54 protein-coding genes and 3 tRNA genes (2 of these 57 running past the window's edge) are annotated in these 56,471 nt (G+C 63.0%); 22 read left to right on the top strand and 35 right to left on the bottom strand.

The features are described from left to right. The 5 genes in view from cyoA to cyoE are tightly spaced (at most 11 nt apart) and all read left to right on the top strand, a layout consistent with a single transcriptional unit that may run on beyond the window. A protein-coding gene (gene cyoA / locus OXS31_RS18410; protein WP_007160924.1) for a ubiquinol oxidase subunit II crosses the window boundary here: on the top strand, positions 1-30 show its 3' end. Its footprint begins 894 nt before the window's first position; 30 of the gene's 924 nt are visible here — the last part of the coding sequence; the start codon falls outside the window, past its left edge; it ends in the stop codon at positions 28-30. A 3-nt stretch (positions 31-33) separates the two neighbouring features. Continuing rightward, the gene (cyoB, locus tag OXS31_RS18405; RefSeq protein WP_007160923.1) at positions 34-2,022 is read left to right on the top strand and encodes a cytochrome o ubiquinol oxidase subunit I; all 1,989 of its coding nucleotides are present in this window, start codon (positions 34-36) and stop codon (positions 2,020-2,022) included. A 4-nt stretch (positions 2,023-2,026) separates the two neighbouring features. Next, complete coding sequence (locus OXS31_RS18400; RefSeq protein WP_027600197.1) at positions 2,027-2,641, top strand: cytochrome o ubiquinol oxidase subunit III; 615 nt, start codon at positions 2,027-2,029, stop codon at positions 2,639-2,641. Beyond that, positions 2,641-2,979 (top strand): cytochrome o ubiquinol oxidase subunit IV, encoded by a 339-nt coding sequence (gene cyoD / locus OXS31_RS18395; protein ID WP_007160921.1) that lies wholly within the window; start codon positions 2,641-2,643, stop codon positions 2,977-2,979. The genes OXS31_RS18400 and cyoD overlap by 1 nt, the downstream gene beginning before the upstream one ends. Positions 2,980-2,990: 11 nt before the next feature. Then, positions 2,991-3,878: a heme o synthase gene (gene cyoE / locus OXS31_RS18390; protein ID WP_267401274.1), complete on the top strand. Its 888-nt coding sequence runs from the start codon at positions 2,991-2,993 to the stop codon at positions 3,876-3,878. A gap of 70 nt (positions 3,879-3,948) precedes the next feature. Here the strand turns inward: cyoE and OXS31_RS18385 are convergent, their stop codons facing one another. From OXS31_RS18385 to rluD, 11 genes are all read right to left on the bottom strand, one after another. Next, entirely contained in the window at positions 3,949-7,860 is a 3,912-nt protein-coding gene (locus tag OXS31_RS18385; protein WP_260982921.1) for a PilC/PilY family type IV pilus protein, read from the bottom strand. Further along, positions 7,857-8,462 carry a PilX N-terminal domain-containing pilus assembly protein gene (locus OXS31_RS18380; protein ID WP_042137095.1) on the bottom strand — a complete coding sequence of 202 codons (606 nt, stop codon included), beginning with the start codon at positions 8,460-8,462 and terminating at the stop codon, positions 7,857-7,859. The genes OXS31_RS18385 and OXS31_RS18380 overlap by 4 nt, the downstream gene beginning before the upstream one ends. Next, positions 8,459-9,244, bottom strand: coding sequence for a prepilin-type N-terminal cleavage/methylation domain-containing protein (locus OXS31_RS18375; RefSeq protein WP_267401270.1), 786 nt, complete (start codon positions 9,242-9,244; stop codon positions 8,459-8,461). The genes OXS31_RS18380 and OXS31_RS18375 overlap by 4 nt, the downstream gene beginning before the upstream one ends. 3 nt (positions 9,245-9,247) lie before the next feature. After that, positions 9,248-9,844 carry a type IV pilus modification protein PilV gene (pilV, locus tag OXS31_RS18370; RefSeq protein ID WP_074583957.1) on the bottom strand — a complete coding sequence of 199 codons (597 nt, stop codon included), beginning with the start codon at positions 9,842-9,844 and terminating at the stop codon, positions 9,248-9,250. Next, positions 9,845-10,378 (bottom strand): GspH/FimT family pseudopilin, encoded by a 534-nt coding sequence (locus tag OXS31_RS18365; protein WP_267401266.1) that lies wholly within the window; start codon positions 10,376-10,378, stop codon positions 9,845-9,847. A 335-nt stretch (positions 10,379-10,713) separates the two neighbouring features. Next, positions 10,714-10,789: transfer RNA gene (locus OXS31_RS18360), tRNA-Lys, on the bottom strand. A 5-nt stretch (positions 10,790-10,794) separates the two neighbouring features. After that, positions 10,795-10,871: transfer RNA gene (locus tag OXS31_RS18355), tRNA-Pro, on the bottom strand. Positions 10,872-10,881: 10 nt separating this feature from the next. After that, positions 10,882-10,957 (bottom strand) — tRNA-Asn (locus tag OXS31_RS18350). 162 nt (positions 10,958-11,119) lie between these two features. Continuing rightward, a complete protein-coding gene (gene clpB, locus OXS31_RS18345; RefSeq protein ID WP_027600191.1) occupies positions 11,120-13,684 on the bottom strand; it encodes an ATP-dependent chaperone ClpB in 2,565 nt (854 codons plus the stop codon). Between the two features lie 129 nt (positions 13,685-13,813). Beyond that, entirely contained in the window at positions 13,814-14,542 is a 729-nt protein-coding gene (gene pgeF, locus OXS31_RS18340) for a peptidoglycan editing factor PgeF (RefSeq protein ID WP_267401279.1), read from the bottom strand. After that, positions 14,542-15,501, bottom strand: coding sequence for a 23S rRNA pseudouridine(1911/1915/1917) synthase RluD (gene rluD / locus OXS31_RS18335; RefSeq protein WP_074583960.1), 960 nt, complete (start codon positions 15,499-15,501; stop codon positions 14,542-14,544). Before rluD ends, pgeF begins: the two co-directional genes overlap by 1 nt. 188 nt (positions 15,502-15,689) lie before the next feature. On the opposite strand from rluD, the gene OXS31_RS18330 reads away from it, so the two are divergent. Further along, entirely contained in the window at positions 15,690-16,715 is a 1,026-nt protein-coding gene (locus OXS31_RS18330; RefSeq protein WP_007160812.1) for an outer membrane protein assembly factor BamD, read from the top strand. 110 nt (positions 16,716-16,825) lie between these two features. On the opposite strand, the gene OXS31_RS18325 is transcribed toward OXS31_RS18330, so the two are convergent. Further along, positions 16,826-18,448, bottom strand: a complete 1,623-nt coding sequence (locus OXS31_RS18325; protein ID WP_267401259.1) for an NAD+ synthase — start codon at positions 18,446-18,448, stop codon at positions 16,826-16,828. Between the two features lie 131 nt (positions 18,449-18,579). Here OXS31_RS18325 and OXS31_RS18320 point away from each other — a divergent pair, with 131 nt between their 5' ends. From OXS31_RS18320 to OXS31_RS18310, 3 genes are read left to right on the top strand one after another with little or no spacing between them, the layout of a single operon-like run. Further along, positions 18,580-18,828: a PP0621 family protein gene (locus tag OXS31_RS18320; protein ID WP_027600187.1), complete on the top strand. Its 249-nt coding sequence runs from the start codon at positions 18,580-18,582 to the stop codon at positions 18,826-18,828. Next, entirely contained in the window at positions 18,812-20,386 is a 1,575-nt protein-coding gene (locus tag OXS31_RS18315; RefSeq protein ID WP_132832999.1) for an ATP-binding protein, read from the top strand. Before OXS31_RS18320 ends, OXS31_RS18315 begins: the two co-directional genes overlap by 17 nt. Positions 20,387-20,388: 2 nt before the next feature. Further along, positions 20,389-21,729: a sigma-54 dependent transcriptional regulator gene (locus OXS31_RS18310; protein WP_027600185.1), complete on the top strand. Its 1,341-nt coding sequence runs from the start codon at positions 20,389-20,391 to the stop codon at positions 21,727-21,729. Here OXS31_RS18310 and thiO read toward each other — a convergent pair whose 3' ends face one another. After that, complete coding sequence (thiO, locus tag OXS31_RS18305) at positions 21,730-22,833, bottom strand: glycine oxidase ThiO (protein WP_267401247.1); 1,104 nt, start codon at positions 22,831-22,833, stop codon at positions 21,730-21,732. A 95-nt stretch (positions 22,834-22,928) separates the two neighbouring features. Here thiO and OXS31_RS18300 point away from each other — a divergent pair, with 95 nt between their 5' ends. The 7 genes from OXS31_RS18300 to OXS31_RS18270 all read left to right on the top strand — a co-directional run bounded on the left by OXS31_RS18300 (position 22,929) and on the right by OXS31_RS18270 (position 30,345). Beyond that, the gene (locus OXS31_RS18300; protein ID WP_144956982.1) at positions 22,929-23,453 is read left to right on the top strand and encodes a GspH/FimT family pseudopilin; all 525 of its coding nucleotides are present in this window, start codon (positions 22,929-22,931) and stop codon (positions 23,451-23,453) included. 105 nt (positions 23,454-23,558) lie between these two features. Then, positions 23,559-24,035 carry a GspH/FimT family pseudopilin gene (locus OXS31_RS18295; RefSeq protein ID WP_081875230.1) on the top strand — a complete coding sequence of 159 codons (477 nt, stop codon included), beginning with the start codon at positions 23,559-23,561 and terminating at the stop codon, positions 24,033-24,035. Beyond that, positions 24,032-24,505 (top strand): type IV pilus modification protein PilV, encoded by a 474-nt coding sequence (pilV, locus tag OXS31_RS18290; protein WP_115945313.1) that lies wholly within the window; start codon positions 24,032-24,034, stop codon positions 24,503-24,505. Before OXS31_RS18295 ends, pilV (OXS31_RS18290) begins: the two co-directional genes overlap by 4 nt. After that, positions 24,502-25,536, top strand: a complete 1,035-nt coding sequence (locus OXS31_RS18285) for a PilW family protein (RefSeq protein ID WP_144956979.1) — start codon at positions 24,502-24,504, stop codon at positions 25,534-25,536. The genes pilV (OXS31_RS18290) and OXS31_RS18285 overlap by 4 nt, the downstream gene beginning before the upstream one ends. Then, positions 25,533-26,003 (top strand): PilX N-terminal domain-containing pilus assembly protein, encoded by a 471-nt coding sequence (locus OXS31_RS18280; RefSeq protein ID WP_044341575.1) that lies wholly within the window; start codon positions 25,533-25,535, stop codon positions 26,001-26,003. Before OXS31_RS18285 ends, OXS31_RS18280 begins: the two co-directional genes overlap by 4 nt. Positions 26,004-26,020: 17 nt before the next feature. Beyond that, complete coding sequence (locus OXS31_RS18275; protein WP_267401237.1) at positions 26,021-29,893, top strand: PilC/PilY family type IV pilus protein; 3,873 nt, start codon at positions 26,021-26,023, stop codon at positions 29,891-29,893. Further along, complete coding sequence (locus OXS31_RS18270; protein ID WP_275941137.1) at positions 29,890-30,345, top strand: type IV pilin protein; 456 nt, start codon at positions 29,890-29,892, stop codon at positions 30,343-30,345. The genes OXS31_RS18275 and OXS31_RS18270 overlap by 4 nt, the downstream gene beginning before the upstream one ends. Before the next feature lie 15 nt (positions 30,346-30,360). Here the strand turns inward: OXS31_RS18270 and ispH are convergent, their stop codons facing one another. From ispH to murJ, 6 genes are all read right to left on the bottom strand, one after another. Next, entirely contained in the window at positions 30,361-31,305 is a 945-nt protein-coding gene (ispH, locus tag OXS31_RS18265) for a 4-hydroxy-3-methylbut-2-enyl diphosphate reductase (protein ID WP_007160801.1), read from the bottom strand. A 34-nt stretch (positions 31,306-31,339) separates the two neighbouring features. Further along, complete coding sequence (locus tag OXS31_RS18260) at positions 31,340-31,786, bottom strand: peptidylprolyl isomerase (RefSeq protein WP_007160800.1); 447 nt, start codon at positions 31,784-31,786, stop codon at positions 31,340-31,342. Continuing rightward, entirely contained in the window at positions 31,779-32,282 is a 504-nt protein-coding gene (lspA, locus tag OXS31_RS18255; RefSeq protein ID WP_027600177.1) for a signal peptidase II, read from the bottom strand. The genes OXS31_RS18260 and lspA overlap by 8 nt, the downstream gene beginning before the upstream one ends. Then, a complete protein-coding gene (gene ileS / locus OXS31_RS18250) occupies positions 32,275-35,109 on the bottom strand; it encodes an isoleucine--tRNA ligase (protein ID WP_267401233.1) in 2,835 nt (944 codons plus the stop codon). Before ileS ends, lspA begins: the two co-directional genes overlap by 8 nt. Before the next feature lies 1 nt (position 35,110). Further along, positions 35,111-36,058 (bottom strand): bifunctional riboflavin kinase/FAD synthetase, encoded by a 948-nt coding sequence (gene ribF / locus OXS31_RS18245; RefSeq protein ID WP_007160797.1) that lies wholly within the window; start codon positions 36,056-36,058, stop codon positions 35,111-35,113. A gap of 79 nt (positions 36,059-36,137) precedes the next feature. Beyond that, positions 36,138-37,676: a murein biosynthesis integral membrane protein MurJ gene (gene murJ / locus OXS31_RS18240; protein ID WP_077171575.1), complete on the bottom strand. Its 1,539-nt coding sequence runs from the start codon at positions 37,674-37,676 to the stop codon at positions 36,138-36,140. Between the two features lie 243 nt (positions 37,677-37,919). Here murJ and rpsT point away from each other — a divergent pair, with 243 nt between their 5' ends. Then, positions 37,920-38,198, top strand: coding sequence for a 30S ribosomal protein S20 (rpsT, locus tag OXS31_RS18235; protein ID WP_007160795.1), 279 nt, complete (start codon positions 37,920-37,922; stop codon positions 38,196-38,198). 95 nt (positions 38,199-38,293) lie between these two features. Here the strand turns inward: rpsT and proB are convergent, their stop codons facing one another. The 4 genes from proB to rplU form a co-directional block, all read right to left on the bottom strand. Next, a complete protein-coding gene (proB, locus tag OXS31_RS18230; protein ID WP_007160794.1) occupies positions 38,294-39,412 on the bottom strand; it encodes a glutamate 5-kinase in 1,119 nt (372 codons plus the stop codon). A gap of 15 nt (positions 39,413-39,427) precedes the next feature. Beyond that, a complete protein-coding gene (cgtA, locus tag OXS31_RS18225) occupies positions 39,428-40,639 on the bottom strand; it encodes an Obg family GTPase CgtA (RefSeq protein ID WP_027600861.1) in 1,212 nt (403 codons plus the stop codon). Between the two features lie 102 nt (positions 40,640-40,741). Further along, positions 40,742-41,002, bottom strand: coding sequence for a 50S ribosomal protein L27 (rpmA, locus tag OXS31_RS18220; RefSeq protein WP_007160792.1), 261 nt, complete (start codon positions 41,000-41,002; stop codon positions 40,742-40,744). Positions 41,003-41,028: 26 nt separating this feature from the next. Next, on the bottom strand, positions 41,029-41,343 hold the full coding sequence (gene rplU, locus OXS31_RS18215; RefSeq protein ID WP_007160791.1) for a 50S ribosomal protein L21: 315 nt from the start codon (positions 41,341-41,343) through the stop codon (positions 41,029-41,031). 400 nt (positions 41,344-41,743) lie between these two features. Here rplU and OXS31_RS18210 point away from each other — a divergent pair, with 400 nt between their 5' ends. Beyond that, entirely contained in the window at positions 41,744-42,718 is a 975-nt protein-coding gene (locus OXS31_RS18210) for a polyprenyl synthetase family protein (RefSeq protein WP_027600172.1), read from the top strand. 135 nt (positions 42,719-42,853) lie between these two features. After that, positions 42,854-43,108 (top strand): hypothetical protein, encoded by a 255-nt coding sequence (locus OXS31_RS18205; protein WP_007160789.1) that lies wholly within the window; start codon positions 42,854-42,856, stop codon positions 43,106-43,108. 2 nt (positions 43,109-43,110) lie between these two features. Here OXS31_RS18205 and OXS31_RS18200 read toward each other — a convergent pair whose 3' ends face one another. From OXS31_RS18200 to OXS31_RS18170, 7 genes are all read right to left on the bottom strand, one after another. Beyond that, positions 43,111-43,728: an FKBP-type peptidyl-prolyl cis-trans isomerase gene (locus OXS31_RS18200; RefSeq protein WP_017640861.1), complete on the bottom strand. Its 618-nt coding sequence runs from the start codon at positions 43,726-43,728 to the stop codon at positions 43,111-43,113. A gap of 42 nt (positions 43,729-43,770) precedes the next feature. Then, positions 43,771-43,926: a DUF2256 domain-containing protein gene (locus OXS31_RS18195; protein ID WP_081737463.1), complete on the bottom strand. Its 156-nt coding sequence runs from the start codon at positions 43,924-43,926 to the stop codon at positions 43,771-43,773. Beyond that, a complete protein-coding gene (locus OXS31_RS18190) occupies positions 43,923-45,473 on the bottom strand; it encodes a cryptochrome/photolyase family protein (RefSeq protein ID WP_267401213.1) in 1,551 nt (516 codons plus the stop codon). Before OXS31_RS18190 ends, OXS31_RS18195 begins: the two co-directional genes overlap by 4 nt. Continuing rightward, positions 45,470-45,775 (bottom strand): DUF6482 family protein, encoded by a 306-nt coding sequence (locus tag OXS31_RS18185; protein ID WP_027600864.1) that lies wholly within the window; start codon positions 45,773-45,775, stop codon positions 45,470-45,472. Before OXS31_RS18185 ends, OXS31_RS18190 begins: the two co-directional genes overlap by 4 nt. A gap of 147 nt (positions 45,776-45,922) precedes the next feature. Beyond that, a complete protein-coding gene (locus tag OXS31_RS18180; protein ID WP_017640865.1) occupies positions 45,923-46,411 on the bottom strand; it encodes a TIGR00645 family protein in 489 nt (162 codons plus the stop codon). A gap of 79 nt (positions 46,412-46,490) precedes the next feature. After that, positions 46,491-46,832 (bottom strand): hypothetical protein, encoded by a 342-nt coding sequence (locus OXS31_RS18175; RefSeq protein ID WP_007160783.1) that lies wholly within the window; start codon positions 46,830-46,832, stop codon positions 46,491-46,493. A gap of 161 nt (positions 46,833-46,993) precedes the next feature. Further along, entirely contained in the window at positions 46,994-49,438 is a 2,445-nt protein-coding gene (locus OXS31_RS18170; protein WP_027600169.1) for an ATP-binding protein, read from the bottom strand. A gap of 227 nt (positions 49,439-49,665) precedes the next feature. On the opposite strand from OXS31_RS18170, the gene OXS31_RS18165 reads away from it, so the two are divergent. The 3 genes from OXS31_RS18165 (at position 49,666) to OXS31_RS18155 (ending at position 51,479) form a co-directional block, all read left to right on the top strand. Further along, positions 49,666-50,010 (top strand): hypothetical protein, encoded by a 345-nt coding sequence (locus OXS31_RS18165; RefSeq protein ID WP_027600865.1) that lies wholly within the window; start codon positions 49,666-49,668, stop codon positions 50,008-50,010. Positions 50,011-50,079: 69 nt separating this feature from the next. Further along, a complete protein-coding gene (locus tag OXS31_RS18160; RefSeq protein ID WP_144956964.1) occupies positions 50,080-50,943 on the top strand; it encodes an EamA family transporter in 864 nt (287 codons plus the stop codon). Between the two features lie 41 nt (positions 50,944-50,984). Next, complete coding sequence (locus OXS31_RS18155; RefSeq protein WP_027600867.1) at positions 50,985-51,479, top strand: gluconokinase; 495 nt, start codon at positions 50,985-50,987, stop codon at positions 51,477-51,479. Between the two features lie 17 nt (positions 51,480-51,496). On the opposite strand, the gene OXS31_RS18150 is transcribed toward OXS31_RS18155, so the two are convergent. The 5 genes from OXS31_RS18150 to OXS31_RS18130 form a co-directional block, all read right to left on the bottom strand. After that, positions 51,497-52,291 carry a thymidylate synthase gene (locus tag OXS31_RS18150; protein ID WP_144956960.1) on the bottom strand — a complete coding sequence of 265 codons (795 nt, stop codon included), beginning with the start codon at positions 52,289-52,291 and terminating at the stop codon, positions 51,497-51,499. A 126-nt stretch (positions 52,292-52,417) separates the two neighbouring features. Continuing rightward, positions 52,418-53,314, bottom strand: coding sequence for an ABC transporter permease subunit (locus OXS31_RS18145; RefSeq protein ID WP_027600164.1), 897 nt, complete (start codon positions 53,312-53,314; stop codon positions 52,418-52,420). 82 nt (positions 53,315-53,396) lie between these two features. Beyond that, a complete protein-coding gene (locus OXS31_RS18140) occupies positions 53,397-54,305 on the bottom strand; it encodes an ABC transporter permease subunit (protein ID WP_037006730.1) in 909 nt (302 codons plus the stop codon). Continuing rightward, entirely contained in the window at positions 54,302-55,456 is a 1,155-nt protein-coding gene (gene potA, locus OXS31_RS18135) for a polyamine ABC transporter ATP-binding protein (RefSeq protein ID WP_027600163.1), read from the bottom strand. The genes OXS31_RS18140 and potA overlap by 4 nt, the downstream gene beginning before the upstream one ends. A 54-nt stretch (positions 55,457-55,510) precedes the next feature. After that, positions 55,511-56,471, bottom strand: the 3' portion of a protein-coding gene (locus OXS31_RS18130) for a polyamine ABC transporter substrate-binding protein (protein ID WP_169853377.1). It continues 98 nt past the right edge of the window; only the last 961 of its 1,059 coding nucleotides appear in the window; its start codon lies beyond the right edge, outside the window; its stop codon occupies positions 55,511-55,513.

The following is a 56,471-nucleotide window of genomic DNA, read 5'->3' as shown; positions in this document are numbered from 1 at the left end:
CACGGCGGTCAACACGGTACCGAGGAATAAGTCATGTTCGGTAAATTAACTCTCGCGGATATTCCGTATCACGAGCCGATCATTCTCGTAACGTTCATCGTGGTTGCCTTGGGCGGCCTGGGACTGGTGGGAGCGATCAGCTACTTCGGCAAGTGGGGCTACCTCTGGAAAGAGTGGCTGACCACCGTCGACCACAAGAAGATCGGCGTGATGTACTTCATCGTCGCCCTGATCATGCTGCTCCGTGGCTTCTCCGACGCCATCCTGATGCGTAGCCAGCAGGCCATCGCCTCCGGCGGGGCCGAGGGCTACCTGCCACCCCATCACTACGACCAGATCTTCACCGCCCACGGCGTGATCATGATCTTCTTCGTGGCGATGCCGTTCGTGGCCGGCCTGATGAACGTTGTGACCCCGCTGCAGATCGGTGCCCGCGACGTGGCCTTCCCCTTCCTGAACTCGCTGAGCTTCTGGCTGTTCGTGGCCGGTGCCGTGCTGATCATGATGTCGCTGTTCGTGGGCGAATTCGCCGCGACCGGCTGGGTGGCCTATCCGCCGCTGTCAGGCATCCAGTACAGTCCGGGCGTAGGGATGGACTACTACATCTGGGCCCTTCAGCTCTCCGGTATCGGGACGACCCTGACCGGTGTCAACTTCTTCGTGACCGTGCTGAAGATGCGTACCAAGGGCATGACCCTGATGCGCATGCCGATCTTCACCTGGACCTCCTGGTGTACTGCCATCCTGATCATGGCAGCCTTCCCGATCCTGACCGTGACCCTGGCGCTGCTGACCCTGGACCGTTACCTGGGCTTCCACTTCTTTACCGCGGAAGCCGGCGGCAACCAGATGATGTACACCAACCTGATCTGGGCCTGGGGCCACCCCGAGGTATACATCCTGATCCTGCCGGCCTTCGGCGTGTTCTCGGAAGTGACCTCCACCTTCAGCAAGAAGCGTCTGTTCGGCTACGTCTCGATGGTCTGGGCAACGGTAGCCATTACCGTGCTGTCCTTCATCGTCTGGCTGCACCACTTCTTCACCATGGGCTCGGGCGCTAACGTCAACGCCTTCTTCGGCATCGCGACCATGATCATTGCGATCCCGACAGGGGTGAAGATCTTCACCTGGCTGTTCACCATGTATCAGGGCCGCATCCAGTTCACCTCGCCGATGCTCTGGACCCTGGGCTTCATCGTGACCTTCAGCATCGGCGGCATGACCGGCGTCCTGCTGGCGGTACCGGGTGCCGACTTCGTGCTGCACAACAGCCTGTTCCTGATCGCCCACTTCCACAACGTGATCATCGGCGGCGCCGTGTTCGGCTACTTCGCCGGCATGATCTACTGGTTCCCGAAGGTCTTCGGCTTCAAGCTGAACGAGAAGCTGAACAAGCAGGCCTTCTGGTGCTGGCTGATCGGCTTCTATGTCGCCTTCATGCCGCTGTACATGCTGGGCTTCATGGGCATGACCCGTCGTCTGAACCACTACGACAACCCCGACTGGCATCCCTTCCTGGTGACCGCCGCCATCGGCGCCGGCATCATTGCCCTGGGCATCCTGAGCCAGCTGTGGATGTTCTACGTCAGTATCCGCGACCGCAACCTGCCGGAGAACGTGGACGTGACGGGCGATCCGTGGGATGGCCGTACCCTGGAATGGTCGACCTCTTCGCCGCCGCCCTTCTACAACTTCGCTGAAGTGCCGGAAGTGCACGACATCGACGCCTACTGGGGCATGAAAGAGAAAGGCATCACCGAGAAGAAGGATGCGGACTACAAGCAGATCCACATGCCGCGCAACACTGGCGCCGGTATCGTGATCAGCCTCTTCGCCCTGATCCTTGGCTTCGCCCTGATCTGGCACATCTGGTGGCTGGCCATCGCCAGCTTCGTGGGCTGCATCGTCACTGCGGTTGTCCGCAGCTACGACGACGACGTCGACTATTACGTACCAGCGGAAGAAGTGGCACGCATCGAAACCGCGCGCATTCAGTCCCTGGCGAAATTGAAGCAGGCCTAACCCAATGGCGAATCAAGTTATGCATAACGAAGTCGCCCATGCCGAGGAGCATGGGCACCACGACGCCGGATCGATGAAGACCTTCGGCTTCTGGTCCTACCTGATGACCGACTGCATTCTGTTCGGGACGCTGTTCGCGACCTATGCAGTCCTGAGCGGGGCCCATGCCGATGGCCCCTCCCAGAAGGACATCTTCGAACTGTCGTTCGTCCTGGTCGAAACCTTCCTGCTGCTGTTCTCCAGTATCACCTACGGCTTCGCCATGATCGCCCAGCATCATGGCAGCAAGGGTGGCGTCCTGGGTTGGCTGGCGGTTACCTGGCTGTTCGGTGCCGGCTTCATCGGCATGGAACTCTATGAGTTCAACCATCTGATCCATGAGGGCTATGGTCCGGATCGCAGTGCCTTCCTGTCCGCGTTCTTCGCCCTGGTCGGTACCCACGGTCTGCACGTGAGCTCGGGTCTGATCTGGATGATCGTGTTGATGCTGCAGATCTCTTCCAAGGGTCTGACCACCACCAACGTGACCCGCCTGTCGTGCCTGAGCCTGTTCTGGCACTTCCTGGACATCATCTGGATCTTTGTCTTCACCATCGTCTATCTGATGGGGGTGCTGTAATGGCGCACGACCATAACGCCCACGGGCATACCGCCGAGAGCCATGGCACTTTCAAGAGCTACATGGTCGGCTTCATCCTGTCGGTCATCCTGACGGTCATTCCCTTCGGCCTGGTGATGTTCCCCACCTTCTCCAAGGGCGCGACCTTGGCGATCGTGGTGATCATGGCGGTGGTACAGCTGCTGGTGCACCTGTACTTCTTCCTGCACCTGAACACCTCCGAAGAGCAGCGTTGGAACGTGATCTCCTTTGGTTTCACCGTGGTCATCGTCGGCATCCTGGTCGTGGGATCCCTGTGGATCATGTACCACATGCACCAGAACATGATGATCCACTGAACCGGGCCGACGTGATGATCAAGAAGTACCTTCTCGTGACGAAGCCGGGCATCATCTTCGGCAACCTGATCTCGGTTGCCGGCGGGTTCTTCCTGGCTTCCAAAGGGAGCATCGACCCGCTGTTGCTGCTGGCGACGGCTATCGGGGTGTCGTTGGTCATTGCTTCCGGCTGTGTGTTCAATAACGTGATCGATATGGACATCGATCAGAAGATGGAAAGAACCCGCAATCGTGCGCTGGTCCAGGGCACGATCTCCTCGAAGGTGGCGCTGGCCTATGCCGCCCTCCTCGGCCTGGCCGGGGTGGGTCTGCTGTACGTGGCGACCAATGTGGTCGCCACCGCCTTCGCGGTGATGGGTTTCGTGGTGTACGTAGGGCTCTACAGCCTCTGGCTCAAGCGCACCTCGGTATACGGCACCCTGGTCGGCAGCCTGTCCGGTGCCGCACCTCCGGTGATCGGCTACTGCGCTGCCAGCGGCCAGTTCGACAGTGGCGCTGCGGTGCTGCTGCTGATCTTCTGCCTCTGGCAGATGCCGCACTCCTACGCCATCGCCATCTTCCGTCTCAAGGACTACACCGCGGCCTCGATTCCGGTCCTGCCGGTGGCCAAGGGGATCTCGGTGACCAAGCGTCACATCGTCTGGTACACCGTGGCCTTCATGGCCGCCACCCTGCTGCTGACCGTGCTCGGCTACGCCGGCTACGTCTATCTGGCAGTGGCCGCCGTGATCGGGGCCTGGTGGCTGCGTCTGGCCTTCATGGGCTATCAGGCCGAGAACGACGTGCAGTGGGCACGCAAGCTGTTCGGGTTCTCCATCATCGCCATCACCGCCCTGAGCGTCATGATGTCGGTGGACTTCCAGATCCCGGGCGACGTGCTGCTGACCTACGCACGCTGAGACGCACCGTTCCATGAAAAAGCCCGGCCCAGTGCCGGGCTTTTTCATGGCTGCGTGAAAACTACTTCAGCTAGTCCTGGTTGGTGATGACGCGCCAGGTTTGGCGGCGACTGGCGGGCAGGTCACCCCGCAAGCCATTCGGCGACTTGCTGTCGCTGCCATAGATCGCCGCATCCGCCAGGGTCCCTTCCATGCTGAAAGTGCCGTCACCGTAGACGAAGGGCACGATCCCACCGAGCAGACCATCGAGCTGGATACGCCCATAGACCGTATCCGTCCCCAGGTTGAACAGGCCGCTGTTGTTGCCGCCAGTGTAGGGATCCAGAGCATAGAGGTAGGTGGTGACCCCAGCGGTACAGGCGTCGGTGCTGGGAATCAGCGAACTCATCAGCAGGGTGCCGCTGAACAGTTGGGGCTTGTTGATTACCAGTTCGCCATTCAAGGGCAGGTTCAGATACCAGCCCTGTTTGCCATTGGTCGCCGTAGTGGCGTCATAGCTGACCGACGTCGTGGAGAGGGTGTTCGCCGTACTGCTGACGCTGGAGCCGGCAGAACTGGTGTAGCTGATGCGCTGGTCGGTACCCAGGGTCTGCTGCTGGAGGTTGGCGATCGTCAGTACCGGAGTACTGCTGGCCGCCGCTCCATCTGTCTGGCGATCCCAGATGCCATAGAGCGTCATGGCCTTGCTGGTATTGGCGAGGCCGTCGCTGGCCTCGAGGTATTTACCGGTACCAAAGAGCACCAGATGCCCCGTTCCACTGGGATGAGCCACGACTGAAGGACTGGCGGTGATCGGCTGGACCAGATTGGTGGTACCGGGCGCCAGGCTACTGGCCTGGGCGGTATAGAGGGGCCGCCCCCCGAAGGCAACACGGAAGTTGTCTGCTGCGGCCGTTGCGGTCAGGGAGGTGCCGATCAGGTCGAAGCGCCAGAGATTGCCGTGGAGGTCACCGGCATAGGCATAGTCGGCGATCAGGTCGCCATCGACATCGGCCACGAAGGGCGAACTCAGGCCATTGGGTGTGGCGATGTTATCGCTGGCCGGCAAGGCCTTGATCAGGCTGCCGTCGGCCACGTTCATCACATAGAGCACGGCGTTGTCCTGCGCACTGTTGTAACCGTTGCTGACCACCACTGCCCAACCACCGGTATGCAGCCGGGTGATGATCGGCTGCGCGTAGGTGAAGCCCAGGTCCTTGTAGCTGGCATCCGCGTCCGACTTTTCCCAGAGCAGCGCTGGGGCATTGGGATTGGTGATATCCAGCGCGAAGATGCCCCGCCCTCCCCCGCGCAGCGTGCCAATCAGTACCGTGCGCCAGGCCCCGTTGAAATAGACGTCGCCTACCACTGGCGTGTTGTCGACATAGGACTGATGGCCCCCACCGTTATAGCTGCGCTCGGTCAGTCGGTTGAGATTGCCGATGACCGCACTGGGAACGAAAGCAAAGACCTCCTGCCCCTGATCGTTGAAGGCATGCAGCATGCCGTCGTTGGCACCGACATAGATACGTCGCTCACGAGCCGCATTGGTGGTGCGGAACGTGGCGTAGGAATTGTCTCCGACGGTCGCATTCATCAGGGCGATGGGACTGTTGGGACCGTCCACCACCACTGGAGAAGAGTTCACGATATCACCGAGGATATGGCTACGCGGTCGAAACGATGGCGTGGCCCCGGGCGACTCCAGACTGCGATCGCCGCGCAGATAATCCACCCGGCGACTGCCATAGGTGTCGGTGGCACCACCGGAGGCCTTGTTGAGCCTGAGTTGTTGATCGGTATTCAGATTCGCCCAGGCGAAATCGGTCAAGGCGCCGCCCTTGGCCATGTAGATCTTGCGGGTGCCGAAGGCGGTATTACCCGGAGCGAACCTGCCATCGAGTTGTTGAGCGGCACTCCAGATCCGCGTCTGGGTGGTACCCGTGCGTTGGTACTTGATGACATCACCGCTCCAGTCGGCACTGGAAAAGGATGGGGAATAGGTAAAGAGCGCGTTGGTGTCCCCTACCCGAGTGGGCGATACGGTCTGGCTCGCGCCGACACTGGTGGACTGGGTGATCCGCGTGATGACCTTGCCAAGAGAGGTGATCAGGTCGCTGGCATTTTCCGCACTGAAGAACTCCCCCCGCGAATTGATTGCCGCGTGCCAGAGGTCATAGACATTGTTCTGATTGACCGAGTTGTCTGCACCCGCCACTGGCCAGGACGTAGTACCTGCGGCCAAGCCAGCGTAGCCGCCGGCAAAGGTATCGCCATCCCAATCCGGATTGATCAGCGCACTGCTCAAGCCGATACCCACGTAGAACCCCGTGAGGTGCTGCCAGGTGGCTGGGTCGTTACGCGGATTCCAGTAGGGCGAAAGCGTAGTGGTCCCCCGTACCTCATTGCTGGTCACGGTATTGTAGGGCGGTACCTTGTTGTCGAGACCGGGCTGGGCATCGGTGCGCCAGTAGAGAAAGGCCAGGTCTGCGAGAGTGCTGGCCGTAGTGTCCTGGAACGGTGCCTGTGGTGAGTACTGCTGCCCGTCCGGAAGGGTTGCGGCTGTACCATCGACGTTGCCGGAATTCAGCGCAGAGTTCCAGATACCATCGGTCACCACCAGACTGTAGCTGGCGCGACAGCCGTAGACAGGCGACTCGCTATTACCCGGATCGTACGCATATGGACTGTTGCTACCGCTGGTCTTGAGCAGTTCGCCAACGCGAGCAACCGCCTGGAGCAGCGGCGTGCTCTGGTTGTAATAGACTTCTCCGAGCCAGGTGAAGAAAGCGGCTCGGTGCGCACCGGTAAAGGGTCTCAGCCGATTATCGTAGGCAGTTGAACCGGAGTTGCTGATACCGCGACAGTTGGCATTGGCCGCTACCAGGATGCAACTGTCGCTGGTTCCCAGTGCCTGCCAGCCAAGCCGGAGATTTTCCGACGCATCCGCCAAGGCCAGGTTGGTCGAAGTTTGAGCCGCTAGGGCGCGACTGCGATAGAAGGAATACCAGTTGGCGAAGTTCTGCCTTTCGTCCGTCCCGTTGGGACCGGAAGAGCTGCCGACCAGTACCCGCCGGTAACAGCCCTCGGTCTGCAAGGCGACGGGAAGACAGGTGCTGAGCGTCGTATCGTAGAGATAGTAGTAGGCCTGTACGCCAGTGATGGCAGCAGAAATGTTGGTATTGGCGGTGACCGTGTAGTTGACCGAGGAAACCACCCCAAGCAGTCCATAGTCCACGTTTCGGGTACAGGTAACATTGCTGTAGGTGACCGCCGCCGTATTGGCAATGCTCGCGGTACAGCCACCGTTGAGCGCAGCTCCCGTCAGCAGGCGCTCAAGCAGGGAGGCGTCACTGATACTGACTTGGGCACCGTTGATGTTCTCGGTGAAGCCGGCACCCAACAAGATATTGAGCAGCGTGAGGCTGCCATAGGTCGCGCTTGTTCCACGGTAAGTACCACTACTGAAAAAATCCTGAGACGGGTTCTCCGCCAGCATGCTCGGGCTATTGTTCTGCAGCCCCGGGTTTCCGTAGGCATTACCCCGCGCCACATTGGGATCTGTAGTCACCAAATTAGGGTTATAGCTCCAGCTCACGCGGTAGTCGGTGGCGAGATTGACACTACCCAAGCTCGGTCGATAGCCGTTTACGTAGGCGCTGGTAAAGCTGGTCGCCAGTCGCGTACGGGTCAGTCCGCCCGTAGTGCTGTAGCTCACCGCATAGGGCGCCGGATAAGTAATCGCCGGATTGTAGTAGAGGCTATTGAAAGCCGCCGATTTAGCGCGACGGGTTGGTCGGATGGCATCGGTATTCGACGCATCCGGCACAACCGCCATCTGCATGCTGGTGGAGTTATCCAGCGTGACGAACAGATTGGGACCGACACTATTGGTCAGGAACAATGGCTGCTGACTGAGATTCAAGGCCGCGGCCTGCGTCGCAGGTGCGGCCAAGGTTAATAGGAGGGCCAGAGTTCCAATGCCTAATGCAGCCCGACTCATGGCACCTCCAGGGCGACGACGCTCTGCAGAATCACCGGAAAGCGCTTGCCGCGATCCTGGGCCACGGCGGTGATCCGGAACAGGTTGGTGGCGGGCGCCGAGACATCGACCGAACTGCTACCGATGGCTGTCACGACCCAGCGGGGTGTCTGGGCGAAGGAAGCGCTGCCATCGGAGCCGCGGTAGGCAACCGTCCGCGTCGTAGGATCGGTCCCGCTCGCCTGGAGCGCTGCCGCTGCCCAGGTCTGGGTCAGGGCACCGGTATTGAGATCGCTGGCCTTGGTCAGGATGCACAGGTCACCGGTTGGTGGCTTGGCGAAGGCACTGCGTACCGCTGGGACACTTTCCGAACAGCTGGCAAAGCCGGCACTGAAGGCGGTAAAGGACGGTTGCTGACTGAGGGCCACCAATCGCCGCTCACCTTCGCGTAGCGCCGCCTCTGCGGCATTGAAGGCCTGGGTGTTTTCCAAGGCGGCGCCGCCGCTGCGGGCCTGCAGCAAGGTCTGACGCATGCTGGAGGCGGCCAGTAGCGACAGCAGCAGCAACATCACCAGGGCGATCAGCAAGGTCGCGCCGCGCTGCCTGCCAATGACTGGACTCATAGCGCCAGATTCCTCAGGGTAACGGTGCTCTGCAGTATCTGCATGGGTCGACTGGCGTCCGCGATCTGCAGGCCGGTCAGGGTCTGCCAATTGGCAGCCGTATTACTGGCCACATCGCTGGTTAATGCCTCCGTGGTGCTGAGCAACGCCGCGTAGCGCACGGCCGGTGCATCCGCCTTGGGCGGAATGGACCAGCGAAAATCCTGCAGCCCCTGCACCAGCACCGCACTGCCCTTGCGCGTCAGCGCGCCCCCACGCTCGCTCCAGACGGTGCAGCTCAGGGTGCCCCCGCCCGGGGTATTGCCCGCGGTGTAGCGCAGCTTGAGCAGCACGTTGCCGCCGGCATTGAGGTTCACCCGCGGGATGGGGTTGCCCAGACAGTCCTGGTCCTTGCTGTCCAATGCGCCCTGATAGCGAATGCAGACGCCGGTGGGCGCATTGGCGCTGTCCGTGGTCGCCGCGAAGGTGGCGCCACCGGCAAAAGCTGGACAGCTGATGTCATCGGTATCCTTTACCTCACCGACCGCCGGAAAGGCTGCTTGGAGGCTACCCTGATAACGGATTTCCGCGCGGAAGCCGGTCCGTGCCAGTTGCCGGTCGAGCACCTGCAAGGTCAGCTGAGCGTTGTTGCGATTGCCGGTCTGGCCTTGCTGGAAGAGAAAACTGCGCTTGTTGTTGATATAGATCTGCGAGACGCCCAACACCAGAAAGGTACCCACGGTCAGGGCGATCATCATCTCGATGAGTGAAAAACCCTTCTGGCTACGCGACATGATGAGCATGGCCTACAGCTCCGAGCGCAAGGCGTAGTAGCAGACGCCCTTGGGGCAATTCAGCGAATCGTTGCTGACGTCCTGCCAGGCCACCACCACCATCACCGGTGCCACCGCATTGGTCTCGCAGGCACCCAGCGGCGTCGTGTTGCCCGCAGGATCGCTGGACGGCAGTTTCGGTACGCCGGACGCTGGACAGACCGCGAAGCTGCTGGCGATCAAGGCGTCCGTCACGGGTAGCAGCGCCTTTACCTGATTCAGCCAACACCCCAGATCCTGCCCCGCCACCGCGTCCCCACCTGCAGAGCGATCCCGGGTCAGGCAGGTCTTGCCGGCATCGAGCGCCTTGGTGCGAAAGCTGGTGCCGGGCTGCTTGATGTAGGCCCCGTCGATCTTGACCTTGTCGCTCGCCACCACCTGACCGCGGTTGCTGCGCATCAACTCGAGCAGGTCGTTGGCCAATACCATGGCATTGCTGCGCTGCACCGAATCTTGGGACAGCGCCACGCTGCGGGTCTGCAGCGCCACCATGCCCAGCACGCCGATGCAGATGATCACCAGACTGACCAGCACCTCGATCATGCTGAAACCCCCTTGCCAGCGCTTCATCTAGCTGCACCCCACGGCGCTGGCACGGTTAGGCACATAGTCGCTCACAGTCAGCACCCCGCCCTGACTGAGGGTGAATTGCTTGCCCTGGGCGAGCGCATTGGTAGCGCAGACGCGAATGGTGGCTTCACCGCTGAGTTTCAGACTGCCATTGGGTTGGAAGGTCAGACTGGTCAGGGGGGTACCTCCCATGGATCCGGTTCCGTTGACGCCGTTACCCAGTCCCCCGCTGTACTGCCGCAAGACCTCGGCAGTGGGCAGCACCACCGTCTTGGCCGTGGTGATCCTCAGCGCGCCCATCCAGCCGTTGGCATCCTCCGGATCGGTGGTTACGACGACATTCACACCGCGACTCATGGCTTCGCTGCGTGCGTAATAGAGGGCGCGCTGCAACTCCCCCGCTGCCGCCTGGACACGGTTGCTTTGTACCAGGCTCGCGAAGCCGGGCGCCGCCAGCGCCGTGACGATACCCAGCAGCGCTATGACGACCAAAACCTCGATGAGCGTAAAACCCGAGAGGCGCTTCGACTGCATCCCCACCGCCTGAAAACCCGTGACTTCACCTGATAGTAGTAAGGGCTCAGGCGGCCGCTATGACCGGCTATCGCTTCGATCGGCGCGGGTAACAGCCTGGATCGAGGCGTTCGCCGGAGATGGGCGAAATAGAGCGCGGCGGGGAGAATCGAGGGTGGCAGATCAGAATACGGCCCGTTCCAGAGTCTGCTCTAAGCAGGGGGATTTGAGAGAGCAACTTAGCCCTGAGCCCTGGCGGGGTCGGCGCCTCATAGGCAGAGGGACCGGATCTCGGAGAGAGAAATCCAATCCCTAAAAACGCAAAAACCCTCCTTGCGGAGGGTTTCTGGTAAAAATGGTGGGTCGTGTAGGATTCGAACCTACGACCAATTGGTTAAAAGCCAACTGCTCTACCGACTGAGCTAACGACCCAAATATGGTCGGGGTAGGGGGATTCGAACTCCCGACATCCTGCTCCCAAAGCAGGCGCGCTACCGGGCTGCGCTATACCCCGAGAATGGAAGTGGCTCCGCGACCTGGACTCGAACCAGGGACCCAATGATTAACAGTCATTTGCTCTACCGACTGAGCTATCGCGGAATTTCGATCTTCCAACCCCTCTTACGTCAGTGCCTTTCGGGCTTTGCCGTAAGTGAGGTGCGCCATTTTACGGAAGTGGAAACAGACGTCAACACCTAGCCTGCTGTTTTTTCACAAATTTATGTGAAAGGCCGGGCGACCCTGGGATCGCCCGGTCATTTCCTAGGCGAAGACGATCTCGTCGCCCTCTACCCTGCCCTCGATGCGGCTGTTCGGCGCGAAGGCGCCCGAGAGGATGCGCTGGGCCAGCGGATTCTCGATCCAGCGCTGGATCGCCCGCTTGAGCGGACGGGCACCGTAGACCGGGTCGTAACCCACCGCCACCAGCTTGTCCAAGGCCTCGGGCGACAGCTCCAGCTGCAGGTCACGCTCGGCCAGGCGCTGCCGCAGGTGCTGCAGCTGGATCTCGGCGATGCCGGCGATCTGTTCGCGGCCCAGGGGCTCGAACACCACCACCTCATCGATCCGGTTGATGAACTCGGGGCGGAAGTGACTGGCCACCGCATCCATCACCGCGGCGCGCTGGGCATCGGGATCGCCGACCAGCTCCTGGATCTGCGCCGAGCCCAGGTTCGAGGTCATGACGATCACCGCATTGCGGAAATCCACGGTTCGGCCCTGGCTGTCGGTCAGACGCCCGTCGTCGAGCACCTGCAGAAGGATGTTGAAGACATCCGGATGAGCCTTTTCCACCTCGTCCAGCAGGACCACCGAGTAAGGCTTGCGCCGCACGGCCTCGGTCAGGTAGCCACCCTCTTCATAGCCGACATAGCCGGGCGGAGCCCCGATCAGGCGAGCCACGGAGTGCTTCTCCATGAATTCGGACATGTCGATGCGCACCATGGCGTCTTCGGTGTCGAAGAGAAACTCCGCCAGCGACTTGCACAGCTCGGTCTTGCCCACCCCGGTCGGGCCGAGGAAGAGGAAGGAACCGCTGGGGCGATTCGGATCGGACAGGCCCGCCCGCGAGCGGCGCACGGCATTGGCCACGGCGGTGACCGCCTCGTCCTGGCCGATCACCCGGTTGTGCAGGGCCTCTTCCATGCGCAAGAGCTTGTCACGCTCGCCTTCGAGCATCTTGCTGACCGGAATGCCGGTCCACTTGGAGACCACCTCGGCGATCTCGTCTTCGGTGACCTTGTTGCGCAAGAGCTGGTTGGCCGGCTTCTCGTGCTGGTCGACCATCTGCAGGCTGCGCTCCAGATCGGGGATGGTGCCGTACTGCAGCTCGGCCATGCGATTGAGGTCGCCCTTGCGGCGAGCGGCCTCCAGCTCGGTGCGCGCCTGTTCGATGCGCTGCTGCAACTGGGCGGAATCCTGGACCTCGGCTTTTTCTGCCTTCCAGACCTCTTCCAGATCGGCGTATTCCTGCTCGAGGCGGGCGATGTCCTCGTCGAGTTTTTCCAGTCGCTTGCGCGCGGCCTCGTCCTCTTCCTTCTTCAGCGCCTGACGTTCCACCTTGAGCTGGATCAGCCGGCGATCCAGGCGATCAAGGGCCTCCGGCTTGGAGTCTATCTCCATGCGGATGCGGCTGGCGGCCTCGTCGATCAGGTCGATGGCCTTGTCCGGCAGCTGACGATCGGTGATGTAGCGATGAGACAGCTTGGCCGCGGCGATGATGGCGCCATCGGTGATGGCCACCTTGTGGTGTACCTCGTAGCGCTCCTTGAGGCCACGCAGGATGGCGATGGTGTCTTCCTCGCTCGGCTCGTCCACCAGCACCTTCTGGAAGCGCCGCTCCAGGGCCGCGTCCTTCTCGATGTACTGGCGGTACTCGTCGAGGGTGGTGGCACCCACGCAGTGCAGCTCGCCACGGGCCAGGGCCGGCTTGAGCATGTTGCCGGCATCCATGGCGCCCTCGGCCTTGCCGGCGCCGACCATGGTGTGCAGCTCGTCGATGAAGAGGATGATGCGCCCTTCCTGCTTGGCCAGTTCGTTGAGCACGCCCTTGAGGCGCTCTTCGAATTCGCCGCGGAATTTGGCACCGGCGATCAGCGCGCCCATGTCCAGGGCCAGCAGGCGCTTGTCCTTGAGGCCATCGGGCACTTCGCCATTGATGATGCGCTGGGCCAAGCCCTCGGCGATGGCGGTCTTGCCGACGCCGGGCTCACCGATCAGCACCGGATTGTTCTTGGTGCGGCGCTGCAGGACCTGGATGGTGCGGCGGATCTCGTCGTCCCGCCCGATCACCGGGTCGAGCTTGCCGTCTTCGGCGCGCTTGGTGAGATCGACGGTGAACTTGTCCAGCGCCTTGCGGCTGTCTTCGGCATTGGGGTCATTGACCGCCTCGCCCCCGCGCAGGTTGTTGATGGCGTTCTCCAGCGCCTTACGCGAGACGCCCTGCCCCAGCAGCAACTTGCCGAGGCGGGTGTTCTCGTCCATGGCGGCGAGCAGCACCAGCTCGCTGGAGATGAACTGGTCGCCCTTCTGCTGGGCCAGACGATCGGCCTGGTTGAGCAGCCGCGCCAGATCCTGGGACAGATTCACGTCGCCGGTGGGATTCTGGATCTTGGGCAGCTTGTCCAGCTCTTCGGCCAGGGTCTTGCGCAGGCTGGCGAGGTCGAAGCCGACCTGGCGCAGCAGCGGAGAAATGGAACCGCCCTGCTGGTCGAGCAGCGCGGAGAACAGGTGCAGCGGCTCGATGGCCGGATGGTCATGGCCGACGGCCAGGGACTGGGCATCCGCCAGAGCGAGCTGCAATTTGCTGGTGAAACGGTCTATACGCATGGGCAAGGTCCTATCTGAGACGCGGGATGGCGCAGCAGAGGGCGCTTTCGATTACCCGCGGGAATGTCCTTTAGATAGGGGCGATGCCTAACGATTCAAGCCAACGAGGCTTGACATCCGAAAAAATACTTAGGCGTTGATCCAGATCAGGCTGGCAAAGCGACCGGTCCGGGCGCCGCGCCGATAGGAAAAGAAGCGCTCTTCGTCGGCGAAGGTGTCGAAGCCACCGCCATGGACCGCCGTGATGCCTTGAGCCGCTAAGCGCAGACGAGCCAGGGCATAGAGATCGCCCAGGTACTTGTCCCCGCCCCTGGCCACGAAACACCGCTCGGCCTCGGCGTGCTGGGCGACAAAGGCCTCACGCACCTCGACGCCCACTTCGAAACTGGCCGGCCCTATGGCGGGACCCAGCCAGACCAACACCTCGGCGGGAGCGACCTCCAGACTGGCGGCGGCCGCCTCCAGCACGCCACCCGCCAGACCGCGCCAGCCAGCGTGGGCCGCCGCGACGCGGGAGCCGTCCCGCCGGCAGAACAGGGCTGGCAGGCAATCGGCGGTCATCATGGTCACCGCGATACCGGGAGTGGCCGTCCAGGCGGCATCGGCCTGGAGCACCCGGGTCGGATCGGCTTCGACGACGGCAGTGCCATGGACCTGTTCGAGCCAGGCCGGACGGCACCCCAGGGCCTGGCCCAGGCGTCGGCGATTCTCGGCGACCGCAGCCGGATCGTCACCGACGTGGTTGCCCAGGTTGAAGCTGTCGAAGGGCGCCCGGCTGACGCCACCCGCGCGGGTGGTCACACAGGCCTGGACGCCAACCGGCGCCGGCCAGTCCGGCCGCAGCCAGTCGGCGTCGATCATTCGAAGGATTCCCGATCCTGGCGCAGCAGATCCAGCAGCCAGACCAGGTCTTCCGGCAGCGGCGACTCCCAGCGCAGGCGTTCGCCGGTCACCGGATGATCCAGTTCGAGGAAGCGCGCGTGCAGTGCCTGGCGCGGGAATTCGCGCAGGGTCTTGACCAGGGTCGGATTGGTCGCCGGCGGGATCCTGAAGCGACCGCCATAGACCGGATCGCCTACCAGGGGGAAACCGACATGGGTCATGTGCACGCGGATCTGGTGGGTGCGCCCGGTCTCCAGCTTGACCCGGGTATGGGTATAGGCACGAAAGCGCTCCAGCACCCGGTAGTGACTGACCGCGGGCTTGCCACCGGCGATCACCGCCATTTGCTGGCGGCGTTGGGAATGACGGCCGATGGGCGCATTGACGGTGCCGCCGGCGACGATCACCCCGGCGACGATGGCTTCATAGATGCGACTCACCGAGCGCGCCTGCAACTGGGCGACCAGGTGGGTATGGGCCTCCAGGGTCTTGGCCACCACCATGAGTCCGGTGGTGTCCTTGTCCAGGCGATGGACGATACCGGCACGCGGCACGCTGTCCAGCGAGGGTACGTGGTGCAGCAGGGCATTGAGCAGGGTGCCATCGGCATGACCGGCGGCCGGATGCACCACCAGCCCGGCGGGCTTGTCGAGCACCAGCAGGTGATCGTCTTCGTAGACGATGTCCAGTTCGATGTCCTGGGCCACCCACTCGCCCTGGGCCTCGCGCTCGGCGCGCAGCGCCAGCTGGGCGCCGCCATGGACGGTGTCACGCGGACGCAGCACGGCGCCGTCGACGGTCAGGCTGCCGTCCTTGATCCAGGCGGCGAGACGCGAGCGGGAGTGTTCGGCGAACAGCTGGGCAGCGACCTGATCGAGGCGCTGGCCACCGAGTTCGTAGGGGACTTCGGCATTGAGAACGATGGATTCGGACATGGATCTGCGCGGGCAATGGCAGGGCTTTTGGAATCGGCCCGACCCTGTGGTTAAATACGGCGACTTTTTTGCCCCGGCATTCCGGGTCGATCATCATAACAGGACGGTTCCGGCCCCGTCACAGGCTAGGTGAGCGCTCTCCGCGCTCATCCCTGCACCGCCGACCGTTTCGGGGAATCCAAGCCGCCATGCAATTGAAGCACCTGCTGCTGGTCACCAGCCTAGTCCTCACCGCCGCCTGCTCCTCGAAAGCGCCCGAGGTTCCGGAAAATCTGCCGGAAGGCGAGCTCTACACCCAGGCTCAGCGCGATATTTCCAACAGCAGCTACACGGACGCCATCAGCAAGCTGAAGGCCCTGGAGTCGCGGTATCCCTTCGGTCGCTATGCCGAGCAGGCCCAGCTCGAGCTGATCTACGCCAACTACAAGAATGGCGAGCCCGAGGCGGCGCGCACGGCGGCGGATCGCTTCATCCGTCTGCATCCGCAACACCCCAATGTCGACTACGCCTACTACATGAAGGGCGTGTCCTCCTTCGAACAGGACCGCGGCCTGTTGGCGCGCTTCCTGCCGCTGGACATGACCAAGCGTGACCCGGGCGCGGCGCGCGATTCCTTCAACGACTTCGCCCAGTTCACCAGCCGCTTCCCCAACAGCCGCTACGCCCCGGACGCCAAGGCGCGCATGGTCTACCTGCGCAACCTGCTGGCGGCCTACGACGTGCACGTCGGCCACTACTACCTGACCCGCAAGGCCTATGTGGCCGCCGCCAACCGCGGCCGCTACGTGGTCGAGAACTTCCAGGGCACCCCGTCGGTGGGCGATGGCCTGGCGATCATGACCGAAGCCTACAAGCACCTGGGTCTCAACGACCTGGCGGCCACCAGCCTGGAAACCCTCAAGCTCAACTACCCGGACAACGTCAGCCTCAAGGATGGCGAATTCCAGCTGCGCGAGCCGGACGACAAGGATCAGCAGCGCTCCTGGCTGACCCGTGCGACCCTGGGCCTGATTGATCGCCCGAGCGATCCGCTGCCGCCCGGCGAGACCCGTGCCAGCCAGGACATCCAGCGCAAGTACCAGGAAGAGCGTGACAACCTGGCGCCCGAGCTGCGCATCGTCGACCCGGCCGAGGCCGAGAAGGCCGGTGGCGCGACGCCGGCGCCGGCCAAGCGCTCCTGGTTCAGCCGCCTGACCTTTGGTCTGTTCGACTGATCCGGCAGCAGACGTGAAAAGGGGAAGCCAGTGGCTTCCCCTTTTTTATTGCCCGCAATGGCTGGCGCTACCCTCTGGCGCCGGATCGCAGGGGTCCGGCGCCCGACGAGCTAGTCGCCGATGCGCCAACCCGAGGTGATCGGATAGCGCCGATCACGCCCGAAACCGCGCTGGGTGACCCGGGCGCCCACCGCCGCCTGGCGCCGCTTGTATTCGTTGAGATCCACCAGGCGCAGCACCCTGCGCACCGTTTCCTCGTCGAAGCCGGCGGCGACGATGTCCACGGCCGAGAGATCCTGCTCGACATACAGCCGCAGGATCTCGTCGAGCACCGGATAGGGCGGCAGCGAGTCCTCGTCCTTCTGGTCCGGCGACAGTTCGGCCGATGGCGGGCGGTCGATCACGCGCTGGGGAATCACCTCGCCCGCACGATTACGGTACTCGCAGAGGTGGAACACCAGGGTCTTGGGCACATCCTTGAGCACGTCGAAGCCGCCGGCCATGTCGCCATAGAGGGTGGCGTAACCGACGGCCATCTCGCTCTTGTTGCCGGTGGTCAGCACCAGATAGCCCTTCTTGTTGGAGATGGCCATCAGCAGGGTCCCGCGGCAACGCGCCTGCAGATTCTCCTCGGTGGTATCCCGCCCGAGTCCGGCGAATTCGCCGGCCAGGGTCGCCTGGAAGGCCTCGACCATGGGTGCGATGGGCAAGACGCTGTAGCGCACTCCCAGCGTCCGCGCCTCGGCTTCGGCGTCGTCCAGGCTGATCTGGGCGGTGTAGTGATAGGGCATCATCACCGCCTCCACCTGCTCCGCGCCCAGCGCATCCACGGCGACCGCCAGCACGAGGGCCGAATCGATGCCCCCGGACAGGCCCAGCACCACGCCCTTGAAGCCGTTCTTGCACACATAGTCGCGCACCCCGAGCACAAGGGCGTCATAGACGCTGGCCTCCAGCGAGGCGACGGGGGCGAGTTCGGCCGGCTGCGGTTGCAGGGCCGCATCGATGATCACCGGATAGAGGCCTTCGACGAAGGCCGGCGCGCGCTGACTGACCTGCCCCCGGGCATCGACCACGAAGGAATGACCGTCGAACACCAACTCGTCCTGGCCACCCACCTGGTTGACGTAGACCACCGGCATGCCGCCCTCGCGGGCACGCTCGCCCACCACGGCCTCGCGCTCCGGCTGCTTGCCGCCGTGGAAGGGCGAGGCATTGAGGTTGAGCATCAGTCGTGCCCCGGCCGCGCGCGCCCTGGCCATAGGCTCGGCGAACCAGATGTCCTCGCAGATGGTGACGCCGATGGGCACGCCCTGGTAGTCGAACACGGCCGCTCTGTCGCCCGGCTCGAAATAGCGCTTCTCGTCGAACACCCGATAGTTGGGCAATTGCTGCTTGCGATAGAAGGCCAGCTCGGCGCCATCGCGATAGACCGCGCAGGCGTTGTAGCGTCGCCCCTCCTCCAGCCAGGGAAAGCCCACCAGCACATGGATGCCGGCGATCTCCTGGCGGATCCGCTGCAGCCCCTGCTCGATCCGGCGCTGCATGCTCGAGCGCAGCAGCAAGTCCTCCGGGGGATAGCCGCACAGCGACAGCTCCGGAAAGACGATGAGATCGCCCTGCAGCTCATCCCGGGCCTGCCGGGCGGCGGCGATGATGCGCTCTACATTGCCATGGATGTCGCCGACCTTGAGGTTCACCTGCGCCATCACGACGTTCAGCAACTGACTCATGCACTCTTCCTTGCCCGATTGATCGGCGCATTTTCCCGCAAGCAGCGAAGCGGGACAATCGATGCCATGCGGGGCTCACCGCCTGCAGCGGCCCTGCTAAACTCCACCCTCCTTCACGCTGCGAGATCGCCATGGGTCTGCTTCGCCTGCTGTTGTGGCTCGTCCTCCTGGGCGCGCTGTTCTGGATGATCAGACGCTGGTGGCGCGGCAAGACGCAGACGCCGTCCGGCAAGGCTCGCCCGCTACCGCCCAACCCCATGGTGCGCTGCGCCCATTGCGGCGTGCACGTGCCCCAGGAGAGAGCTCTGGCCGATGGCGAAGGCCAGCGCTGGTATTGCAGCGCCGAACATCGCCGGTTGCAGCATGAGCACCGCGACTGATCCAGGCACCCTGAGAGCCGACGCGGTCCTGCGGCTCTATCACCTCTATCGCATCGTCATCGGCCTGGCGCTGGTGGTGCTGATTTCCAGCGACCTGGACCAGCACTGGCTGCGCACCGTCGACGGCCAGCTGTTCCGCCAGGCCAGTTGGGCCTATCTCGCTGTCAACGCCGTGCTGGCGGTCGGCCAGCGGCTGTTGCGCGGTCGCGCCTTCACCCTAGCGCTGATCGACATCCTCGCCCTGGGCGGCCTGTTCTTCCTGGCCGGCGGCATCGCCAGCGGCATGGGCAGTCTGCTGGTGGTGACCGTCGGGGTATCCAACGTCCTGATCCGTGGCCGCCGCGGCCTGCTGATCGCCGCCCTGGCGGCCATCGCCCTGTTGCTGGCGACCGGCTATCTCGACCTGCGCCGCGGCGACAGCGGCAGTGGCTATGTGCAGGCAGCGGGCCTGGGCACCCTCTGCTTCGCCACGGCGCTGCTGGTGCAGGGCCTGGTCCGGCGGCTGCTGGACAGCCAGGCCCTGGCCGAAACCCGCGCCACGGCCGTGGCCGAACTGGAGGCCCTCAACGCCCTGATCCTCGAACGCATGCGGACCGGCATCCTGGTGTTCGACGCCGAATACCAGGTGCTGCTGGTGAATCCGGCAGCCCGCCGTCTGCTCGGTGTGGACGACGAGGACACCATCGCCCCCCTGGCCCTGGGTCTCGCCCAGCGCCTCGAGGAATGGGAGCGCAATCCCAGTATCCGGCCGGCGCCCTGGCGCGCCTATGCCAACGGCCCGCTGTTGCAACCCAGCTTCGCCCGCCTGCAACAGGGCGAAGGCGAGCGGGTGCTGACCTTTCTCGAAGACGTCTCGCGCATCGCCCAGCAGGCCCAGCAACTCAAGCTTGCCTCCCTCGGCCGTCTCACCGCCGGCATCGCCCACGAGATCCGCAATCCGCTGGGCGCCATCAGTCACGCCGCCCAGCTGCTACAGGAATCCGAGGAGCTGACCACGCCGGACCGGCGCCTGGCGCAGATCATCCAGGACCAGTCGCGGCGGATGAATCGGGTGGTGGAAAACGTCCTGCAGCTGTCTCGCCGCCAGCAGGCCGCCCCTCAGCTGATCGACCTGCGCTACTGGGCGCACCGCTTCGCCGGGGAGTTGCGCCCTACCCTGCCCGCCGGCCAGACGCTGCACGTCAAGACCGAGCCGGGCACCCTGCAGACGCACATGGATCCCCACCAGCTGGGCCAGATCCTGACCAACCTGGTGCAGAACGGCCTGCGCTACAGCTGCCAGAAGCACGGCATCGGCCAGGTCTGGCTCAGCACCTACCGCGATCCGGAAAGCGACCTGCCCATCCTCGAAGTGGTCGACGACGGACCGGGCGTCGCCGCCGAGCAACTTGACCACCTGTTCGAGCCCTTCTTCACCACCGAGAACAAGGGGACCGGGCTGGGCCTGTACATCTCCCGTGAGCTTTGCGAGAGCAACCAGGCCAGACTTGGCTATCATCCCTTGGCGAACGGCAGCTGTTTTCGCATCACCTTCGCCCATCCCCGCACAATGAGCTGAGCATGGCCCGACAGAAAGTCCTGATCGTCGACGATGAACCCGATATCCGCGAACTCCTGGAGATCACCTTGGGGCGGATGAAGCTCGACACCGCTAGCGCCAAGAACATCGCCGATGCCCGGGCCATCCTCGAACGGGAAAGCTTCGACCTCTGCCTGACCGACATGCGTCTGCCCGACGGCTCGGGACTGGACCTGATCCAGTTCATCCAGCAACGCTTTCCGCAATTGCCGGTGGCCATGATCACCGCCTTCGGCAGTCTGGAAACCGCGGTCCAGGCACTCAAGGCCGGTGCGTTCGACTACCTCACCAAGCCGGTGGACCTGCCGCGCCTGCGTGAACTGGTAGGCACGGCCCTGCGGCTGTCCGGGCCTGCCCCGGCAGCGGCCGGCGCCAGCGAAACCCAACTGCTCGGCGAATCGCCGCCCATGCGCGCCCTGCGCAACCAGATCGCCAAACTGGCGCGCAGCCAGGCGCCGGTCTACATCAGCGGCGAATCGGGCAGCGGCAAGGAGCGGGTGGCACGACTGATCCATGAGCAGGGTCCGCGGGCCGGTCGGCCCTTCGTCCCGGTCAACTGTGGCGCCATCCCCTCGGAGTTGGTGGAAAGCGAATTTTTCGGCCACCGCAAGGGCAGCTTCACCGGCGCCATCGAGGACAAGCAGGGCCTGTTCCAGGCCGCCCAGGGCGGCACCCTGTTTCTCGACGAGGTGGCCGATCTGCCGCTGCCGATGCAGGTCAAGCTGTTGCGCGCCATCCAGGAAAAGGCCGTGCGCCCGGTAGGCAGCCAGCAGGAGATCAGCCTGGACGTACGCATCCTCAGCGCCACCCACCGGGATCTGGCCGCCGAAGTCGCCGCCGGGACCTTCCGCCAGGACCTCTACTACCGCCTCAATGTCATCGAATTGCAGGTGCCGGCCCTGCGCGAGCGCCGCGAAGACATCGGCATCCTGGCCAACCATATGCTCGAACGCCTGGCACGCGACGCCGGCCTGGCCGCGGCCACGCTGGGCGAGGATGCCCTGGCCAAGCTCAAAAGCTACCGTTTCCCCGGGAACGTGCGGGAACTGGAAAACATGCTGGAGCGGGCCTACACCCTCTGCGAGGGCGACGTCATCCGCCCGGCCGATCTGCGCCTGGCCGATGCCCCGGCAGCCACCGCCACCGGCGAAGCCAGCCTGGCAAACATCGCCAATCTGGAAGACCACCTGGAGTCCATCGAACGCCAGCTGATCATGCAGGCGCTCGAAGAGACCCGCTGGAATCGCACCGCCGCCGCGGAACGCCTGGGTCTCTCCTTCCGCTCGATGCGCTACCGACTGAAGAAGCTCGGAATCGACTGATCAGTCCGCTGCCAACCGAGCGCCTGGCGCATAGGGCGCCGGATCGATGATCGGCGTGCGTTCGGTGAGCAGATCGGTCAGCAACTGGCAGGACGCCGGCGCCAGCACCAGGCCGTTGCGATAGTGCCCGCAGTTGAGCCACAGCCCGGGCAGCTCCGGTACCGGCCCGATAAAGGGCACGCCATCCGGCGAGCCCGGCCGCAGTCCCGCCCAGTGCGCCACCGGCGCCTGGCCGGCCAGCGCCGGCAGCAATTCGGCGGCCGAGGCCTGCAAGCTGGCCAGCGCCTCGGCGGTCGGCGTCTTGTCGAATTCGGCGTGCTCCAGGGTGCTGCCGATGAGGATATGCCCATCGCGGCGCGGAATGGCGTAGCGCCCCTTGGCCAGCACCACGCTGGTCAGATAACCCGCTGGCTGGCGATACAGCAGCATCTGCCCCTTCACCGGCCGCACCGGCACGGCCAGCCCCAGGCTCTGCAGCAAATCACCACTCCAGGCCCCGGCACAGACCACCACGGACTCGGCATGGATGGCCTCGCGCGCCGTCTGCACCCCCACTACCCGCTCGCCCTGGCGCAGGAAACCGGTCACCGGCGACTCGCTCACCAGCGTCACATTCGGCATGCCTAGCAGGGCTTCGCGCAGAGAGCGCACCAGCCGGGGATTGCGCACATTGGCCACCCCCGCCATGAAGACCGCCCGCTCATAGCCCGGCCCCAGCACCGGTACCCGCTGCCGCACCGCCGCGACCGACACCGACGCCAGCGGCCGCACATTGCGCCGCGCCCAGTCCAGCGCCTCGGCTTCGTCCTCCAGATCGAGCCAGTACAGCCCGGTCACTTCCACCTCGGGGTCCACCCCCGTCTCCTGCCGTAACCGTTCCCCTAGCACCGGATAGAAATCCTGCGACCAGTGCGCCAGCGCCGTCACCGCCGGCTGATAGCGCCACGGATAAAGCGGCGACACGATCCCGCCGCCGGCCCAGGACGCCTCCCGCCCCGGCTCACCGCGCTCAACCACTACCACCCGCCGACCGCTCAAGGACAGGCAATAGGCCGACATCAGCCCTATCGCCCCCGCCCCGACCACCGCTACATCGAAACTCACGTCACACCTCTACATCCTGCAATTGACTGTTCCGCCGTCTTGGCGCAAAACGGCTATCGCGGCCAGGAAGGCCGCCTACCTACAAGGACGTCAACATGACCTATCGCATCTCGCGAGGCTTCAGCCTCTTCGAATCCCTGATCTGCCTCAGCGTACTGAGTATTGTCGCCTCCCTGGCCATTCCTGCCTTTGGCGGCATACTGCAGCGCAATCGCCAGCAGCTGGCCATTCAGCAACTCAGGGAGACGGTCAACTTCGCACGGGCGGCTGCCATCAACGGCTATGGCAGCGTGTCCATCTGTCACGCGCCGGCCGGCGAATGCGACAGCTCGAACCTCTGGTCGGCTACCACCCGCGTCTTCCGCGACTGGGATCGCGATGGCCTTCAATCAGTCGAAGAGCCCACCCTGCTGATTAGTCAGCTCCCCGACGGACTGCACTGGCGGTGGAACAATTTCCGTACGCTACCTCATCTGACATTTTTAAACAGCGGCGTGACCGACGCCCTGAACGGCAGCTTCATCCTCTGCCAAGGCGCCGAGCCGCGCGCACGACTGGTCCTGAACAAGGCAGGGCGGATCGAGGTGGCGAATCTTCGCACCAGCGATCGCTGCGCCTGAACGTCCTGACCAGACACCTTCCCGTTTCGACCGGATATCCGCCGTACGCTGGTCCAGCCAGGCATGATCCCCCATGCTTGGCCTTCCAGCCCAGCGAAACCGACGATGCGGACCCAGTACGGCTTTACCCTGATCGAAACCCTGGTAGCGCTCGCCATTCTGGCGATCGTGGTCAGCATTGCTGCGCCTTCCTTCAATAGGACAGTACAAAGCAACAGAGCTGCCGTGGCCAGCAATGAACTGGTCGGTGCGCTCCAGATAGCACGTTCAGAGGGACTAAAACGTCGTGCCGATGTAACGCTTTGTCGTCGCAATACGCAGGGCAATGCCTGTGAAAACGGCACCGACTGGGCCGCTGGATGGCTACTGATCCAGGGCAATCTGGTGATTCAAGTCTGGGAGAGCATCAACGGTATCACCCTTACCGGACCAAGCGCTGGCATAACCTTTCGCAGCAATGGCCTGACTACCCTGACCGCAAATCAGACTTTCACTCTCAGTACACCTAGCTGCACACGCACCGTTTCGCTCAACCTCACAGGTAGCGCCTCCGTCAATCAAAACGGGTGTCAACAGCCATGAGTCCCAACTACCGGCAGCGCGGCGCCACCCTGATCGAAGTTCTGATAGCAATGTTCATTCTTGCTATCGGTCTGTTGGGGCTGGCTGGCCTGCAAGCCGTCAGTACGCAGAGCAATCAGGGGGCTTATTACCGCTCGCAAGCGACCGTTCTAGCCAGCGACATCGTGGAGCGAATGCGTGCGAATAGAAAAATGGCACTGGCGGGCAATTACACTACCAGTAGCTTTCCCACATCCTCCAATACTCATGCGGTTGAAGGTACCCAGGACAAGCGCGACCTCGCAGAGTGGTTGAACAACTTGGCGAATAGTTTACCTCAGGGCACTGGCACCATCGTGACTGACAGCAACATCGTTACAGTGAGTATTCGTTGGGATGACGGACGGGGGCGGATTAAAAGTGCCAATGAAACAAGCGACCAGCTAACCGCTCGAAAAACGGAAACCTTTGCCTATAGGACCCGCCTATGAACCGCGCAGCGTTTCATCGTCAGGCTGGCCTGTCTATCATCGAACTGATGATTGCTCTACTGCTGGGTCTGGTTCTCATAGGCGGAGTGCTACAGCTGTTTCTTTCATCACGACAGACATATCAGACCAATGCAGCTCTATCACAGGTTCAAGAATCCGGTCGCTTCGCCTTGGAGTTCTTAGCCTTCGACCTTCGTAATGCGGGTTATCGAGGCGAGTGCCTGAGCCAACTGAATGATCTGACGCCCAGCACCCTGACCAGGGATTCAAATGGCATAGAAGACGAAAGATACGTTCTCGGTAGCGGTATCAGAGGCTGGAGCAATACCAATCCAGGCACGGTACCTGCCTGGTTGAGTCCGACATACAATGCGCGCACCGCGGCCACTGATGTTGTTCTGCTCAAACACGCGGTGAATCCGGTAGTCATGGCACTACCCACCGGCACCGTGGCTACGGCGACGAGTCTCACCACTGGCACTACGGACAATGGCGCTAGAAAAGGTAGTCTCATCATTGTGTCGGATCCAGTGGCCTGCGATTTCTTCGTCAATCAAAGCACTTCAGGCACATCCGTCTCACTTCCTACCGGGAAAAGCTTCAGTCGCCTTTATAACGATACAGCTCAGGTTTTGAGCTATCAGAGCGTCCTCTATTATCTGAGGGATGACGCTACCAGCGGCGCGCCCTCTCTATGGCGTACCCGCTACGGAGCTACCGACACTTCGGCTGCCAGCGCGACACCGGAGGAGCTGACCGGAGGCATTCAGGATTTGCAAATTCAATACGCCCTGGGTGACGCCAACGGCCAGATAACGGGTGACTACCTCGAGGCGAATGACGCCAACTTAACTGGCAATTGGCAGAGTGTCGTTTCCGTTCGGGTGAATCTCCTCGCGGTCAGTCGCCAGAGGAATGTGGTTTCGCCCAATCAAACCCTTCGTTTCATGGGTAGTGACAGGACGATCGCCGATGGCCGACTCGCCCAAGCCTTCACGCTTACCGTTGGGATTCGTAATCACCTGCCATGAAAAACCCCTCGAATCGACAAAATGGCGCGGTACTCATCGTGACGCTGGTCATGTTGCTCCTGATGACGCTGATCGCCATTGGCAGCATGAGAGGCACGGTCTTGCAAGAGCGTATGGCCGGAAACCTGCGCGATGAAAACCTCGCCTTCCAGACTGCCGAAATGGCCCAGCGAGACGCAGAGCAGGCAGCAAGGAATCGCTCTGTAGCCGACTGGCAAACGACTGCGCTTACCACCGCCTGGACCAATGCAACAACCCTCTCTAACCAAGGGCAGGCGACTTATCGTATGAATCCCCTACCCGGCGTGACCATCCGCAAAGCCGGCGACAGTATCGAGGCCGGTGTACCTGTCACTACCAGCGTCATTCGCATCGAAAGCAAAGGGCTCGGGAGCTCACAGGATACTGCGAGCACGCCAGCCGCCAGCTCCACGGTCAATATAAGCACCCTCTACATCAGGCGTTAGCGTTCGGAGATCCGGCAATGAATCCTCTCTCGTCACTATCTGCCGCTAGGTTTTGCTTCACAGCTCTCGCATTGGGCCTGTTTGGCAGCGCTCTACCCATAGCTCAAGCAGCTGTTTCCCAAAGTCCGCTCATCATTGGCAGTGACATTCCTGGCAGTCTGGCGCTGGTGCCCTCCGTCGAATGGCCTACCGTTCTGTCCGTGGCCAATATAGGAAACTATGTCGCCTCAACTCGCTATAGCGGCTATTTCGATTCGGAAAAGTGCTATCTCTATCAATACGGCACTCAGGACGTCGATCGTTATTTCTATCCAGCAAGCACAACGAGCAGCGCCTCCAATTTCCGCTGCACTGGCGACAAGCAGTGGAGCGGAAATTTTCTCAACTGGGCCGCCACCCCTACGATCGACCCTTTCCGCAGCGCCTTGACGGGCGGCAATCGAATTGTCGACAGCACCACCTCGACCATCCTGCAAAAAGCCCGTCACAGCGGTCAAAACTCAGCCGGCAACCGAATCAATACTGGCCAAAACATGGCGCAATTGACGGGAGCGCTGCCTTTAAATAACTGGGCAAACCTGAACATTCGCCTACAGGGACTCAACTTCGACATGTTGATTTCCAACTGGTCCGATAAAATAGGTGGCGGTGGATCTTCAGGCGAAGGTCAGGCTGAATGGGTCGATTATGATCCGGAAAATCCTGCACAATGGTCGTCAGGGAAGCTTAATAGCGCCTATACGCCACGCGGACAAACCGTCAAAAGCGTCTACCGACTGAAAGTTCAAGTAAAAGTTTGTGTTTCAGAAGCACTCAAGGAAGCTAACTGCAAACTTTACCCCAACGGCCAATACAAGCCCGAGGGGCTTTTACAACAATATTCCGACCGCCTGCGTTATTCGGCATTTAGCTACCTCAATGATGGCGACCCGTTACGAGATGGTGGGGTTTTGCGAGCCAACCAGGCGTATATAGGCCCAAACCCTCCAGACCAAGCAAAAAACAGGGCAGAATGGAGCCCAACAACTGGCATACTAGTTACCAACCCTTCTCCCGCAGAAGCCAGTGCAACGAGTTTAAAAATAGATAGCAGCAACCGCATAATCAACAGCGGCATAATAAACTACATAAACAAATTTGGCTCCATGCCATATAGCGGCAGCACTTATAAAAACCTCAAAGACTACGACCCCGTTAGCGAACTGTACTACACCGCAATACGCTACTTTAAGAACCAAGGAAATGTAACCGCCTATAGCGAGCTGTCGGGAGACAGTGACAGCCGTTATGCTCAGGCGGATGGATTTCCTGTTGTTAATAATTGGAATGATCCCATCACCTATTCCTGCCAAAAGAACGTCATCCTTGGCATTGGCGATGTTAATACGTGGAACGACAAAAACCTTCCAGGAAATACTGTCCGTGATTCGGAACCCGATGTTCCACCAGAGGTGAAAGCGGACAATTCGGACGGAGACAAGGCAGATGCGAACAAGCGAGTAGGCGTGAGCAAATGGACCGCTAAAGTCGCTGCATTGGAAGGGATCACCATCAATACGCCATTTACGGGACGCGGAAACTCGGCATATATTGCAGGTCTTGCTTATGACGCTCACGTAAGGGACCAACGCGGAGACCTGCCCGGCAAACAAACTATCTCTACCTACTGGGTAGATGTCAGGGAAAATCAGCAACTCACCGCCAAGACTAGCAATCAGTACTGGCTCGCCACTAAATACGGTGGCTTCACCGTCCCTCAAGACTTTGATCCTGACAAGGCCACCTCATCCAGTATCACTGAGTCCATGTGGACGACCAACGGTCAGACCCTTTCAACCGGAGATAAGCGACCCGATAACTTCTTCGTCGGTGGCGATGCCGACGCCATGGTCACCGGCCTAAAAAACGCCTTTTCCAAAATTGTCCAAGAAACAAGCACAACCAGTACTTCTCTTGGCAGCAACAGTACCGAACTGGAAACCGGCAGCGCCCTTTTTAGAAGCTCGTTCGAGCCAAAGTACTGGAGCGGTGACCTGCAGTCGCTGAGCATCAACAGTTCAGGGGTCGCCAGTAATATCGCTACCTGGAGCGCAGCTGCCCAATTAGACAATGCCTCGCCTGATGGGCGCACCATATTGACCAGCAACGCACTGACCTCAAGCACCCGGGCACTTGACGCTAATGTCACCTATTCAAGTGGCGGCAAGAGCTTCAAATGGAGCGTGTTGGACAGTGATGCCAAAACTGCCCTGCGTCAGACCGCAGATGGAACAACGCTCGTTAGCGATGCCGAAGGCGAGGCACGACTCAACTATCTGCGTGGTGATCGCTCCTATGAAACACGCTCGAGCAACCCCATGCGGACACGAAAGAGTCGGCTAGGCGATATCGTAAACTCGGACCCCTACTATGCGGGACCTATGGATTTCGGCTACAACCTGCTTAGTGGCGCCTCCTGGGGCCAAGCAGGTCCTGGCTACCTCACCTTCCGTCAAACCATAAAGGACAGCAAACCCTTTGTCGTGGTCGGGGCTAACGACGGCATGCTGCACGCATTTGACACCTCCACAAACGGTGGTGGTAATGAACTGTTTGCTTTCGTCCCCCGAACGCTTCTTGGGCAGCTTTATCGCCTAACGCAGCGAGACTACAGCCATCGGTACTATGTCGACGGCGGAATAACAGTTGGGCACGCCTGGGTGGATAGCGCTTGGAAAACCCTAGCCGTAGGCACCGCCGGCGCTGGTGGCAACTCCGTCTTCGCACTCGACGTTACGGATCCGAGTGCACCAAGCGTGAAGTGGGAGTTCTCGTCTTCGCAAATGAACTACCCTATCCAACGCCCTTCGCTGGTGGCCCTGGAAAATGGAAAATTCGGGGTGATTGTAACCAGCGGCTTTGTCAATGGCACCGCCACATCGGGTAAAGTCTGGATTCTTGACGCTGCCAACGGCAGTGTAATGGCCAGTTTCACCGTCAATACCAGTGGTGGATTGGGAGAAGCTGTAGCTGTCGACCTGACTAACGACCGCATTGCCGACCGGCTCTATGTACCTGACACCAATGGGAATATCTGGCGCTTTGACCTAAAAGGCGCCGATCCGGCTAACTGGGGCATTCCCAGCACCCTTGGCAGTAGCCCCCTGTTTACTGCGAGAGTAGGCAATACGACTACCGATGCAGTGCAGCCCATCACCTCGGCGCTCTCCGTAACCCTAAACAAGTACGGAAATCCGGTTGTGCTTTTTGGCACAGGGAGCTACTACCAGACGGGCGATAGCGATGTGCCGGCCTCCCCGCGTCTCGAGAGTTACTACGGCCTGATTGATAAAGGGGTGACGATCCAGCGTAGCGCCTTGGTACAACAGACCTTCATCGCACAGCAGTCCTCAGGCACCAGAACTCTTCGAGTGGTAAGCAACAACGATATCCCTTCGGACAAGTCAGGTTGGTACCTGGATCTGGCCTTCAACAACAACCGCCAGGGGGAACGCGTTATCGCCCGCTCAAAACTCAGGAATGGGGCCCTGACCTTCACTTCACTTATTCCCTCTCCTGATGCTTGCAAAGGAGGTGGGATCAGCGCGCTAATGATCATTGATGCTCAAACCGGCTCACGCCTGACCTATAGCCCGCTCGACTTCAATGGCGATGGCGTAATCAATGATCAGGACTACTACCTGGCCGCTGATGGCACCAAAATCCCTTACTCAGGGCTCATTGATACTCAACAAGGCATCGTGAAGACTCCGACCTATATAAATCGGGGAGACAGTGCTGATACCGACCTCATCTGCTATACCGGCTCAGCAACAGGGCAGCCCCAATGCGAACCTGTCAATAAAGGCTCCCGCGTTTCAGAACGCGCTTCCTGGCGTGAAATCAGATGAATGAGATAATTGGAATGCGACCTAGAAGCCAACAGCGTGGCTTTACCCTGATAGAGCTGATGATAGTGGTGGCCATCGCGGGCATTCTTGCGGCCATCGCCTACCCCTCCTACATGGAGCATGTCAGAAGGACGAATCGTACCGACGCCGAGGCGTCTCTGATGCAGTTGGCGCAATTCATGGAGCGCTACAACACAGGTACAGGGCGCTATTCGAAGACACTCGGGCAGACGGATGTGCCGGATAATCCGGCCCCGCCCTACCCCACGGGTACCGGCTATACCTTCTCGATCACTATAGGAAATGCGGGTACGTCCTATACGGCGACGGCGACGCCGAACAACCCGGGTACGATGGCCAATGACAGGTGCGGGAATCTGACACTCACCAACACCGGCTTGAAGGGCCAAACCGGCCAAAACGTCACCACCGCCGACTGCTGGCGCCGCTAGGGCGCCAGCGACGCCCTATACCGCCTTTACCCTGAGCTCTCGCGGCAGGGTGAAGGTGATGTGTTCCGGCTCGCCTTCCAGCTCGACTTCATCGGTGGCGCCCCAGCTCTGCAGCTGGTCGATGACGCCGCGTACCAGGACCTCGGGGGCCGAGGCGCCGGCGGTGACGCCGATGCGCTGCACGCCTTCGAACCAGCTCTGCTGCAGGTCTTCGGCGCCGTCGATGAGATAGGCCGGGGTGCCCAGGCGTTCGGCGAGTTCGCGCAAGCGGTTGGAGTTGGAACTGCTGGGGCTGCCCACCACCAGCACCACGTCGCTTTCCAGCGCCAGGGTCTTCACGGCGTCCTGGCGGTTGGTGGTGGCGTAGCAGATGTCGTTCTTGCGCGGGCCATTGATGCGGGGAAACTTGGCGCGCAGGGCATCGATCACCTTGCGGGTGTCATCCATCGACAGGGTGGTCTGGGAGACATAGAACAGGGCTTCGGGGTTGCGCACCTCGAGCTTTTCCACGTCTTCCTCGTCTTCCACCAGGTAGATGGCACCGCCGGCACGATCATCGTACTGGCCCATGGTGCCCTCCACCTCCGGATGCCCGGCGTGGCCGATGAGGATGCACTCCTGGCCATCGCGGCTGTAGCGCGCGACCTCCATGTGCACCTTGGTCACCAGCGGACAGGTGGCGTCGAACACCTTCAGACCACGCTCGGCGGCCTCGCGGCGCACCGCCTGGGAGACGCCATGGGCGCTGAAGATGAGGATGACGTCGTCCGGTACGTCGGCCACGTCTTCGACGAAGACGGCGCCACGGGCGCGCAGGTTGTCGACCACGAACTTGTTGTGCACCACTTCGTGACGCACATAGATGGGCGGACCGAAAACGTCCAGCGCCCGGTCGACGATGTCGATGGCGCGGTCCACGCCGGCGCAGAAGCCGCGGGGATTGGCGAGCTTAATCTGCATAGGCTCCTCTGCCCGCTTCACGGGCGGCGTTGGATCAATGGGAGACGGCAGGCTCGATGGCCAGGATTTCCACGTCGAAGGTCAGCACACGGCCGGCCAGCGGGTGGTTGAAGTCGATGATCACCTGCTCGTCGTCGTAGCTCTTGACCACGCCAGGCATCTCGCCACCGGCGGCGTCGCTGAAGATGATCAGCAGGCCGGGCGACAGCTCCATGTCACTGAAGTCGTCCCGCGCCATGGTCTGCAGGTTGCCATCGTTGGGCTGGCCGAAGCCGCGCTCCGGCGGAATGGTCAGGCTGGTCTTGGTACCGGCCTCCAGGCCGAACAGCGCCTGCTCGAAACCGGGCAGGAGATTGCCGTCGCCGACGGTGAAGGTGGCCGGCGCCTTGTCGAAGGTACTGTCCACCACGTCGCCATTCTGCAGCTTGATGGCGAAGTGCAGGGTGACCCGGGTATCCGGGCCGATGGTGATCTCAGCCATGGGCTTCCTCGGGCTTCTTCTTGCGGAACATGTCCAGGGCCAGCATCACGGCACCGACGGTGATGGCGCTGTCGGCCAGGTTGAAGGCCGGGTAGTACCACTCCTGGCGCCAGTGCACCAGGATGAAGTCGATGACGTGGCCCAGGACCAGGCGGTCATAGAGATTGCCCAGCGCACCACCAAGGATCAGGGCCAGGGCGATGGCGGTCCAGGTGTCGTTGCGCAGGCGCTTGAGCCAGACCACCAGGACCACGCTCACTACGGCGGCGATGCCGGCGAAGAACCAACGCTGCCAACCGGAGTGATCGGCCAGGAAGCTGAAGGCGGCGCCCGGGTTGTAGGCCAGGGTCCAGCTGAGGATGTCCGGAATCACCGGCACCTTCTGGTAGAGCGACAGGTTGGCCTGGAAGTAGAGCTTGGTCAGCTGATCCAGCAGGATCACCAGCACACTCAGGGCCAACCAGGGCAAGGCACCGAAACGCGAGGCGTCACGCATGCTCGCGCACCTCGCCGGCACCGTAGACGTTGGTCACGCAGCGCTCGCAGATCTCCGGATGCGCGGCATCCTGGCCGACGCTGTGGCTGTGGTGCCAGCAGCGGGCGCACTTGGGTGCCTCGGACTTGCGGACCACCAGCTTGAGGCCGCTCAGTTCGCTGGCCACGGCGCCTTCCGGAGCCTTTTCCAGCGGCTGGACAGCGGCCTGGGACGAGATCAGCACGAATCTGAGTTCGTTGCCCAGGGCTTCCAGCACGGTCTGCAGGGCGCTGTCGGCGTAGAGGGTGATCTCCGCCTGCAGGCTGCCACCCAGGGTCTTGGCGGCGCGCTGGTTCTCCAGCTCCTTGTTGACCGCGGCCTTGACCGCCATCACCTGATCCCAGTAGGCACGATCCAGGGTCGCGCCCTCGGGCAGGGCGAAAAGGCCGTCGTACCAGGTGGTCAGCATCACCGACTCTTCCCGCTCGCCCGGCAGGTACTGCCAGATCTCGTCGGCGGTAAAGGAGAGGATAGGCGCGATCCAGCGCACCAGGGCCTCGGCGATCAGATACAGCGCGGTCTGGCAGGAACGCCGTGGCAGGCTGTCGGCGCCAGTGGTGTACTGGCGGTCCTTGATGATGTCGAGGTAGAAGCCGCCCAGCTCCTGCACGCAGAAGTTGTGCACCTTCTGGTAGACGTTGAGGAAGCGGTACTCAGCGTAGGCCTGCTCGATTTCCTGTTGCAGCAGCAGGGCGCGATCCACAGCCCAGCGATCCAGGTCGATCATATCCTCGGGAGCGACCCGGTTGACCGCCGGATCGAAGCCGGAGAGGTTGGAGAGCAGGAAGCGCGCGGTATTGCGGATGCGGCGATAGGAGTCGGCGCTGCGCTGCAGGATCTGGTCGGAAACCGCCATCTCGCCGGTGTAGTCGGTGGAGGCGACCCAGAGGCGCAGGATGTCGGCGCCCAGGCTGTCGATGACCTTTTGTGGGGCGACCACGTTGCCCAGCGACTTGGATTGCTTGCGGCCCTGCTCGTCCACGGTGAAACCGTGGGTCAGCAGTTCCTTGTAGGGCGCATGGCCGTCGATGGCGCAACCAGTCAGCAGCGAGGAGTGGAACCAGCCACGGTGCTGGTCGGAGCCTTCCAGGTAGAGATCGGCCGCCGGGCCTTGGTCATGGGCCAGCTCGGCATGGGAGCCGCGCAGCACGTGCCAGTGGGTGGTGCCGGAATCGAACCAGACGTCGAGGGTGTCGCGACTCTTGTCGTACTGACCGGCTTCTTCGCCGAGCAGTTCAGCGGGATCGAGTTTGAACCAGGCTTCGATGCCCTCGCGCTCGACGCGCTGGGCGACGGCTTCCATCAGCTCGACGGTACGCGGATGCAGCTCGCCGCTTTCCTTGTGGGTGAAGAAGGGAATCGGTACGCCCCAGTTGCGCTGGCGCGAGATGCACCAGTCGGGCCGGCCGGCGATCATGCCGTGCAGCCGCGCCTGGCCCCAGGCCGGGACGAACTGGGTCTGCTCGATGGCGGCCAGGGAACGCTCGCGCAGGGTGGCGCCCTCGTTGGGCTGCTTGTCCATGCCGACGAACCACTGGGCGGTGGCGCGATAGATCAGCGGGGTCTTGTGGCGCCAGCAGTGCATGTAGCTGTGGTTGATCGCCTCGTATTTGAGCAGGGCGCCCGCCTCTTCCAGCGCGCCGACGATGACCGGGTTGGCCTTCCAGATGAACTGGCCGCCAAACAGCGGCAGCGACTCGGCGTAGACACCGTTGCTCTGCACCGGATTGAGGATGTCGTCGTTGCTCAGGCCGTACTGCTTGCAGATACGGAAGTCGTCCTCACCGTAGGCAGGCGAGCAGTGCACGATACCCGTACCGGCGCCCAGCTCGACGTATTCGGCCAGGTAGATGGGCGACAGGCGCTCGTACAATGGATGACGGAAATTGATCAGCTCCAGGGCGGTTCCCGGGGCAGTGGCGATCACCTCGCCCTGCAGGCCGTAGCGCGCCAGGCAGCTTTCCACCAGCTCTTCGGCCAGCAGCAGCAGGCGATCACCGACGTCCACCAGCGCATAGGTGAACTCGGGATGCACGTTGAGTGCCTGGTTGGCCGGGATGGTCCAGGGGGTGGTGGTCCAGATGACGATGGCGGTGGGCTTGGCCAGCGCTTCGAGGCCGAAGGCGGCTGCCAGCTTGTCGGCATCGGCGACCGGGAAGGCCACGTCGATGGCGTCGGAACGCTTGTCCTGGTACTCCACCTCGGCCTCGGCCAGGGCCGAGCCGCAGTCGAAGCAGAAGTTGACCGGCTTGAGGCCCTTGAAGACGAAGCCCTTCTTGACCAGTTCGCCCAGGGCGCGGATCTCGCCGGCCTCGTTGGCGAAGTTCATGGTCAGGTAGGGATTGCTCCAGTCACCCAGTACGCCCAGGCGGACGAAGCCGGCCTTCTGCTCTTCGATCTGCTCGCTGGCATAGGCGCGGCAGCGCTCGCGGGTCAGATCCGCCGGCTGATTCTTGCCGAAGGTGGTCTCCACCTTGTGCTCGATGGGCAGGCCATGGCAGTCCCAGCCCGGCACATAGGGGGCATCGAAGCCGGCCAGGGTCTTGGACCGGGTGATGATGTCCTTGAGGATCTTGTTCAGCGCATGACCGATGTGGATGCTGCCGTTGGCATAGGGCGGACCGTCATGCAGGATGAAGGTCGGACGGCCCTTGCCGATGGCGCGCAGCTTCCCGTACAGGTCGATGTCCTGCCAGCGCTTGAGCGCTTCCGGCTCGCGCTGCGGCAGGCCGGCTTTCATCGGGAATGCCGTTTCCGGCAGGTTGAGCGTCGCTTTGTAATCGGTCATGTCAGTCCAGGCTCGTTGACGGTTGCCCCTGCCAGTAGGCGCGGGCCGTGGCGACGTCCGCTTCGATCGCCGCCTTGAGGGCCTCCAGAGAGGCGAATTTCTGTTCGTCGCGGACCTTCTGCACGAAGGTCACGCTGAGGTGGCGGCCATAGAGGTCGCCGGCAAAGTCCAGCAGATGGATCTCCAGATGCGGACGACCATCGCCCTGCACCGTCGGCCGCTGGCCGATATTGGCTACGCCCGGCACCACCCGCCCATCGATCAGGCTGCTGACCAGATAGACGCCGCGCAGCGGCGGTCGACGCCGCTTGAGCTGGACGTTGGCCGTGGGCCAGCCCAGCTGACGCGCCAGCTTCTGGCCGTGCAAGACCCGTCCCGAGAGGCTGTAGGGCCGGCCCAGCATGCGCGCGGCCAGGGCCAGATCGCCGTCGGCCAGGGCCTGGCGGATCAGGGTACTGCTCACCCGCAGGCCGTCCAGCTCGACGGTGGTGGCGGCTTCCAGGGTGAAGCCGTGGTCGCGGGCAGCCAGGTTCAGGTAGGTGAAGTCGCCGGCGCGGTCGCAGCCGAAACGGAAGTCGTCACCGATCTCCAGGTGTTTCACCCCCAGGCCTTCCACCAGCACCTGCTGGACGAAGGCCTCGGCAGACAACTCGCGCAGCCGCCGATTGAAGTTCAGGCAGAGCACGTTGTCGACGCCCAGGCGTGCGAAGCATTCCAGCTTCTCGCGCAGGCGGGTCAGACGTACCGGCGCGATATCGGGCAGGAAGAATTCCCGCGGCTGCGGCTCGAAGATCACCACGCAACTGGGCACCCCGAGCTCCGCCGCCCGCTCACGCAGCCGCGCGAGGATGGCCTGGTGCCCCAGGTGAACCCCGTCGAAGTTGCCAATGGTGGCAACGCAGCCCTTGGGAAAGGCGTCGAGATGATGGAGACCACGAAACAGCTGCATGGGTAGGTATTGCTCAGAAATTAATCGATTATATCCGGATGCCCGCCGCGAGGACAGGCGCACACCCGGCCTTGTGCAATCACAGCACCGCGCGCCGATTGAAGTCGCGCACGCGGAAGCCGAGCAGGAAGAGACTGGCGAAATAGGCCAGCACCCCCGCCGCGACCAGCCCGCCCAGACGCAGCAGGCGCTGCCACATCAGTCCTTCGCTCCAGCTGGGCAACAGCTGCATCAGGCCGAACAGGACAGCGGTCATCACCGCCACGGCGATCAGCAGTCGCAGCAGAAAGCTTGTCCAGCCCGCCTGGGGGATGAACAGGTTATGGCGGCGCAGTTGCCAGAATAAAAGGCCGGCGTTGAGACAGGCCGCGACGCCTATGGCCAGGGCCAGGCCCACATGCTGCAGCGGACCGATCAGGATCAGGTTGAGCACCTGGGTCACCGCCAGGGTGAAGAGCGCGATCTTCACCGGGGTCTTGATGTTCTGCTGGGCATAGAAGCCCGGTGCCAGCACCTTGACCAGGATGATGCCGAGCAGCCCCACGGCATAGGCGACCAGTGCCCGCTGGGTCATCAGGGCGTCATGGGCATCGAAACGGCCGTACTGGAACAGTGAGACGGTCAGGGGCTCGGATAGCAGCGCCAGGGCCGCCGAGCAAGGCAGCACCAGCAGGAAGCACAGTCGCAGGCCCCAGTCGAGCAGCCGCGAATACTCCTGGCGATCGGCCTTGGCGTAGGTGCGCGACAGCGCCGGCAGCAGGATGGTCCCCAGCGCCACGCCGAGCACCCCCGAGGGCAGCTCCATCAGGCGATCGGCGTAGTACATCCAGGACACCGAGCCGGCCGCCAGGAAGGAGGCGAAGATGGTGTTGATGATCAGCGAAATCTGGCTGACCGAGACCCCGAGGATCGCCGGCCCCATCTGCTTCATGACCCGCCAGACGCCGCTGTCACGCAGATTCAGTCGCGGCAGCACCAGCATGCCGATGCGCTTGAGATGCGGCAGCTGATAGAGGAATTGCGCCAGACCACCCACCAGGGTCGCCCAGGCCATCGCCATGATCGGCGGATCGAAATAGGGGGTCAGGAACAGCGCGAAGATGATCATGCTGACATTGAGCAGGGTCGGCACGAAGGCCGGCACGCTGAACCTGTTCCAGGTGTTGAGCACGGCCCCGGCCAGGGACGCCAGGGAGATCAGCAGGATGTAGGGAAAGGTCACCCGCAGCAGGCTGGAGGTGAGGGCGAATTTCTCCGGGGTATCGGCGAAACCCGGCGCGGTGATCCAGATCACCAGGGGCGCAGCCAGCATGCCCAGCAGCGTGACCACTGCCAGCACCAGGGTCAGCAGGCCACTGACGTAGGCCAGAAAGGTGCGGGTGGCCTCCTCGCCCTGCTGGGCCTTGTATTCGGCGAGGATGGGGACGAACGCCTGGGAAAAAGCCCCTTCGGCGAAGATGCGGCGCAGCAGGTTGGGCAGCTTGAAGGCGACGAAAAAGGCGTCGGTGGCCATGCCGGCGCCAAAGGTGCGGGCGACGATAGTGTCGCGCACGAAACCCAGCACGCGGGACAGCATGGTCATGGAGCTGACGGCGGCCAGGGACTTGAGCAGATTCATGGCAGGGAGAGGACTCGGTGAACGCAGCGGGACGTGACAGAGGATGCGCGTGAGCGCAGTCGCGCGATGGGCACAAGCGATCGAGTGTAACGAGGCCCTTCATCGGCGACCAGCCGGATATCCATCCAGACAGCCTTGACAGGCGCCGCCAGGGACGTCAAGATTCGCGACCTTAATTTAGCTCTGTACTTGCTACAGAGTTCGCTCTGTACCCAATACAGTCTTTTTCGAAGGAGCTCCACGGTGGCTAACTCCCCCTCCGCCAAAAAACGCGCCAAACAGGCTGAGAAGCGTCGCAGCCACAATGCGAGCCTGCGCTCCATGGTGCGTACCTACATCAAGAACGTCGTCAAGGCGATCGAAGCCAAGGACCTGGAAAAAGCCAAGTCCGCTTATGTTGCTGCCGTTCCGGTCATCGACCGCATGGCCGACAAGGGCATCATCGACAAGAACAAGGCCGCTCGTCACAAGAGCCGCCTGAACGCTCACATCAAGGCCCTGGCTACCCCCGCCGCTGCCTGATAAGCGTTCAAGTAAAAAACCGGCTTCGGCCGGTTTTTTATTGCCTGGGATTGGGGAATCCAACGCCTCCGGAGAGGCGCCAGGATCGACGATCGTCAGACCAGGACGAGGTTGTCCCGGTGAATCAGCTCGGGCTCGTAGACATAGCCCAGCTCAACCACGATGGCATCCGAAGGCCGCCCCAGGATGCGCTGCGCCTCGGTCGCACTGTAGTTGACCAGGCCACGCGCCACCTCGCGCCCGTCCGGACCGACGCAGGCAACCATCTCGCCGCGCCGGAAGCTGCCTTCCAGCGCTCGCACGCCCACCGGCAGCAGACTGCGATGACCGCCCACCAGGGCCTCCACCGCACCGGCATCCAGGCGCAGGGTGCCACGCACCTGCAGATGCCCCGCCAGCCACTGCTTGCGCGCCGCCACCAGGCCACGCTCGGGTGACAGCAGGGTACCCAGCTGTTCGCCCTGCTGCAGGCGACTCAGCACCTGCTGGATACGCCCACCGACGATAACGGTATAGGCGCCAGAGCGGGCCGCCAGCCGCGCGGCGCGCAGCTTGGTCTGCATACCGCCGCGCCCCAAGGCACCGCCGGTACCGCCAGCGACTAGATCCAGTGCCGGATCGTCGGCGCGCGCCTCGCTGATGAGACTGGCGTCGGGATTGTTGCGCGGATCGGCATCGAACATGCCATCGCGATCGGTGAGGATGACCAGCAGATCGGCTTCGACCAGGTTGGCCACCAGGGCAGCCAGGGTGTCGTTGTCGCCGAAGCGGATCTCGTCGGTGACGACGGTATCGTTCTCGTTGATCACCGGCACCACACCCAGGCTCACCAGGGTGCGCAGGGTGCTGCGGGCATTGAGGTAGCGCTTGCGATCGGACAGGTCGTCATGGGTGAGCAGGATCTGCGCGGTCTGCACCTGATGCTCGGCGAAACTGGATTCCCAGGCCTGCACCAGCCCCATCTGCCCTACCGCCGCGGCCGCCTGCAACTCGTTGATGGCGGTCGGACGCTGCGCCCAGCCGAGCCGACTCATACCGGCCGCCACCGCACCCGAGGACACCAGCACCAGCTCGATGCCCGCCTGGTGCAGGGCCACCATCTGCTCGACCCAGCCAGCCATGGCCCCGCCATCCAGACAACGCCCGTCGTCGGTCAGCAGGGCACTACCGATCTTCACTACCCAGCGCTGGGCGCCAGACACCTGATCACGCATGGGCAAGCTCCTTTCTTACCGTACGTAGAAGATTTCCGGACCGTCGCCGTCGTCTTCGTCATCATCGAAGTCGTCGTCTTCGTCCACCGCCTTGACGCCCGAACGGCGCAGGGCCCGCTGGTCGTCCAGCGCCTGCAGACGCGCCCGCGCCTCGTCCTCGATGCGCTGATCGAGTTCTTCCAGCGCCTCGGCATAGGCCGGGTCCTCGGCGAGACGCAGGGTCCGCTCGTCGAGATACTGCATGATGGCCTGACAGAGCTGCTCGGTGCCTTCCCGCTCCAGGGCGGAGATGACGAAGACCGGACCCTGCCAGCCCAGACGCTCGACCACTGCCTTGAGGCGCTCTTCGCGCTCGTCATCGAGCAACTGGTCGGCCTTGTTCAGCACCAGCCAGCGGTCACGCTCGCCCAGCGCCGGGCTGAACTTGGTCAGCTCGTTGATGATGGTCTCGGCAGCCTCGGCCGGATCGCTTTCATCCAGGGGCGCCATGTCGACGAGGTGCAGCAGCAGGCGGGTCCGCGCCAGGTGCTTGAGAAAGCGGATTCCCAGGCCGGCGCCTTCGGACGCCCCTTCGATCAGCCCCGGGATGTCGGCGACCACGAAGCTCTTGAAGCGCCCCACGCTGACCACGCCCAGGTTGGGCACCAGGGTGGTGAAGGGATAGTCCGCGACCTTGGGCTTGGCAGCCGAGACCGCGCGGATGAAGGTGCTCTTGCCGGCATTGGGCAGGCCGAGCAGACCGATGTCCGCCAGCACCTTGAGCTCCAGCTTGAGATCGCGCTCTTCGCCGGGCTTGCCCGGGGTGGTCTGCCGCGGTGCGCGATTGGTGCTGGACTTGAACCGGGTGTTGCCCAGGCCGTGCCAGCCACCCTGGACGACGCGGATGCGCTGACCGGGCTGGGTCAGGTCACCGATGATCTCCTGGGTCGCCGCATCGATCACCGTGGTGCCCACGGGGACCGGCAGCACCAGGTCTTCACCCTTGGCGCCGGTGCACTCGGTGCTCCCGCCCTTCTCACCGTTCTGCGCGGTGAAACGTCGGGTGTAACGGTAATCGACCAGGGTGTTCAGGTTGATGTCGGCTTCGAGCCAGATCGACCCGCCATCGCCGCCGTCACCGCCATTGGGGCCACCCTTCTCGATGAATTTCTCCCGGCGGAAACTCATCATGCCGTTGCCGCCGTCACCCGCTTTTACGTGTATGGATACTTCATCGACGAATTTCATCTGGACCTCCCGCGCTCGCGGGCCGCTGCAAACAAGGAAATAGCTTAACTACAAACGAAAAAGCCCCGTCGGGTAGACAGGGCTTTTCTTTCGTCACGGGCCTTAGGCGGCGGCGACGATGCTCACGTAACGACGGCCGAAGGCGCCCTTCACGTCGAACTTGATCACGCCGTCCACTTTCGCGAACAGGGTGTGATCCTTGCCGAGGCCCACGCCGTAACCGGCATGGTACTGGGTGCCGCGCTGACGCACGATGATGTTGCCGGCCTTGACGACCTGGCCGCCGTACAGCTTCACGCCAAGGCGTTTGCTTTCGGAATCGCGACCGTTACGAGTAGAACCACCCGCTTTTTTGTGTGCCATGAGTCAATTCTCCGTTAGAGGCGAGATCAGGCCTGGATGCCAGTGATCTTGATTTCGGTGAACCACTGACGGTGGCCCTGACGCTTCATGTGATGCTTACGACGACGGAATTTGATGATGGTGACCTTGTCGTGACGGCCCTGGGCGGTCACTTCGGCGGTCACTTTGGCACCATCAACGACCGGCAGACCGATCTTGACGTCGTCACCGTTGCCAACCAGCAGAACCTGGTCGAAGGTGACGGTTTCACCGGTGGCGATGTCGAGCTTCTCGACCTTCAGGTATTCGCCTTCGGCGACCTTGTATTGCTTGCCACCGGTAACGATAACTGCGTAGGACATGGTAAATCTCCGTTAAACCTGCTCACCCGGTGCTTTATAGGAGGTATCGTCGACCGGCATGGCTGCACGGGACCGGAAGGACCACCGCGCAATTGCGTAAGACAGGGGGTTAACCCTAGGAATGTTCAGGGCCCGCGATTCTACGCAAGCCGGGGCCGGGAGGCAAGAGCCGCCCGCCCGCGCCTTGACAGCCCCCCACCCCACCCCTAGCATGCCGCGCAACCTCGTTCAGCGGCCATGCCGGGCCGGTGCCCAGCCGAATCGGCATGAGCGGCGAGCCGCGGGAGCGCGATGGCAATCCCTGGGCATGGCACTTGTGCCGGTCCCTAGGGCATAGTCTGGCGGTCATGCGCCATCCGGCCGCTTGAATATTGCCCGGACCTCCAGTGGACACCTCTCAATGACGCAGCAATCCCAGTCCTTCTATCGCGTGGTGACGGACGATTTCGCCGCCGTAGACGGCATCATCCGCCAGCAGCTGACCTCGCGCGTGCCGCTGGTCGAGAAGATTGGCGACTACATCGTCTCCGCGGGTGGCAAGCGCCTGCGTCCGCTGCTGGTCCTGCTGGCCGGCAAGGCGCTCGGGCGCGCCGATCACGATCTGCAGCTGCTGGCGGCGACCATCGAATTCCTGCACACCTCCACCCTGCTGCACGACGATGTCGTCGATGCCTCGGGGATGCGCCGTGGCCGCTCCACCGCCAACGCCCTCTGGGGCAATGCCCCCAGCGTCCTGGTGGGCGATTTCCTCTATGCCCGCTCCTTCGAGATGATGGTGGCGCTGGGCTCCATGGAAGTGATGCGCATCATCTCCCAGGCCACCCGCGTCATCGCCGAGGGCGAGGTGCTGCAGCTGTCGAAGATCCGCGACGCCAGCACCACCGAAGAGATCTACATGGAAGTCATCCGCGGCAAGACCGCCATGCTCTTCGAAGCCTCCACCCACAGCGCGGCGATCCTGGCCGGCGCCAGCGCCGAACAGGCCGACGCCCTGCGCCGCTATGGCGATCATCTGGGCGTGGCCTTCCAGCTGGTCGACGACCTGCTCGACTACCAGGGCGACGCCGTCGCGTTGGGCAAGAACGTCGGTGACGATCTGGCCGAGGGCAAGCCGACCCTGCCGCTGATCGTGACCATGCGCGAAGGCACTGCCGAACAGGCCGCCCTGGTACGCCAGGCGATCCGCCAGGGCGGCAGCCAGGACCTGGAAGGCGTGCGCGCCGCCGTCGAAGCCGCTGGCGCCCTCGACTACACCGCGCGCAAGGCCCAGGAATTCGCCGAGCGGGCGATCGCCTGCCTGGACGCCCTGCCCGCCAGCGAATATCGCGACGCCCTGGCCGACCTGGGTCGCTTCTCGGTGGCCCGCACCCACTGAAGCCTGCACCGTCCGATCAAGCCCGCCGTCGCCAGACCGCGGGCTTTTTCATGTCCGACCAAAAAAGTCAGGTAATCCCTTGCTATTTATTGAATAAGAATTATTCTCATAAATAGCACAGCAGGAGCCCTTGCCATGACTTATCTGATCGACGCCTGGCTGGACCGGCCGCACCCCTATCTGCGCATCCTCAACCGGGAAACCGGCAAGGTCTGCGCGGAGCTGGACGAGACGGCCCTGGAAGAACTCAAGGACCTGGGCGAGCTGGATCTGCACAGCCTTACCTCCAGCGAGCCGCGGGTGGTGAAGGAGCAGATCCGCCAGGTCTTCCTGTTCAGCTACGCCCTGGCGCTGCGCCCGGACAACGAGGCGCTGCGCCTGGACTGCTAGCCTCAGAGGACGTCGAGGAGCTCGACGTCGAACACCAGCACGCTGTGCGGCGGGATGCCACCGACGCCCTGGGCGCCATAGGCCAGTTCGCTGGGCACGTGCAGGCGCCACTTGCTGCCGGCAGGCATCAGTTGCAGGGCTTCGGTCCAGCCGGCGATCACGCCGCCCACCGGAAACTCGGCCGGCTGGCCGCGCTGGTAGGAGCTGTCGAACACGCTGCCGTCGATGAGGGTGCCGTGGTAGTGGGTGCGCACCTGGTCTTCACGGGTCGGCGTGGCGCCCTCCCCCTGGGTGAGCACCTCGTATTGCAGACCGGACGGCAGCACCACGACGCCAGGGCGCTCGGCATTGGCCTTGAGGTAGTCGACGCCTTCCTGGGCCGCCGCAGCGGCCTTGGCCTGGGCTTCCGCCTGCATGCGCTCGCGGATGACGCGGAAGCTGGCGTTCAGCGACTCGACGTCCACCCGGGAATCCTGGCCGTCGAAGGCCTCGGTCAGGCCGGCGAGCACGGCCGCCAGCTGCATGCCGGGGACCGGATTCTGGCGCAGCTGGTCGCCCAGCTGGCGGCCGATGCCGTAGCTGACGCGGGCTTCGTCGGTGTCGAGCAGGATGTCGTTCATAGCAGCCTTTCCATCGTGAAAAAAGGAGCCGAGCCTAGCACATCAGGGTCCCGGCTCGCCGCCGAGGCTGCCGCGCTGCCGGCGACAGCGCTCGGAGCAGTAGCGCACCTCGTCCCAGTTGCGCTCCCATTTCTTGCGCCAGGCGAAGGGCCGCTGGCAGACCGGACAGACCTTGGTGGGCAGATCGCCCTTCTTCATAGGGATTCTCCCGCGTCGAGACGCGCTAGCAGGGCTTCGCCACGCTGCCAGAGGGCCTGCTGGCGCTCGGGGGCCTGGCGATCGAGATTGCGATAGAGATTGAGCATGCGCGGATAGTGGGCGAAACGCTCGCGATGGCGGATCAGGAAGTGCCAGTAGAGGGCATTGAAGGGACAGGCCCTGTCGCCCAGCGCTTCCGTGACCTGATAGTGGCAGCCCTTGCAGTAGTCGGACTGGCGACGGATGTAGTGGCCGCTGGCGCAATAGGGCTTGCTCGCCAGATAGCCGCCGTCGGCATGCATCACCATGGCCTGGGTATTGGGCAGCTCGACCCACTCGAAAGCATCCAGATAGACCGCCAGATACCACTCGCCGATGGCCTGGGGCGCGATGCCGGCCAGCAAGGCGAAGTTGCCGGTGACCATCAGCCGCTGGATATGGTGCGCATAGCCCAGCGCCAGGGTCTGGCCGAAGGCCTCGCGCATGCAGGCCATGCGGGTATCGCCGGTCCAGTAGAACTCCGGCAGCGCCCGGGTATTGCCCAGTGCATTGAGCTCACGGTATTCGGGCATGCGCAGCCAATAGACGCCATGGACGTACTCTCGCCAGCCGATCAGCTGACGCAGGAAGCCCTCGGCACTGTTGAGCGGCACCCTGCCCTCGCGATAGGCGGCATCCACGTCGGCGCAGAGCTGACGCAGGTCCAGCAGCCCGATATTGAGCGCCGCACTGATCCGGGCGTGATGCAGATAGGGCTCGCCACGGGCCATGGCGTCCTGATAGCTGCCGAAGTCGCGCAAGCCCGTGCCCAGGAAGTGCTGCCAGAGGCGCTCGGCATCCGCCCGGGTCACCGGATAGTCGAAGCCTTCCAGCCGGCCATAGTGATGAGCGAAGCGCTGCCCGACCAGCTCGAGCACGTCCCGGGTACAGGCATCGGGCGGACAGCTGAAGGACTCGGGAACAGGATGATCCTTTGGCAGCGCCTTGCGATTGTCCTTGTCCAGATTCCAGACGCCACCGCAAGGCTCGTCTGGTCCCGCCATCAGCCAGCCGTGTCGCCTGCGCATGCCGCGGTAGAAGGCCTCCATGCGCAGCTCGGTGCGCGACCCGGCCCAGCGGGCAAAGGCGGCGCGACTGCAGAGGAATCTGTCATCGCCATGCCAGCGCACCGGTATCGCCAGGTCCAGCGCCCGCAGCGCCTGCTCCAGTCGCCACTCGCCGGTCTCGGTCAGCCGAATCTCACGCGCGCCCGTCGCCTTTGCCCAGAACGCGATCTCGGCCGGCAGCGAGCCCTGGTTGTCGGGGTCGTCCAGGGTGCGATAGAGAACCCGGAAGCCGCGCGCGCGCATCTCGCTGGCGAAGTGGCGCATGGCGCTGAAGATCAGGGCGATCTTGCGCGGATGATGAGGGACATAGCTGGCTTCGCTCATCACCTCGGCGAGCAGCAGCACGTCCCGCGCGGGATCGGCGTCGCGCAGGGAGGCCAGGCGAGGCGAAAGCTGGTCGCCGAAGACCGGCAGCAGGCGCCGAACGGCGCCCTCGCTCAAGAGGCGTTCCGGTAGTTCAGCGGGATCTTCAGGGGTTCGGCCGAGCGTGGCGCCATGCCGACCATCTCGTCGTAGGCACTGTGCTGGATGAGAAAGCACGGGAGTGCCGGCAGATCAGCCAGCAGGCGGCGGGCCTGGGCGGCCGAGCCCAGCCGGTAGAAATGCCCATCCCGTCCGGTCAGGCGCGTGCGACCGCTCTGGGTGAGCACCTCGAGCACATAGAAACCACCCTCGATGGAGAGCAGATTGAGTTCACGAACCTCACCGGCCTGGGCGCGCTGGGTCAATTCCGGCAATTGCATGGAAACCTCCGGGTCGAGATCGACGCCGGGGATGGCGTCGATAGGCAGCTGTGAGCCTTCGACAACCTAGGACAAGCAAGCGCAGCGGTGCAATCCACAAAGCGTAAGCGAAAGCTGCCGGCGGCAGACGAGTGGCCGCCCGGCCCATCAGTGCTTGGTCAGGCGATCCAGATAGCCCATGGCAAAGGCCGAGACCACGAACACCAGATGGATGATCACGTACCACTTGAGGTACTCGGGATTGGTGTTCTGGGCATCCATGAAGATGCGCAAGAGGTGAATCGAAGAAATGGCGACGATGGACGCGGCCACCTTGTTCTTCAGCGAGCCCGAATCCATCTTGCCCAGCCAGCTGAGCTTTTCCGAGCCCTCGTCGATGTCCAGCTGGGAGACGAAATTCTCGTAGCCGGAAATCATCACCATCACCAGCAGGCCACCCACCAGCGCCATGTCGATCAGCGACAGCACTAGGAGGATCAGCTCGGCCTCGGTGGATTCGAAGATGTGCGGCAGGACGTGGAAGACTTCCTGAAAGAACTTGAGCGCCAGCAGGACCAGGGCCAGGGACAGACCCAGATAGATGGGTGCCAGCAGCCAACGGGAGGCGTAAAGGGCTTTTTCGATCAGACGTTCCATGCAGACTCGCTCGGATTACAGGGCCGGGCGAGTATACCGGGGCGGTGCGAACGGACCAATGCGGCAGGTTGTACCTGATTCAGGCGTCGGGACCGACCTGGAAACGCACCTGCTGATGGGCACGCTCACCGTTCATCTTGCGCAGTTCACTCTGCATGTGCAGGCGCCAGATCTGGGTCTCCTCGACCTGGATGTAGCCCTGCTCGACCAGGTTCTCGGCGATGGCGGTCATGACGCCCTCGGCCGCCTTGGGACCGTGGAAAGGTCCCTGGGCCTTGATGGCGGTGGGCTGCTGACCGTTCAGGCCGGCAGCGCACAACAGGGTCCAGAGGCCCTGCTCCTGACCGAGCGGCTTGATTTCGCATTCGATACGGGTGACGAGGCCCAGGCAGGGACGGATCAGGGTAATGGTGCGGGACATGGCGTCATCCTCTCGAAGCGCTCAATGCTCGCCGGTCCTAGGCCAGAGGTATCCACAAAGGCTGTGGACAACCCTGTTGGTCAACAGGGGGCAAGCGGGTCTGGGCGCCGTGCTACTTGGGCTGCGGCACCTTGTACAAAATCCGACCTGCCCCCTGGACCTCAGTTCTCCGCCGCTTGGTTGTTTTTCCCTTTTGCCTTGGAGTTATCACTGAGTTTGTCGGCCAGTTCATCTTCCAGCTCGAGCTCGGCGATTTCCTTGAGACGCTGTACCACGCGCGCATTGACGCTGCCGTCGGGGAAGCGACCCTTGGCATCCGGCGCCCCGGCGGGCTCGCCCACCAGCAGCGACAGGGCCTCGTCCGCCTGACGTACGGCATAGACATGGAACAGCCCCGCGCGGACCGCTTCCAGCACGGTTTCGTCGAGCATCAGGTTGGTGACGTTGGCACGCGGGATGATCACCCCCTGCTCGCCGGTCAGGCCACGGGCCTGGCAGAGACGGAAGAAGCCTTCGATCTTCTCGTTCACGCCCCCGACCGGCTGCACCTCGCCGAACTGGTTGATGGAGCCGGTGATGGCGAAGCACTGCTTGAGCGGGGTGCGCGACAGCGCCGAGATCAGGGTGCAGGCCTCGCCGAGGGAGGCGCTGTCGCCATCGACATAGCCATAGGACTGCTCCAGGGCGATGCTGGCCGAGATCGACAGCGGGAATTCCTGGGCATAGCGACTGCCCAGGTAGCCGGTCAGGATCATCACCCCCTTGGAGTGGATCGGCTGACCCAGGCTGACTTCGCGCTCAATATCGAGGATGCCGCTGGCGCCCGGGTAGACGGTGGCGGAGATGCGCGCCGGCATGCCAAAGGCGGAATCGGCCACCTCCAGCACGGTGAGGCCGTTGCACTTGCCCACCGCCGCGCCCTGGGTGTCGATGAGGATCAGCCCGGTGAGCATGTCGTCCAGCACCCGGGCGCAGACGCGACCGGTGCGGGTCTCCTTGGCCTTGAGCGCGCGCTCGACATGGCCCTTGTCGGTCCGCTCGTCGCCCGCCAGGTGGCGGATGAAGTCGGCTTCGCTGACCAGCTGGAACAGATCGCCGATACGCGCCGACAGCCGCCCCTGGTGTTCGGCCAGGCGGGCGCTGTAGGTGGCCAGGCGGGCCACGGCCGCCGAGGTCAGGGGCGCCATGCCCTCCTCCGAGGTACGCGTCTTGAGCAGCTGGGCGAACTGCTCCAGGCTCTCGTCGCGCAGCGGCAGTTCTTCGTCGAAGTCCACCAGCACCCGGAACATTTCCTGGAAGTCCGAATCCAGCTCCTGCAGGGTGTAGTAGATGTTGCGCGAGCCGATGATGATGACCTTGAGCTGCAGCGGGATCTGCTGCGGCGCCAGGCTCATGGCGGTGAGCCGCCCCAGCTCGGCCAGTGGCGATTCCATCTTCAGCTGACGCGAATGCAGGGCGCGCTTGAGCGCGTCCCAGACGAAGGGCTCGGTCAGCAGCTTGTCCGCCTCGACGATGAGGAAGCCGCCATTGGCGCGGTGCAGCGCCCCCGGGCGCAGCTGGCGATAGTTGGTGTAGAGCGCGCCCTGATCGGACTGGTACTCGATGCGCCCGAAGAGGTTGTCGTAGGTCGGGTGGGACTCGAACACCACCGGTGCACCGCCGGTGACGTGGTGACCGATGATCAGATTGGGTTCGTACTGCTCGCGCAATTCCTTGCGCCGCTGCATGTCGGGCTTGGCGTCGTCGGCCAGCTGCTCGACCACCGTCTTGAGCAGATCCACCTGCATGGCCTGCAGGTAGGCGCAGACCCCGGGATTGTCGTTGTACTTCTCCGACAGCGGCGCCAGCAGCGGCTGCAGGGCCTGGATGATGGTGTCTTCATTCAGGGCACGCAGCTGGTTGCTCGATTCGCGCCGCCACTGCGGCAGGCTGGCCAGCTCTTCGTTGAGGCGCTCTTCCAGGCTGGAGATGTCGGCGTGGAAACGCTCGCGCTCGGCCTCGGGCAGCTGGGCGAAGTCGGCCTCATCCAGCGCCTTGCCCTCCTTCATCGGGGTGAAGGCGACATTGTTGGCATCGCGATAGAGGGCGATCTCCTTTTCCAAGGCGAGCTTTTCCACCACGTCCAGCGCCTGGTCGTAGCGCTGGTTGAAGGCGCGCTCGATGGCGCTCTTCTTCTGCTGGAAGGCCGGGTGCTCGAACACCGCCGGAAAGGTCGCCAGCAGGTTGTCGATGAAATGCGCCATGTCGGCCACGAAAGCCTCGCCTTCACCAGGCGGCAACTCCAGGGCGCCCGGGGCGCGGGGCTCTTCGAAGTGATTCAGGTAGACCCAGTCGTTGGGCGTCGGTTGGCGCTTGGCCTCGGCCTTGAGATAGCGCTGGACGAAGGAGAAGCGACCGGTGCCCGGCTCGCCCATGACAAAGACGTTGTAGCCGGGCCGCGGCATGGCCACCCCGAACTGCAGGGCTTCCACCGCGCGTTCCTGACCGAGGATGCCGCGGAAGGGTTCGAGCTGATCGGTATCGGCAAAGGAGAATTGTTCGGGAGCGAAGGGGCGGGTCAGCTCATCGGGAGCGAGCCGGAGACCGGCCGCGACGGGATCGTGCATCGTAAGTCCTTGTCAGGCATGCAAGCAGTGTCCGCATTCTGCGACCGGGATGACAGCCGAAGCAAGGCAAGCGGCGCACCCCTGCGCATTTAAGCGCAGCGGTGCGCGGGGTTAGCGCAACGTCTGTCGGTATTTTCCGGCGCCCGCGTTTTTTGACGAAATTCTCACCAGACGCCTACTAAGCTCTCTACATGGGGATCAGGCGTAGGATCCCGTGAGGAGGCCCCATGGCTGGCTCTCGTCGTTTCATTCCGCTGTTGTTCCTGCTGTCCGCGCTCGCGGCCTGCACCAGCTATCACGACCAGTTGATCGCCAAGGGCTATCCGCCGGCCTATGCCGACGGCTTCAGCGACGGCTGCCAGACCGGCAAGCAGGCGGTCAACGGCATAGGTTACGAGCACAAGGACGCCCGTCGCTTCGCCGCGGAAAAGCCCTATCAGCAGGGCTGGGACGCGGGCTATGCGCAATGCGTGCAGGTGGCCCAGCGCGAGGAGCAGCAGCGGTTCCTGGACCAGGTCCGGGAAAATCGCGAAGGCGCCGAACAACTGCACCTGCGCTCCAAAACACGTTGAGGTCGTAGCCAACCTTGCGGCGCGGATAGGATGACCTATGCTGGCGGGCCCGCTTGTCGAGCCCTGCCGATGTCTGCCCGTTCGCCGCTGTTCGCCGTTGCCCTGCTGCTGGTCGCCATGACCTCGATCCAGACCAGCGCCAGCCTGGCCAAGACCCTGTTCCTGCGTCTCGACCCGGTGGGCGTCACCACCCTGCGGTTGATCTTCGCCGCGCTCGTCCTGCTGCTGGTGCTGCGCCCCTGGCGCAACTTTCGCCGCGAGGCGCTGGGCAGTCTGCTGGGCTATGGCATCGCCATGGGCGTGATGAACCTGACCATCTACCTGGCCATGCAGCGGCTGCCGATCGGCATCGCCGTCGGCCTGGAATTCGTCGGCCCCCTGGTGGTGGCGCTGTGCGCCCTGCGCCGCTGGCTGGACCTGCTGTGGATCGTGCTCGTAGTGGCCGGCCTGGCGGTACTCCTACCCTTCGGCCACAACGCCTCGGCGCTGGATCCACTGGGCACCGCCCTGGCCCTGGGCGCCGGTGCCTGCTGGGCGCTGTACATCGTGCTGGGCAAGCGCGCGGGGGCGGTGCACGGCACCGGCACGGTAGCCTTTGGCGCGACCATCGGCGCCCTGGTGATCCTGCCCATCGGCATCGCCCACAGCGGCAGCAATCTCTTGCAACCGGAAATCTGGCCGCTGGCACTGGCCCTGGCGCTGATGTCCACGGCCATTCCCTACGCCCTGGAGATGGTGGTGCTGACCCGCCTGCCGGCGTCCACCTTCGGCACCCTGATGAGTCTGGAGCCCGCGCTGGGCGCCCTCTCCGGCTGGGTGTTCCTCGGCGAAATCCTGGGCATCGCCCAGTGGTTCGCCCTCGCCTGCATCATCGTCGCGTCCATCGGCGCCACCTGGAGCAGCCGCCTGACCCCGGAGCAAACGCCGCTCTAGGCACTCTATAGCGAGGCGAATCCTCACGCGGAGTACCGACGATGATCTATCTGATAATGGGCGTCTCGGGCAGTGGCAAGACCACCCTGGGCGAACTCCTGGCCAGCCGGCTTGGCTGTCGTTTCGACGATGCCGACACCTTTCACAGCCAGGCCAACAAGGACAAGATGGCCAAGGGTATCGCCCTCACCGACGAGGATCGCTGGCCCTGGCTGGACGCCATCCACAATGCCATGCAGCAGGCGCAGGCCGAGGGCACCACCCGGGTGTTCGCCTGCTCGGCGCTGAAAAAAATCTATCGCGACCGCCTGCTAAGCGGCCTCGAAGGGGTCCGCCTGCTGTTTCTCAAGGGCTCGCCGGAGCTCCTGGCCGAGCGCATCGGCAGTCGCCGCGGACACTTCTTCGATCCCAAGCTCCTGCAGAGCCAGCTCGATACCCTGGAGGCGCCCGATCACCTGGAAGCCCAGGTGCTGGACGTGCGCAAGTCGCCGGAGCAGCTGGTGGACGAGGTGCTGGCGTCTGGCCACGGCGCCTGAGCGCTGCGGCCAGCGCTTCAGACCGCGACGGGCGCCTTGATGTGCGGGTGGGCCTGGTAGCCTTCCAGCTCGAAATCCTCGAAGCGGAAGGCGAACAGGTCGGTGACCGCCGGATTGAGCTTCATGGTCGGCAGCGGCAGTGGCTCGCGGGTTAGCTGCAGATCGGTCTGCTCCAGGTGATTGACATAGAGATGGCAATCACCGCCGGTCCAGATGAATTCGCCCGGCTGCAGCCCGGTGACCTGGGCCACCATGAGGGTCAACAGCGCATAGCTGGCAATGTTGAAGGGCACGCCGAGGAAGATGTCGGCGGAGCGCTGATACAGCTGGCAGCTCAGGCGACCATCGGCGACATAGAACTGGAACAGCGCATGGCACGGCGGCAGCGCCATCTCGTCCACCAGGGCCGGATTCCAGGCCGAGACGATCAGGCGCCGCGAGTCGGGCTTGGCGCGGATCATGTCCACCACCCCGGCGATCTGGTCGATATGGCGACCATCGGGTGCCGGCCAGCTGCGCCACTGGTAGCCGTAGACCGGTCCCAGCTCACCGTTCTCGTCGGCCCATTCGTCCCAGATGGACACGCCATTGTCCTTCAGGTAGCGGATATTGGTCTCGCCCTGCAGGAACCACAGCAGTTCATGGATGATGGATCTCAGATGGCACTTCTTGGTGGTGACCAGGGGAAAGCCCGCGGCCAGGTCGAATCTCATCTGGTAGCCGAAGACGCTGTAGGTCCCGGTGCCGGTGCGGTCGCTCTTGAAGGTGCCGTGTTCGCGCACGTGGCGCATCAGGTCGAGGTACTGTTTCATGGCGGGAGCGCTACCTGGCAAAAGGCAAATGGTACCAAATCGTGCCCTGTTGCAGCGGTCGCGCTTGTCGCAGGCTTGCTCATCGGACATAAAAAAGCGGCCCTGAGGCCGCCTTTTCCAGGACACCTAGCTGCTGGCTGGCGGCGCCGTGAGGGTCGCCGTTTCGCGCTCGCGCTGGGTGATCTCCGAGGCCGTGGCATCCATGGCTTCCTGCAGCCCCTGCAGGCGCTTCTTCTCGGCGCGGCGGGTGAAGTACCAGGCGAAGAAGGTGAACAGCGAGACCGCCAGCAGGATCAGGCTGGCGATGGCGTTGATCTCCGGCTTCACACCCAGGCGCACCGCCGAGAACACCTCCATCGGCAGGGTGGTCGAGCCGGGGCCCGACACGAAACTCGCCAGCACCAGGTCGTCCAGCGACAGGGCGAAGGACATCATGCCGCCCGCCGCCAGCGACGGCGCGATCATGGGAATGGTGATCAGCAGGAACACCTTCCACGGCCGGGCGCCCAGGTCCATGGCCGCCTCTTCGATGGACAGGTCCAGTTCGCGCAGCCGCGCCGACACCACTACCGCCACATAGGACGAGCAGAAGCTGGTGTGGGCGATCCAGATGGTGGTCACGCCGCGATCCTGCGGCCAGCCGATCAGTTGGGCCATGGAGACGAACAGCAGCAGCAATGACAGACCGGTGATCACCTCGGGCATCACCAGCGGCGCCGTGACCATGCCGCCGAAGACGGTGCGGCCGCGGAAGCGCGGGATGCGGGTCAGCACGAAGGCCGCCAGCGTTCCGAGGATCACCGAGGAGATGGCCGTGTAGAAGGCGATCTCCAGGGAGCGGAACACCGCGCTCATCAGCTGGCTGTTGTCCAGCAGCCCGACGTACCACTTCACCGACCAGCCACCCCAGACGGTCACCAGGCGCGACTCGTTGAAGGAGTAGATGACCAGGATGACCATCGGCAGGTAGATGAACAGCAGTCCGAGCACCAGCATCAGGTTGGTGAACTTGAGGCCTCTCATAGCTTGCCCTCCAGTTCCTTGGCTCGGCTCCAGATTGGAGAGCCGGTTGAACAGCACGATGGGCACAGAGCGGCTTTCTGGCTCACAGCTTGCCCTCCAGTTCCTTGGCTTGGTTTCTGTTGAACAGCACGATGGGCACGATGAGGATCAGCAGCATCACCACCGCCAGGGCGGACGCCACCGGCCAGTCACGGTTGTTGAAGAATTCCTGCCAGAGCACGCGGCCAATCATCAGGGTCTCCGGGCCACCCAGCAGCTCGGGAATGACGAACTCGCCCACCGCCGGAATGAACACCAGCATGCAGCCGGCGATGATGCCGTTCTTGGACAGCGGCACGGTGATCTTCCAGAAGCTGGTGAAGCGGCTGGCGCCCAGATCGCCGGCGGCTTCCAGCAGGGTCAGGTCATGCTTCACCAGGTTGGCGAATAGCGGCAGGATCATGAACGGCAGATAGGAATAGACGATCCCCAGGTACACCGCGAAGTTGGTGTTGAGCATCTGCAGCGGACTGCTGATGATCCCCAGATTCATCAGGAAGCTGTTGATCAGGCCGTTGGTGGACAGCAGCCCCATCCAGGCATAGACACGGATGAGAATGGCGGTCCAGGTCGGCATCATGATCAGCAGCAGCAGGACAGTCTGCTTCTCGCGACTGGCCCGGGCGATGGCATAGGCCATGGGATAGCCGATCAGCAGGCAGATCAGGGTGCTGATGCCGGCCATCTTCAGCGAACCGAGATAGGCATCCAGATACAGCGGATCGTCGGCGAACATCAGGTAGTTGCCGAAGTTGAGCGCGATATCCAGTTGCTGGTCGGCGTAGCTGAACAGCTCGGTATAGGGCGGGATGGCCACGTCCGCCAGCGAGAAGCTGATCTTGAGCACGATCAGGAACGGCAGCAGGAAGAACAGGAACAGCCAGACGAAGGGCACGCCGATGGTCAGGCGGCGGCCATCGAGCAGGCGCTTGAGCAAGGGAGGTCTGGTCATGCTTGCAGTACCACGCCGCTGTCGTCTTCCCAGTACACCACCACGGCGTCGTCCCAGGTGGGTCGCTTGCCGAGGCGCTCGGCGTTGGCGATGAAGCACTGGACCAGATGGCCGGAGGCCAGGCGCACGTAGTACACCGAGTGACCGCCCAGGTAGGCGATGTCCTGCACGGTGCCGCTGCACCAGTTGTAGTCGGGATGCTCGTGATCCGCCGGCAGGCTGGTGCCCATCAGCAGCTTTTCGGGACGCAGGGCGAAGGTGACCTGCTTTTCCTGTGCCCGGGTACTGATGCCGTGACCGATGTAGATTGGTCGTTCCAGTTGCGGACTCTGGATGATGGCGTGGTCGGCACCGTCGTCGGTCAGCTCGCCGTCGAAGACGTTGACGCTGCCGATGAACTCGCAGACCAGCCGGCTCGCCGGGGTCTCGTAGATGTCCATCGGGCTGCCCACCTGGGCGATCCAGCCCAGGTGCATGATGGCGATGCGCTCGGCCATGGTCATGGCCTCTTCCTGATCGTGGGTCACCATCACGCAGGTCACGCCCACGCGCTCGATGATCTCCACCAGCTCCAGCTGCATCTGCGAGCGCAGCTTCTTGTCCAGCGCGCCCATGGGCTCGTCGAGCAGCAGCAGCTTGGGTCGCTTGGCCAGGGAGCGCGCCAGGGCCACCCGCTGGCGCTGGCCACCGGAGAGCTGGTGCGGCTTGCGCTTGGCGTACTGGGTCATGTGCACCAGCTTGAGCATCTCGGCCACGCGGGCCTCGATCTCGGCCCTGGGCAGCTTGTCCTGCTTGAGCCCGAAGGCGATGTTCTGCTCCACGCTCATGTGCGGGAACAGCGCATAGGACTGGAACATCATGTTGATCGGCCGCTCGTAGGGCGGCATGTCGGTGATGTCCACGCCATCGAGGAAGATGCGCCCTTCGCTCGGCCGTTCGAAACCGGCCAGCATGCGCAGCAGGGTCGACTTGCCCGAACCCGAGCCGCCGAGCAGGGCGAAGATCTCGCCCTTGTTGATGGTCAGGGAGACGTCGTCGACAGCGACGGTTTCGTCGAACTTCTTGGTGACCCGGTCGATCTTGACCAGGACTTCCTTGGCTTTCTTGTCGCCGGTGGCGGCTTTCTTGAAGGCACTGGTGGCGGTCGCCATGTACATCTCCCCAGGAAAATCGGGGACCGGCCGGGCCGGTCCGCTTAGCGTTGGTTATTTGCCGGACTTGACCCGCGTCCAGCTGCGGGTTTCCAGGCGCAGGAGTTGCGGGGGCAGCTCCTTCATGACGTACAGCTTGTCCATCACCGCCTGTGGCGGATAGACGGTCTCGTCCTGCCGCAGCTCGGCATTCATCAGCTCGCCCGCCTTGGGATTGGGGTTGGCGTAGCCGACATAGTCACTGACCTTGGCGATGACCTCGGGCTGCAGCAGATAGTTGATGAAGGCATGGGCCTCCTTCACGTTCTTGGCATCCTTGGGGATGGCCAGGAGGTCGAACCAGAGGTTCGCACCCTCCTTGGGAATCGCGTAGCCGATGTTGACGCCCTTCTTCGCTTCCTCGGCACGCGAACGCGCCTGAAAGACATCGCCGGAATAGCCAAAGGCCACGCAGATGTTGCCGTTGGCCAGATCCGAGATGTACTTGGAGGAATGGAAATAGGTGATGTACGGCCGCACCTTGAGCAGCTGCGCCTCAGCCTTCTTGTAGTCGTCGGGGTTGGTGCTGTTGGGATCGAGTCCCAGGTATTGCAGTACTGCCGGATAGACCTCATCGGGCGAATCCATGAAGGAGACGCCGCACTTGCTCAGCTTCTTGAGGTTCTCGGGTTCGAACAGGATGGCCCAGGAATCGAGCTTGTCGGTGCCCAGCGCGGCCTTGACCTTGTCGACATTGTACCCGATGCCGTTGGTGCCCCACAGGTAGGGAACGCCGTATTGGTTACCCGGATCGCTCTTTTCCAGCTGCTTGAGCAATGCCGGATCGAGATTCTGCCAGTTTGGCAGCTGGCTCTTGTCCAGTTTCTGGAAGGCGCCCGCCTTGATCTGCTTGGCCAGGAAGTTGCTCGAGGGCACCACCACGTCATAGCCGGTGTGGCCGGCCAGGAGCTTGCCTTCGAGGGTTTCGTTGGAATCGAAGACGTCATAGACCGGGGTGATGCCGGTGGCCTTCTGG

Source organism: Pseudomonas sp. GM_Psu_1 (genome assembly GCF_026544185.1).
Lineage (GTDB): Bacteria > Pseudomonadota > Gammaproteobacteria > Pseudomonadales > Pseudomonadaceae > Chryseomonas > Chryseomonas oryzihabitans.
Note: the sequence above shows the minus strand (reverse complement) of the source record. Positions and strands in the feature narration are given on the sequence as shown.

Bases quoted from the DNA above. Each gene is read 5' to 3' on its own strand.
- clpB (WP_027600191.1), bottom strand. From the start codon at position 13,684: ATGCGTATAGACCGTTTCACCAGCAAATTGCAGCTCGCTCTGGCGGAT.
- OXS31_RS18140 (WP_037006730.1), bottom strand. From the start codon at position 54,305: ATGACCAGACCTCCCTTGCTCAAGCGCCTGCTCGATGGCCGCCGCCTG.
- OXS31_RS18310 (WP_027600185.1), top strand. From the start codon at position 20,389: ATGGCCCGACAGAAAGTCCTGATCGTCGACGATGAACCCGATATCCGC.
- OXS31_RS18210 (WP_027600172.1), top strand. From the start codon at position 41,744: ATGACGCAGCAATCCCAGTCCTTCTATCGCGTGGTGACGGACGATTTC.
- OXS31_RS18150 (WP_144956960.1), bottom strand. From the start codon at position 52,291: ATGAAACAGTACCTCGACCTGATGCGCCACGTGCGCGAACACGGCACC.
- rluD (WP_074583960.1), bottom strand. From the start codon at position 15,501: ATGTCCGAATCCATCGTTCTCAATGCCGAAGTCCCCTACGAACTCGGT.
- proB (WP_007160794.1), bottom strand. From the start codon at position 39,412: ATGCGTGATCAGGTGTCTGGCGCCCAGCGCTGGGTAGTGAAGATCGGT.
- OXS31_RS18280 (WP_044341575.1), top strand. From the start codon at position 25,533: ATGAAAAACCCCTCGAATCGACAAAATGGCGCGGTACTCATCGTGACG.
- OXS31_RS18315 (WP_132832999.1), top strand. From the start codon at position 18,812: ATGAGCACCGCGACTGATCCAGGCACCCTGAGAGCCGACGCGGTCCTG.
- OXS31_RS18285 (WP_144956979.1), top strand. From the start codon at position 24,502: ATGAACCGCGCAGCGTTTCATCGTCAGGCTGGCCTGTCTATCATCGAA.
- OXS31_RS18385 (WP_260982921.1), bottom strand. From the start codon at position 7,860: ATGAGTCGGGCTGCATTAGGCATTGGAACTCTGGCCCTCCTATTAACC.
- OXS31_RS18375 (WP_267401270.1), bottom strand. From the start codon at position 9,244: ATGCTCATCATGTCGCGTAGCCAGAAGGGTTTTTCACTCATCGAGATG.
- ileS (WP_267401233.1), bottom strand. From the start codon at position 35,109: ATGACCGATTACAAAGCGACGCTCAACCTGCCGGAAACGGCATTCCCG.
- OXS31_RS18165 (WP_027600865.1), top strand. From the start codon at position 49,666: ATGGCTGGCTCTCGTCGTTTCATTCCGCTGTTGTTCCTGCTGTCCGCG.
- rplU (WP_007160791.1), bottom strand. From the start codon at position 41,343: ATGTCCTACGCAGTTATCGTTACCGGTGGCAAGCAATACAAGGTCGCC.
- OXS31_RS18295 (WP_081875230.1), top strand. From the start codon at position 23,559: ATGCGGACCCAGTACGGCTTTACCCTGATCGAAACCCTGGTAGCGCTC.
- OXS31_RS18325 (WP_267401259.1), bottom strand. From the start codon at position 18,448: ATGAGTCAGTTGCTGAACGTCGTGATGGCGCAGGTGAACCTCAAGGTC.
- OXS31_RS18400 (WP_027600197.1), top strand. From the start codon at position 2,027: ATGGCGAATCAAGTTATGCATAACGAAGTCGCCCATGCCGAGGAGCAT.
- OXS31_RS18200 (WP_017640861.1), bottom strand. From the start codon at position 43,728: ATGAACGACATCCTGCTCGACACCGACGAAGCCCGCGTCAGCTACGGC.
- OXS31_RS18160 (WP_144956964.1), top strand. From the start codon at position 50,080: ATGTCTGCCCGTTCGCCGCTGTTCGCCGTTGCCCTGCTGCTGGTCGCC.
- potA (WP_027600163.1), bottom strand. From the start codon at position 55,456: ATGGCGACCGCCACCAGTGCCTTCAAGAAAGCCGCCACCGGCGACAAG.
- OXS31_RS18380 (WP_042137095.1), bottom strand. From the start codon at position 8,462: ATGAGTCCAGTCATTGGCAGGCAGCGCGGCGCGACCTTGCTGATCGCC.
- OXS31_RS18320 (WP_027600187.1), top strand. From the start codon at position 18,580: ATGGGTCTGCTTCGCCTGCTGTTGTGGCTCGTCCTCCTGGGCGCGCTG.
- cgtA (WP_027600861.1), bottom strand. From the start codon at position 40,639: ATGAAATTCGTCGATGAAGTATCCATACACGTAAAAGCGGGTGACGGC.
- OXS31_RS18260 (WP_007160800.1), bottom strand. From the start codon at position 31,786: ATGGCTGAGATCACCATCGGCCCGGATACCCGGGTCACCCTGCACTTC.
- cyoD (WP_007160921.1), top strand. From the start codon at position 2,641: ATGGCGCACGACCATAACGCCCACGGGCATACCGCCGAGAGCCATGGC.
- OXS31_RS18300 (WP_144956982.1), top strand. From the start codon at position 22,929: ATGACCTATCGCATCTCGCGAGGCTTCAGCCTCTTCGAATCCCTGATC.
- ispH (WP_007160801.1), bottom strand. From the start codon at position 31,305: ATGCAGATTAAGCTCGCCAATCCCCGCGGCTTCTGCGCCGGCGTGGAC.
- OXS31_RS18195 (WP_081737463.1), bottom strand. From the start codon at position 43,926: ATGAAGAAGGGCGATCTGCCCACCAAGGTCTGTCCGGTCTGCCAGCGG.
- OXS31_RS18205 (WP_007160789.1), top strand. From the start codon at position 42,854: ATGACTTATCTGATCGACGCCTGGCTGGACCGGCCGCACCCCTATCTG.
- murJ (WP_077171575.1), bottom strand. From the start codon at position 37,676: ATGAATCTGCTCAAGTCCCTGGCCGCCGTCAGCTCCATGACCATGCTG.
- OXS31_RS18365 (WP_267401266.1), bottom strand. From the start codon at position 10,378: ATGCAGTCGAAGCGCCTCTCGGGTTTTACGCTCATCGAGGTTTTGGTC.
- OXS31_RS18275 (WP_267401237.1), top strand. From the start codon at position 26,021: ATGAATCCTCTCTCGTCACTATCTGCCGCTAGGTTTTGCTTCACAGCT.
- pilV (WP_115945313.1), top strand. From the start codon at position 24,032: ATGAGTCCCAACTACCGGCAGCGCGGCGCCACCCTGATCGAAGTTCTG.
- ribF (WP_007160797.1), bottom strand. From the start codon at position 36,058: ATGCAGCTGTTTCGTGGTCTCCATCATCTCGACGCCTTTCCCAAGGGC.
- pilV (WP_074583957.1), bottom strand. From the start codon at position 9,844: ATGAAGCGCTGGCAAGGGGGTTTCAGCATGATCGAGGTGCTGGTCAGT.
- OXS31_RS18180 (WP_017640865.1), bottom strand. From the start codon at position 46,411: ATGGAACGTCTGATCGAAAAAGCCCTTTACGCCTCCCGTTGGCTGCTG.
- lspA (WP_027600177.1), bottom strand. From the start codon at position 32,282: ATGCGTGACGCCTCGCGTTTCGGTGCCTTGCCCTGGTTGGCCCTGAGT.
- OXS31_RS18270 (WP_275941137.1), top strand. From the start codon at position 29,890: ATGAATGAGATAATTGGAATGCGACCTAGAAGCCAACAGCGTGGCTTT.
- OXS31_RS18170 (WP_027600169.1), bottom strand. From the start codon at position 49,438: ATGCACGATCCCGTCGCGGCCGGTCTCCGGCTCGCTCCCGATGAGCTG.
- OXS31_RS18330 (WP_007160812.1), top strand. From the start codon at position 15,690: ATGCAATTGAAGCACCTGCTGCTGGTCACCAGCCTAGTCCTCACCGCC.
- OXS31_RS18155 (WP_027600867.1), top strand. From the start codon at position 50,985: ATGATCTATCTGATAATGGGCGTCTCGGGCAGTGGCAAGACCACCCTG.
- cyoB (WP_007160923.1), top strand. From the start codon at position 34: ATGTTCGGTAAATTAACTCTCGCGGATATTCCGTATCACGAGCCGATC.
- rpmA (WP_007160792.1), bottom strand. From the start codon at position 41,002: ATGGCACACAAAAAAGCGGGTGGTTCTACTCGTAACGGTCGCGATTCC.
- OXS31_RS18145 (WP_027600164.1), bottom strand. From the start codon at position 53,314: ATGAGAGGCCTCAAGTTCACCAACCTGATGCTGGTGCTCGGACTGCTG.
- OXS31_RS18175 (WP_007160783.1), bottom strand. From the start codon at position 46,832: ATGTCCCGCACCATTACCCTGATCCGTCCCTGCCTGGGCCTCGTCACC.
- OXS31_RS18185 (WP_027600864.1), bottom strand. From the start codon at position 45,775: ATGCAATTGCCGGAATTGACCCAGCGCGCCCAGGCCGGTGAGGTTCGT.